Source organism: Allobosea sp. LC85 (assembly GCF_000735605.1).
Taxonomy (GTDB): domain Bacteria; phylum Pseudomonadota; class Alphaproteobacteria; order Rhizobiales; family Beijerinckiaceae; genus Allobosea.
Genome location: NZ_JPKG01000016.1, coordinates 113,905 through 163,969, shown reverse-complemented (window position 1 = coordinate 163,969; position 50,065 = coordinate 113,905). Strand labels below are relative to the sequence as shown.

Sequence of the window (50,065 nt, the reverse complement as noted above, 5' to 3'; positions counted from 1 at the left end):
AGGATATCGTCGATCACTGCTGCTACGCCTGGAACAAGCTCATCGACCAGCCATGGCGCATTATGTCCATCGGCATCCGTGACTGGGCCTATCGGTTCTGATCAACGAGACTTGGTATTAGGAGATCGCTTCCTTCAGGTCGAGCGTGCCCTGGACGCCGATCGCGTCGTAGTTGCGTTTCAGCCAGCGCTTCGCGGCAGCACGGCCCATATCGCGCAGGCGCAGCAGAAAGTCCCATTCCGCGTTCATGCGTGTCGAACTGGTCAGTTCGGCGAGAGGCGGTCCGCCGTCGATGCGGTGCATCAGCACGCGCTTGTATTCGTCCTTGGGCAGCTTGCCGGCATCGACCAGGCGATTGACGAAATCGATGGCGCGCAGTTCGCGCAGCAGCGAGGCGTTGAAGGTGATCTCGTTCAACCGGTCCTGGATCGCCCGGGCGTTGGTCGGCAGCTCCTTGCGCTGCAGCGGGTTGATCTGCACCAGCAGGATGTCGTCGCCTGCCGCCTCATAGAACAGCGGAAACAGAGCCGGATTGCCCATATAGCCGCCGTCCCAATAGGCCTCGCCCTTGATCTCGACCGCCTGGAACAGCATCGGCAGGCAGGCCGAGGCCATCAGATGGTCGGCTGTCAGTTCCTCGCCATTGAAGACCTTGATCTTGCCGGTGCGGACATTGGTTGCGGCAATGAAGAGCTTGACCGCCCGGCACGCCTGGACCTTGTCGAAGTCGATCAGGTCGGCGATCACGCCGCGCAGCGGGTTGATGTTCAGCGGGTTGACGTCATAGGGGCTCGCGACCTTGGAAAAGAGCTCGAACCAGAGCAGGCCAGGCTGGGCGCCGTTCTTGCCCCAGGCGCCGAGCATGGTGTCGATCAGCGAACGCTCCGAGCCGCCATATTTGCCGTCGACGCTGATGCGCCGCCAGAAATTCTCGAGCTGGGCACGGGCGCCGTCGATGCCGCCGTCGATCCAGCCCTCGCTGAGCACCACCGCATTCATCGCGCCGGCGCTGGTGCCCGACAGCGCCTCGATGGCGAGGCGCCCGTCCTCGAGAATCGCGTCGAGCACGCCCCAGGTGAAGGCGCCATGGGCACCTCCGCCCTGGAGAGCCAGAGAGACGCTCTTCTCGGCCCTGGGACCGGCGAGGCCCTCGACCTGACGCGCGCCGGCCCTGCGCCGGCCGGTCACGCTGCGGTCCAGCCGCCATCCATCGGCAAGGTCGTGCCGGTGATGGATTTCGCCGCATCGGTGCAAAGGAAGACCGCAAGCGCCGCGACCTGCTCGACCGTCACGAATTCCTTGGTGGGCTGGGCCTGGAGCAGCACGTCATTGATGACCTGCTCCTTGGTCAACCCGCGCGCCTTCATGGTGTCGGGGATCTGCTTCTCGACCAGCGGCGTCCAGACGTAACCGGGCGCGATGGCGTTGACCGTGATGCCCTTGGTTGCAACTTCAAGCGCGACCGTCTTGGTGAAGCCGGCAATGCCGTGCTTGGCTGAGACATAGGCCGACTTGAAGGGCGAGGCGACAAAGGCATGGGCTGACGCCGTGTTGATGATGCGGCCCCAGCCCTTTTGCTTCATTCCTGGCAGGATGGCGCGGGTGGTGTGGAAGGCCGAGGACAGGTTGATCGCGATGATCTGGTCCCATTTCTCGATCGGGAATTCGTCGACCGGCGCGACATGCTGGATACCGGCATTGTTCACCAGGATGTCGACGGCGCCGAAAGTTTTCTCCGCGTCCGCAACCATGGCGGCGATCTCGGCTGGCTTGGTCATGTCGGCCGGCGAGAACTGCGCCTTGATGCCGAATTCCTTCTCAAGCCCGGTGCGCAACGCTTCGGCATCGGCCGCCGGCATGATGCCGTTGATGACGAGATGGGCGCCTTCCGTGGCGAGTGCGCGAGCGTAAGCGAGGCCGATGCCGGAGGTCGATCCGGTGACGAGAGCGGTGCGATCTTTAAGGAACATGAGCGTCTAGGCTCCTGACACGGGCTGAGAAAATGCTTACGTTGCATATTTGAACGGGCAGTCTTTCCGTCCCCGCAAAGGCGGTCGCGGCACGTTGCCCGATGTAGTATTGCAACGCAACATGATGAAAATGCAGCCACACGCCCACGCGCATGACGGCCATGACCAAGCGGCCTGTCGCCATGCTCAGGATCACCAGCGTCATGCCGCGGAAGCGCTGGCGAGGGCCGAAAAGCTCTGCCGGGAGCGCGGCCTGAGATTGACGCCGATCCGCCGCAAGGCCCTGGAGGCCCTGCATGCCGACCATCGCCCGGTGGGCGCCTATGATCTGGCCGATCGCATCTCGCCGCCCGGTGGGCGACGTCTCGCTCCGATTTCGGTCTATCGCGCGCTGGATTTCCTGGTCGAGCAGGGGTTCGTGCACCGCCTGAGTTCGCGCAATGCCTATGTCGCCTGCCCGCACGGTCACGGCGCCAGTGATGTTGTCGCCTTCCTGATTTGCGAGACCTGTGGCGGCGTCGACGAGGATTCCTCGCCGGCCATGCGCCAGGCGGTGGCGGCGATCGTGCAAGGGCGGCAGTTCGTGCCCTCGCACCAGGTCGTCGAGATCGTCGGCCGCTGCGATCATTGCCGGAGCGCACATCCCCATGAATGAAACGGTTCTTACGGCTGCGCTTGCGGATGTCGCCGGGCCGCGGCCGCGCCGATACACCGTTCCGGTCAAGGTCGGAACCGTTGAAGTTGGCGGCGGCGCGCCGATCGTCGTGCAATCGATGACGAATACCGATACCGCCGATATCGCGGCCACCGTCGGGCAGGTCGCCGCGCTTGCGCGTGCAGGGTCGGAACTCGTTCGCATCACTGTCGATCGTGACGAGGCCGCGGCCGCCGTGCCGCATATCCGCGAGCGCCTCGATATCCTCGGCATCGACGTGCCCCTGGTCGGCGATTTCCACTATATCGGCCACAAGCTGCTGACGGATCACCCGGCCTGCGCGGAGGCACTGGCAAAGTACCGGATCAATCCCGGCAATGTCGGCTTCAAGGACAAGAAGGACCGGCAGTTTGGCCAGATCGTCGAGCTCGCGATCAAGCATGGCAAGGCCGTCCGCATTGGCGCCAACTGGGGTTCGCTCGATCAGGAACTGCTGACCGCGCTGATGGACGAAAATGCCTCCTCCCCGCAGCCGCTCGATGCGCGGGCGGTGATGCGCGAGGCCATGGTGCAGTCGGCCCTGCTCTCGGCCCAGCGGGCGGAAGAGATCGGTCTGGCCAAGGACCGCATCATCCTCTCGGCCAAGGTTTCGGGCGTGCAGGATCTGATCGCGGTCTACCGGACGCTTGCCGAGCGTGGCGACTATGCCATCCATCTCGGCCTGACTGAAGCGGGCATGGGGTCGAAGGGGCTGGTCGCATCCTCGGCTGCGCTCGGTATCCTGCTGCAGGAGGGCATCGGCGACACGGTCCGCTTCTCGCTGACGCCGGAGCCCGGCGGCGACCGGACGCTCGAGGTCAAGGCGGCGCAGGAATTGCTGCAGACCATGGGATTCCGCGCCTTCGTGCCGCTGGTCGCGGCCTGTCCCGGCTGTGGCCGCACGACATCGACGGTGTTCCAGGAACTGGCGCGGGATATCCAGAACTGGATTTCCTCCTCGATGCCGGACTGGAAAACACGTTATCCCGGTGTCGAGATGCTGAACGTCGCGGTGATGGGCTGCATCGTGAACGGGCCGGGCGAATCCAAGCATGCCGATATCGGCATCTCCTTGCCGGGAACGGGCGAGGTACCGACCGCTCCGGTCTTCGTCGATGGCAAGAAGGTCGCGACATTGCGTGGTGCCGGAATCGCAGCCGAATTCAAGGACATGGTCAGCGCCTATATCGAGCGACGCTATGGGGTGTGCGCCGATGCGGCGGAATGAGCCGGCTCTCCTTGAGCGCGGTTCGGCCGCGCGCCTTTGCGCGGTGGCGGCGTTATGTTAGAGGCCCCGGCCTTTCGCTGCATTGCAGCACCCGCGGAGAACCCTGATGGGGCATGACCAGCCGACTCCGCCGACCGGACAGGTTGGCGATACCCGTTTCGGCCTCGATCATGGGCAGGGCGCTTCCAGCTCCGGCGGGCACTCGACTGCAAGTTACGGGGCGCTGGCACTTGGCGCACTCGGAGTCGTCTACGGCGATATCGGCACCAGCCCGCTCTATGCGCTTCGCGAAACCATTCTTGCCGCCACAGGTGCCAGCAGCGGTGGCCACGGTGGTGCCGTGGATATCGCGCTGACCACCCCGGTGCCACGTTCGGTCGTGATCGGCGTGCTTTCGCTGATCCTCTGGTCCCTGGTTGTGGTGGTGACCCTGAAATATGTCGTCCTGCTGCTGCGGGCCGACAATAATGGCGAAGGCGGAACGCTGACGCTCGTCGCACTTGCGCAGCGTGCGCTTGGGCGGACGCGCGGCGGAGTCGTTCTCTTTCTCGGTATGGCCGGGGCGGCGCTCTTCTATAGCGACGCGGTGATCACACCGGCGATCTCGGTGCTGTCAGCGGTCGAGGGAATCAAGCTGGTGACGCCGGCGCTCAGTGATTACGTCGTCACGATAGCATCTGTGATCCTGGTTGCCCTGTTTCTGGTTCAGAGCCGCGGCACGGCCAAGGTGGCCAATTTCTTCGGCCCGATCATGATGCTGTGGTTCCTGACGCTGGGCGGGCTTGGTCTCTACCATCTCTCCGATGATTTCAGCATCCTGAGCTCGATCAATCCCTATTACGGCTTGCAGTTCTTTGTGCTGCATCCTGGCGTCTCGCTGGCTGTGCTCGGCGCGGTATGTCTGTCGGTGACCGGAGCCGAGGCGCTTTATGCGGATATGGGTCATTTCGGCCGCGGGCCGATCCGTTCGGCCTGGCTTTATCTGGTGTTTCCGTCGCTTTGGCTCTGCTATCTCGGCCAGGGTGCGCTGATCCTGTCGGACCCGACCGCGATCGAAAACCCGTTCTATAGGCTGGCGCCGGAAGGTTTCATCCTGCCGCTCGTGATCATGGCGACGGTCGCGACGATCATCGCGAGCCAAGCCGTCATCACTGGCGCCTTTTCGCTGACGCGGCAGGCCGTTCAGCTCGGCCTGTTGCCTCGCCTTGAGATCCGCCACACCTCCGAGCACACATCTGGACAGATCTACATTCCGCGCGTCAACGCGATGCTGCTGATCGTGGTGCTGCTCCTCGTGTGGACCTTCAGGTCCTCATCCGACCTGTCGCATGCCTATGGCATCTCGGTTTTCGGTGCGATGGTGGTGGATTCGCTGCTTGCGTTCATCGTGATCAGCAAGGGCTGGCGCTGGAGCCTCGCTGCAACCACCGCTGTGGTCGTGCCCTTCCTGCTGATCGACGTCGCCTTCTTCTCGGCAAATCTGCTGAAGCTTTTGAGCGGCGGCTATGTGCCGGTGATGATGGCGGCAGCGTTGGTCTTGCTGATGCTGACCTGGGTGCGCGGCACCCGGATCCTGTTCGACAAGACCCGCAAGACCGATGTCCCGCTGCTTGAGCTGGTCTCGATGCTCTCGAAGAGCCCACCGGTGCGGGTCAAGGGCATGGCGGTGTTCCTGACCAGCGATCCCCAGACCGCGCCCGCCGCGTTGCTGCACAACCTGAAGCACAACAAGGTCCTGCACGAGCGCAACGTCATCCTGACCGTGCGCACGGCCGATACGCCGCGCGTCGCCGAAGAGGAGCGGGTCCGTCTTTCGCGCATTACCGACGATTTCTGGCGGGTCGAAATGGTCTATGGCTACATGGAAAGCCCGAACGTGCCCAAGGGGCTCGCCATGCTGCGCAAACAGGGCTTCAAGTTCGACATCATGTCGACCTCGTTCTTCCTGTCGCGGCGCTCGATCAAGGCCTCGGCGCAATCGGGCATGCCGGTCTGGCAGGACAAGTTTTATATCAGCCTGACCAAGAGCGCGACGGACGCGACCAGCTTCTTCCAGATCCCGACGGGACGCGTGGTCGAGGTCGGAACGCAGGTGACGGTGTAGATCAGGATCCTGGGGACGGCAGCAGACCGGCGTCCTCCCTGACCGCAGCGTGTCGATATCCAGGTCTCTCTTCGGTCGCCCGGAGGTAGGCGGCCAAGGCGCACCCTCATTCCAGGATGCGCGTCTCGTAGGCGTAGAGCCGGCGAAAGCCGAGGCTGGCATAGAGGCCGATCGCGACCGCGTTCGTCTGGTCGACCTGCAGATAGGCGCGGTCGCAGTCGAGCAGCCGCGCCCAGGCCATCAGACCGGAGACCATGCGCCGGCCAAGGCCCTGTCCGCGGTGACCGGCGTCGACGACGATCGAGCCGATCTCGGCCATGCCGCGCTCCGCGACACCCATGCCATAGGCCACCGGCTCGCCGCCATGGAACAGCGTGGCGAAAGCCGCTGGCAGGCGTACCCTCTCGACGATCGCCGCCAGCTTGGTTTCGCTGCGTCTCGACCCGATCTGATGCGACGTCACTCCCGCAATCCAGTCCCGGCTCGGACGCGCCTCGATCTGAAGCGCGGGTTCGACCTCCGGCGGCTTCCCGTCGAGATCGGCGATCAGCCCAAAGGACGCATCCTTCAGTCGGTAGCCGCGGGCTAGGATGCGCTCGCGCGTCGCTGCCGAGATCAGCGGGGTCAGCCTGACGCAGGGCGGGAGACCGTCCGCCTTGTAGAAATCCTCGATCAGTTCGAGGGTCGCATCGTCGAGTTCGGCCTCCGGCTTCAGGGGCGAGGCGGAATTCGCCCGGCCGGAATAGCCGTTGGCGAAGCGCACCACCCAGTCGCCGATCAGCAGGGTCGAGGGAGCCGGCCAGGCGTTGACGATGCGCCTTTCACATTCGACGACGCTTGCCGGGTCGTGCGGAGCATCAGCGATCATCAGGCGCCTCGAGCCGCGCGAGGCTGAGGCCGCCAGCCCGGTGGCGCCATCTCGAAGCCGGAGAAGTCGAACCCGGGCGCGACCGTGCAGCCGACCAGTGTCCAGGCGCCGAGCGAGGTCGCGCTTTGCCACCAGCCGGTCGGCACCACGAATTGCGGGCGCTGCCCGGCCAGGAGGTCGCGGTCGATATGATGCGCCGAGGCATCATGGCCGTTTGGCGACACGCTGATCACCAGCGGTGCACCGGCATAGTGGTGCCAGATCTCTGCGGCATCGACCCGGTGCCATTCCGATGTCTCGCCGGTGTCGAGCAGATAGTAGATCGCCGTTGAAAAGCCGCGCCCCGGCGGTCCTGCCTCGTCGCGAAAGGTCTCGCGATAGTGCCCGCCTTCCGGATGCGGCTTGAGCTCGAGCAGGCGAATGATTTCTGCCGCACTCAACCCGTCGAGCCGGTTCATCGTCATCGCTCAGAACCTGTTCTTGGCTTCACGAAGCGCAGCGAAGACCTGGCCGGGTTCACCCCCGGGAAGGCCGGCCGAGGTTGCGAGCGCGGTTTCGCTGGCACGGAAGAAGGGATTGGTGGCCTTTTCCTCGCCAATCGTGGTCAGCGCCCAGAACCGCCCGGCCGCCTTGGCGGCCTCGGCCTCCGCGAACCTGGCTTTCAGCACGGCATTGGCGGGATCCACCGACATCGCGAAACGGGCATTGGCGAGGGTATAGTCGTGCCCCGTGATCAGCTGGGTGTCGTCGGGCAGGGTCATGATCCGTGACAGCGATGTCCACATGGCGGGCAGCTGCCCGGGCTGAACGCGCCCGCAGCCCATGACGAAGACGACATCGCCGACGAGCGCAAGCCGGGTCTGCTCGCCGACAAGGGTGAGATGGCCGTCGGCATGGCCAGGCGTGTGCCAGACGTCGAAGACGAAGCCTCCGAGTGGAACGCGGTCACCTTCGCCGACGATGGTGTCGACGGGGGCCACGCCCCGGGCGTCCGAGGGGCCGTAGACTGTCGCGCCCGTCGCTTGCTTGAGCTCGGCGACGCCCTGGACATGGTCGAAATGGGAATGGGTTATGAAGATGTCGGAGATGACCCAGCCCTTCTCCTCGGCTGCGGCCAGAACCTCCCGTGCATCGGGGACGTCGACCGCCGCGCAGGCATGGGTCGCGGGATCGCGAATCAAGGCGCCGGCATTGTCGCTCAGCGTGCGGAAGACATGGATGTCGAGGGACATGGAAGGCTCCTGGCGCGGGAAGCGAAGGATAACCGCCGGGAGGCGATCAATGCATCATGAATTGGGGCATGACCGGCACGCGATCAAGCATGTTGAGTGATACGGGGGACAGCGCCCTGCGCCCTTGCGTCGGCGCCGTAGCCGGTCCATTTCATGCTCATGGCTCTCGACGTCGTCGATCTTCGCGCCTTCTATGCCAGTCCCCTAGGCCATGTCGCCCGGCGCTTCATCGGCCGGGCCATGCTGCGTTTCTGGCCGGATTGCGGGCGCCAACGTCTGCTCGGCCTGGGTTTTTGCACTCCCTACCTGACGGTGCTTGGCGCCAACGCCGAGCGCGTGCTCGCCTTCATGCCGGCGGCGCAAGGCGTGGTGAACTGGCCGTCGGACGGTCTCTCGGCCTCGGCGCTGGTCGAGCCGACGCTGCTGCCCTTGCCAACGGCCTCGGTCGACAGGGTCGTGCTGGTTCATGCTCTCGAGGAGACGGAGAGCCCTGACGACCTGCTCGACGAGGTGGCGCGCGTGCTCAGCCCTGGCGGCCGCATGCTCGTCGTTGCGCCCAATCGCCGTGGCCTCTGGGCCCGGATGGACGGGACGCCCTTCGGTCACGGACGCCCGTTCAGCCGGTCACAGCTCGAATCGCTGATGCGCGGCGCGACCTTCGCTCCGGAAAACTGGACGGAGGCGCTCTACGTGCCACCGCTCAAACGAAAACTGTTCATGCGCTCGGCCCCAGCCTGGGAGCGGGTTGGCTCGGGGCTGTCGCTGCCCTTCGCCGGCGTCCATGTCATCGATGCGACCAAGCAATTCTATCGCCGGGCGCCGCTGCGCGCGACGCGGCGCAGCTTTGCCTTTCGCCCTGTTCTGCTGCCCCAGCCCACCCCCACGCCGCGACTTGGCGAACCGCCGGACAGGCGGCCTGCGGGTTGACAATCGCAGCGTGGCACGGCCAAGGTCCGCCGCTTTTCGGGGCCCGGTCTTCCGTCTCCCCATGCGGATCGACGGCCCCGCCCCAGAACTGGATCACAATGCGTAGCTATCTTGATTTCGAGAAACCGGTCGCCGAGCTCGAGGCGAAGGCGGATGAGTTGCGTGCCCTGGATGCGAAGGGGGACGGCTATTCTCTGTCAGAGGAGATCGGAAAGCTCGATGCCAAGGCGAGCCAGGCGCTCAAGGACCTTTATGGCGCCCTGACGCCCTGGCAGAAGACGTTGGTCGCGCGGCACCCGCAGCGACCGCATTTCATTGATTACTGCGCTGCGCTGATTACTGAATTCACGCCGCTCGCGGGTGACCGCGCCTTCGGCGAGGACGAGGCGATCGTCGGCGGTTTCGGGCGCTTCCGCGGCCAGCCGGTTTGCGTGATGGGGCAGGAGAAGGGCAACAGCACCGAGACCCGCATCCGGCACAATTTCGGCATGCCGAAGCCCGAGGGCTATCGCAAGGCCGTGCGCCTGGCCGAGCTTGCCGACCGTTTCGGCCTGCCGGTGCTCAGCTTCGTCGACACGGCCGGCGCCTATCCGGGGATCGAGGCCGAGGAGCGGGGGCAGGCGGAAGCGATTGCACGCTCGACCGAGGCGTGGCTCGGTCTGCGCAGCCCGAGCGTCGCGCTGGTGATCGGCGAGGGCGGTTCAGGCGGCGCCATCGCGATCGCAGCCGCGAGTCGCGTGATCATGATGGAACATGCGATCTATTCGGTGATCTCGCCGGAAGGCGCGGCCTCGATCCTCTGGCGCGATACGGCGCGGGCCCAGGATGCCGCGACCGGCATGAAGATCACGGCTCAGGACCTCCTGAAGTTCGGCATCATCGACCGCATCGTCAGCGAGCCCACTGGCGGCGCACACCGTGATCCCGAGATGGCGATTTCGCGCGCTGGCGAAGCGATTGCAGCCGCTCTGTCCGATCTTGCGGGGCTCACTGCCGAACAGATGGTCGCCCGGCGCGAGGAGAAATTCCTCGCGATCGGCCGCAGTCTTTGAACATCGCGACCCAGCTGTTTACGCTTCCTTTACCGTATGGCCAGATGTGACCCCCCTGTGGTAAGGAACGGTCAAGCCTAACGCTTCACAACCATGGTGAGCGGCACGATTTTGCCGTCTTGAGCATACAAGGTCGGCGACGACCGCTTGATCGATGGGATCGACGACGTGGCAGCAAGACACTTCGCCCTCGTGGCGCTCGTTGCTTTGACCCTGGGCGCCTGCGAAGAGGAGCGGTATCGCGGCTCCGCGCGCCACAACATTCCGATCCCGTCGGCGACCTATGCACTGATGTCCCAGAAGGGCATGAGCAAGGATCAGCCGATCCTGATCCGCTCCTACAAGAAGGAGTCGGAGCTCGAGGTCTGGAAGCGCAAGGGTGATGGCCGCTACGAGCTGCTGAAGACCTACCCGATGTGCCGCTGGTCCGGCCAGCTCGGTCCGAAGGTCCGCGAGGGCGATCGTATGGCGCCCGAGGGCTTCTATGCCATCACCCCGGGGCAGATGAACCCGAATTCGTCCTATTATGTCTCGTTCAACATGGGCTATCCGAATGCCTATGATCGGTCGCACGGTCGCACCGGCGCGCATCTGATGGTGCATGGCGCCTGCTCCTCGGCGGGCTGCTATTCGATGACCGACGATCAGATCGGCGAGATCTATGCGCTGGTGCGCGAGGCACAGGGCGCCGGCCAGAAGGCCGTGCAGATGCAGGCCTTCCCCTTCCGGATGACGCCGGAAAACCTTGCCAAGCACCGGCTCGACTCCAATATCGCCTTCTGGAAGAATCTGAAGGAAGGCTCGGATTATTTCGAGGTCGCCAAGGACGAGCCGAGTGTCGGTGTCAGCGGTGGCCGCTACGTCTTCAACGGCGGCAATCTCGGCGGGGCCGTGGCGCAGAAGCGCCAGCAGGATGACGTCCAGGTTGCGGCGCTGGTGGCCAAGGGCACGCCGGCGGTGAAGCTGATCTATGATGACGGCGACCAGCACAACTCCTTCAAGCAGACGCTCGTCGCGGGCGGTTCCGATTCGCTGAACAAGTCGGCGTCCTGGGCTTCACGGGATGTCGGCGTCAGCCGCCCCGACGCGCTGACCGTTGGCCCGCGCGTCGTCGTGCTGGATGACAAGGGGCGCACCAAGGCAACCGTGCGGGCGGCTTCGGCCGACAATGAGGCCATCCTTGCGGCTGTCGCCTCCGCGCCGGCCGAGGTGGCGGCAACGCCGGCCGCTGCTCCCGCAGTGGCGACCAAGCCCGCCGCTGCGCCGGCCGCTGCTTCTGCGGCGACCCAGGTGGCCAAGGTCCTGCCGAGTGCCGCCCAGCAGGCACCCGTCGTTGCCAGCGCGGTGCCAGCGGCCCCTGTTGCGAGCACCGTCGCTGATAACCGCTCTTTCTATCAGCGCGCACTGAGCTTCGTGCCCTTGATCGGCGGCTCGGCACAGCCTGCTGAGGCGCCAGTGGCTGCACCCGTCGCTTCCGTCGTCCCGGCAAAGCCGACCAATGTGCGCACGCCGCTGCCGCCCCGTCGGGCAGACACGCTACGCACGACGCAACTCGACCAGTCGACCGCGGCCTATTCCAGCCAGTCCGCGACCCGCTGAGCGCCCTTTGTCACGCGTTCGACGCGTGACAAAAATATCACCAGATCTTGGCTTCGTTGCAGAAGCTCATTTTGAAATCGCAGATGCCGTCCAACAGGCGGCTTCTGCGATTTTCTTATGCAGGATGCTAAAAAGCTCGTCTTGCTGAGAATCCGGTTCCATCGGCCTGATTGGGGCAGAAACGCGGCAATTCGCGCGCGGTTTCTGTCCTTTGACGGAGCTACTGATGGTTCTCGATCTGATACGTATCCCGGCGACTGGCGCGGCCCTGTCGCTCGCCATGTTTGCAGGTGCGGCCCAGGCGTCCGATCTGCCAAGCAAGAAGGGCGCGCCGCCGGTGCCGCTTCCGCCGAGCATCACCTGGATCGATGCTGCGGTCAGCATCAAGGGCGTCACCGACTATAATTTCCGCGGCATTTCGCAGACGGACCGCAAACCCGGTGCTCAAGGCTCGGTCGAGCTGCAGTTCTATGACAACCTGTTCTATCTCGGCGTCTTCGGCGCCAATGTCGATCTCGCGACCAGCCCGTCCGCCGAGATCGATTTCTTCGGCGGTATCCGTCCGAAATTCGGCCCGGTCAGCTTCGATCTGGGCGTGATCCAGTATTACTACCCGGGCGAGAAGCGCTTCGTCGACGGGCTCGGCGTGATCTGGACGCCGCGCAACACCGACTTCACCGAACTCGTCGGCAAGGTTTCCTATAACTGGGAGGACAAGGCTACATTCGGCGCCAATGTCTTCTATGCCTGGGACTGGCTCGGCACGGGCGCGACTGGCACCTACGGCTCGCTGACGGCCAAGTACAATCTGCCCTTTCTCGAAGGTCTCTCGGTTTCTGGCGAGTTCGGCCGCTACTGGCTCGGCACCACCAGCACCAACATCGCCTTCCCGACACCGATCCGGCTGCCCGACTACAACTACTGGAATGTCGGCCTGTCCTACACCTACAAGAACCTGACCGCTGACGTCCGCTATCACGACACCAACCTGTCGAAAGCCAACTGCTTCCTGCTGACCTCCGAGCCGCGCGGGATCAACCGGGGCAATGCAGGCGGCGGCTACACCTCGAACTGGTGCAACCCGACCGTGGTCGGGACGCTCTCCTTCGACATCACCGCGAGCAGCGTCGGGATCTTCGCGCCGAAGTGACACTCCGATCATCTGACCTTCTGTGTTTGCATCGGCTTTCCCGAAAACCGAAATCCACTTTTCGGGCCGATGCTTTGGCGCTCCTGCAGAACAAACGAAGAGGGCCGCTCGTGAGAGCGGCCCTTTTTTCATGTCCGATGATCGGAGCCGCCAGCGGCGTCAGGCAAACTGCCCGTGGCAGTGCTTGAATTTCTTGCCGGAGCCGCACGGGCAGGGCTCGTTGCGGCCAACCTTGCCCCAGCTCGACGGATCGGCCGGATCGCGGTCGGCGACCGCGACATCGCCTTCTTCGACCGCAGCATATTGCAGGCCGCTGCCGCCGTAATCGCCGAAAGCCGGAGCAGGCAGGGTATCCTGGGGCGGCAGGGTGCCATCCTCCGGCTGATCGAAGCGGACCTCGATCCGCATCAGGTTGCCGGTGACCTGCTCGCGCAGATGGCCGATCAACCCGTCGAAGAGTTCGAAGGCTTCCTGCTTGTACTCATTCAGGGGGTCGCGCTGGGCATAGCCGCGCCAGCCGACGACCTGGCGGAGATGGTCGAGCGTGACGAGATGCTCGCGCCAGAGATGGTCGAGTGTCTGCAGCAGCACCTGCTTCTCGACATAGGTCATGACCTCGTCGGTGTTGCGGGCGGTGCGGTCGGCATAGGCCTGGTCGGCCTGGGTGCGGATGCGCTCGCGGAGTTCCGCATCCGCGATGCCTTCCTCCTTGGCCCAGTCCTCGATCGGCAAATCGAGATTGAGGAAGTTATGGACGTCCTCGCGCAGGCCGGCAGCATCCCATTGCTCGGCATAGGCGTCCTCGGGGATGCGGCGGGTGACGACATCCTCGACGACGCCGTGGCGCATGTCGTCGATGGTCTCGCGCACGCTCGCCTGGCGCATGAAATCGCGGCGCTGCTCGAAGACGACCTTGCGCTGGTCGTTCATGACGTCGTCGTATTTCAGGATGTTCTTGCGGATGTCGAAATTGCGCGCCTCGACCTTGCCCTGTGCCTTCTCGACGGCCTTGTTGATCCAGGGATGGACGATGGCCTCGTCCTCCTTGAGGCCGAGCTTCTGCAGCATTCCGTCCATGCGGTCGGAGCCGAAGATGCGCATCAGATCGTCCTGCAGCGACAGGAAGAACTTCGAACGGCCCGGGTCGCCCTGGCGGCCGGCACGGCCACGGAGCTGGTTGTCGATGCGCCGGCTCTCATGGCGCTCGGTGCCGACGATGTAGAGTCCGCCAGCCTTGAGCACGCGCTGCTTGAAGTCGGCGACCTCAGCGCGGATCGCCTGGGCCTTCTCGTCACGCTCGGCCCCTTCGGGCATGTCGCGCAGATCGTGCTGGATCCGCATCTCGGCATTGCCGCCGAGCTGGATGTCCGTGCCGCGGCCGGCCATGTTGGTGGCGATGGTGATCGCCCCCGGGGCGCCGGCCTGGGCGACGATATAGGCTTCCTGCTCGTGGAAGCGGGCGTTCAGCACGGCAAAATACTTGGATGGCTTGCCCTGGCGGGCCGCCGCATAGATCGGCTCCAGTGCATGAGGAGCGCTGAAATCGATCTGCTTGAAGCCTTCCTTGATCAGCATCTCGGCGACGAGCTCAGAGCGCTCGATCGAGGTCGTGCCGACCAGCATGGGTTGACCGTTGTCCTGCGAGGCCTTGATCTCGCGGATGACGCCGCGGACCTTTTCCTCGAAGGTGCGATAGACCTCGTCATCCTCATCGAGACGCGCGACGGGGACATTGGTCGGGATCTCGATCACTTCCAGCTTGTAGATCTGGAAGAACTCGTCAGCCTCGGTCGAGGCCGTGCCGGTCATGCCGGCGAGCTTGGCATAGAGCCGGAAATAGTTCTGGAAGGTGATGGAGGCGAGCGTCGCGTTCTCGGGCTGGACGGTGACGTTCTCCTTGGCCTCGAGAGCCTGGTGCAGGCCCTCGGAGTAGCGCCGGCCGGGCATCATGCGGCCGGTGAACTCGTCGATGATCACGACCTCGTCGTTGCGGACGATGTAATCCTTGTCGCGGGTGAACAGCGAGTGGGCGCGCAAGGCCTGGTTGACGTGGTGGACCAGCGTGACGTTGGCGGCGTCGTAGAGATCGCCCTCCTTCAGCAGATCGGCCTGGCGCAGCAGTTCCTCGATATGCTCGTTGCCGGCCTCGGTCAGGGAGACGGCGCGCTGCTTCTCGTCGACTTCGAAATCGGTCTTGACCAGCGAGGGGATGAGCTTGTCGATCGCGACATAAAGATCGGACTTGTCGTCGAGCGGTCCGGAAATGATCAGCGGCGTGCGCGCCTCATCGACCAGGATCGAGTCGACCTCGTCGACGATCGCGAAGTGATGGCCGCGCTGCGACATCTGCGCGACCTCGTACTTCATGTTGTCGCGCAGGTAGTCGAAGCCGAATTCGTTGTTGGTGCCGTAGGTGATGTCGCAGGCATAGGCGCGCTGACGTTCGTCGTCATCGATGCCATGGACGATGATGCCGGTGGTCAAACCGAGGAAGTTGTAGAGCTTGCCCATCCATTCGGCGTCGCGGCGGGCGAGGTAGTCGTTCACCGTGACGACATGGACGCCCTTGCCTTCGAGTGCGTTGAGATAGGTCGGCAGGGTCGCGACCAGCGTCTTGCCTTCGCCGGTCTTCATTTCCGAAATCGCGCCCTCGTGCAGCACGATGCCGCCGATGAGCTGGACATCATAGGGCCGCTGGCCGAGCACGCGCTTGGCGGCCTCGCGCACGGTTGCGAAGGCCGGCACGAGCAGGTCGTCGAGCTTGGCGCCATTCGCCAGCTGCTGGCGGAACTCCTGGGTGCGGGCCTGCAGCGCCTCGTCGCTGAGGGCGGCGACTTCGTTTTCGAGTGCGTTGATCGCGGCGACGCGAGGGGCATAGCCCTTGACGCGCCGGTCATTCGACGAGCCGAAGAGTTTCTTTGCGAGCGCGCCAAGCATGTCTGGCCTTCTTTCGGTGCCTGGCTTGCGACAGCGCATGGTCATCATCCTGCGCCGACGGAAGCCGGATTATCTCAATTCGACCGCGTGTTTAGACGCGTGCGGGTGCGGGGTCCAGCGTCGCTTTTGCCGGAGCCGGCGCGCTGATCGTGAGGCATCGCTCGCCGGGATGTGGGGTTTTGCACCGCAGGTGCCAAGGGCATCGGTGGCGGGGATGTAAAAAGCTCGTGCGGATTACCGAAAAGCAACGTTCGGGCAACCTCTAAGTGGCTCAATCGCCTTGCCTTCGCCGTGTTCAACTGGCAGTGGAGCGCCAGCATTATTCTGGACATCAGCGAAAGGCCGTCCCGATGAAATTGTCCCGTTTCGCCATGCTGCCGCTTGGGCTCGCATTGGCCGGCGCACCGATGCTTGCCCTGCCGGCCTTCGCACAGGCGGACAAGGTCGTGGCCAAGGTCGACGGAATCGCGATTACCGAGCGCGACATGACGCTCGCCGGCGAGGACCTGGCCGAGCGTCTCGCGCAGCTTCCCGAGGACCGCAAGCGCGACGAGCTGATCAACTACCTCGTCGACCTCAAGCTTGGGGCCAAGGCTGCCGTTGCCGCCAAGATCGCGGAAGGGCCGGATTTCGCGTCGCGCCTCGCCTATTACCGCGAGAAGGTGCTGCTCGACGAGTATCTGACGCGCGAGGCCAAGAAGGCCGCAACCCCGGAAGCGGCGAAGAAGCTCTTCGAAGACACCGTCAAGGCCATGGCTCCCGAGGAAGAGGTGCATGCGCGCCACATCCTGGTCGAGGACGAGGCCAAGGCCAAGGATGCCGCGGCACGGGTGAAGAAGGGCGAGGATTTCGCCAAGGTCGCAGCCGAGCTCTCCAAGGATCCGGGTTCGGGCAAGGAAGGCGGCGACCTCGGCTGGTTCACCAAGGAGCGCATGGTTCCGCAGTTCTCCGAGGCCGCCTTCAAGCTCGAGAAGGGACAGATCTCGGAGCCGGTACAGAGCCAGTTTGGCTGGCACGTCATCAAGGTCGAGGACAAGCGTTCCAAGCCCTTGCCCAAGTTCGAGGAGGTCAAGCCGCAGATCGACCAGTATCTCGAGCGCAAGTCCCAGCAGGACATCGTGCTGGCGCTGCGCGAGAAGGCCAAGGTCGAGCGGCTGGACAAGCCAGCCGAGAAGCCCGCGGACAAGCCGGCCGAGCCGAAGAAGCCCTGAGCGGCTGATCCTTGCGCTCCGTTCCCGGGCCTGGCCCGGGAATTTCAGAGAGAATTGTTACGTGATGCCCGGGTCAAGCCCGGGCATCACGCGTTTGGGCTCTGCATTTCGGACCCTTGTCTTCCGACCGCGGCTGCGGCACATCGGACGCCTCGTTTCAGGAGACGCTTCGATGGCTGGCAAGGATGTTCCCGTTTCCCCGCTCGCGCCGAAGCGCCAGCCAAAGGTTCCGGCCGTGCCGGGCGTGCGCTTTGCCACCGCCGAAGCGGGCATTCGCTACAAGGGGCGGACCGATGTGGTCTTCATGCTGCTCGACGAGGGCACGCAAGCCGCCGGCGTCTTCACCCGCTCGAAATGCCCCTCGGCGCCGGTCGACTGGTGCCGCGAGAACCTTGCGCAGGGCAAGGCGCGCGCGATCGTCGTCAATTCCGGCAATGCCAATGCCTTCACCGGCCTCAAGGGCCGCGATTCCGTCAAGCTGACCGCCGAGATCGCGGCGAAGGCGGCCGGCTGCAAGCCGCAGGAGGTCTTCATCGCCTCCACAGGCGTGATCGGCGAGCCGCTGGACGCGACCAAGTTCGAGGGCGTGCTGAAGGACTGTGCGTCCCGCGCGGCAGACGGCCCGTGGGTCGATGCGGCCAAGGCGATCATGACCACCGATACCTTCCCGAAGGCGCTGGCGCGCAAGGCGAAGATCGACGGGCACGAAGTCGTAATCGCGGGTATTGCCAAGGGCGCGGGCATGATCGCGCCCGACATGGCGACGATGCTCTCCTTCGTCTTCACCGACGCGCCGATTGCCGCGCCGGTGCTGCAGGCGCTGCTCTCCAAGGGCGTCAAGGGTTCGTTCAATGCCGTCACGGTCGACAGCGACACCTCGACCTCCGACACGCTGATGCTGTTCGCCACGGCGAAGGCGGCGGCGCGCGGCGTGCCCATGATCACCGAGCTCAATGACGCGCGCCTTTCCGGCTTCAAGCGCGCACTCAATGCGTTGCTGCTCGAGCTGTCCCATCTCGTCTGCAAGGATGGTGAAGGTGCGCGCAAATTCGTCGAGGTGCGGGTCACCGGTGCGACTTCCGCACGCTCTGCCAAGCGCGTTGCGCTGTCGATCGCGAACTCGCCGCTGGTCAAGACGGCGATCGCTGGCGAGGACGCCAATTGGGGCCGCGTCGTCATGGCCGTCGGCAAGGCGGGCGAGCCGGCCGACCGTGACAGGCTCGACATCTCCTTCGGCGACATCACGGTTGCGAAGCAGGGCGCGCGCGCACCGTCCTATGACGAGACCGCCGTCTCCGATTACATGAAGGGCGACGACATCGTCATCACGGCCGATCTCGGGCTGGGCCGGGGCAAATCCACCGTCTGGACCTGCGATCTCACCAAGGCCTATGTCGAGATCAATGGCGATTATCGCTCCTGAGGCGACCGCTCCGGCTGAACCCAGCCGGAGCTTCATCGTCGGCAACCTGTTCCTCTGCTCCTTCTTCTGGGGCTGCAGTTTCCTGTTCATCAAGCTGATGAGCGGTGAGGTGCCGCCGCTGGCCGTCGCGGCGGGGCGGGGTCTGCTCGGGGCAACTGCGCTGGCCCTCTGGGTGAGCGTCCTCGGGCAGAGCCCATTGCCACGACGGCATGAACTCCGGCACTGGCTCGTGCTCGGCACGACCAATGGCTGGGTACCGAATGTGCTCGTCGCCTATGCGCTGACGCAGCTCGCCAGCGGGCCTGCCGCGATGATTCAGGCCGCCGGACCGTTGGTGACCGCGATCTTCGCGCATTTTCTCTTCGCGGAGGAGCGACTCTCCGGCCGTCGCGTCTTCGGCGTGCTGCTCGGGATGGTCGGCGTCGCGATCCTGATCGGACCACGTCTGGTCGCAGGTGGTGGGACGGCCTATGGCGTCGCTGCCATGGTCGGTGTGATGCTGGCCTATGCTGCCGGGAATCTCTACGTCCGTGCCGTGCCTGCACCTGCCGGAGATCCTGCGCGACTCGCGCTCGGCCAGCAGGTCGTCTCCGGGATCGTCGCGCTAGGGCTGACACTCGTCATCATCGGGCCCGTCGGGTTGCTCCCGATCCAGAATCACGTGCCTGTCATGCTCGCGCTCGGTGTGGCCTCGACGGCCATTCCGATGGCGATCTTCATGAAGCTGATCCGTGCCGCCGGTCCGACGCGGGCGGCCATGACCGGTTATCTCGTTCCCACCGTTGCAACCGTCATGGGTGTGATCGTTCTTGGGGAAACGCTGGAACTACGGCAGCTCGTTGGCGGCTGCATCATCCTTGCCGGGGTGTTTCTGGTTTCGACAGCACGACGGGTGAAGGCGGCGTGAGGCGCATCCGGGGCTGGCGCATGCCCTGATTCACGGGCCCGAATGCCACCATCCAGATGATCGGGGCGAAGCGGATGGGCTTCCCGCGCAAGCGGTTCGGTTCAAGCGGTTCGGTCTATGACATGGCCACGGTTATCGGTAAGGAGCGCGAGACCATTCTCACCATCGCCTCCAGGACCTGAGCCTTCGTGAAACTGCTTCTCGTCGTCGCCTGCGCACTGATCGATTCCGACAATCGCGTCCTCGTCACGCAGCGTCCGGAGGGCAAGTCGCTTGCCGGGCTGTGGGAATTCCCGGGCGGCAAGCTCGAAGCGGGCGAGCGGCCGGAGCCGGCGCTGATCCGCGAGCTCTCCGAGGAACTCGGCATCAGCGTGAAAGAGGACTGCCTGGCGCCCCTGACCTTCGCGAGCTACGCCTATCCGGAATTCCACCTGCTGATGCCGCTCTATATCTGCCGGCGTTGGGAAGGAGCGGTGGTCTCTGCCGAAGGCCAGGCGCTGAAATGGGTGCGGCCGGGCAAGCTGCGGGACCTCGCCATGCCGCCGGCCGACGAGCCGCTGATACCGCACCTGATTGATCTTTTGGGGGCGTGACGGGCTGTTCGGAGCCGCCTCAGAGCGGCGTGAGGACCTTCTGGAAGCAGGTCGACTGGGTGTCGGTATAGCCGAGATGCTCGTAGAATCGCTTGACCTTGGTGTTGTCGCCGCGGACGAGCAGGTTCAGCTTCCACACCCCACGTTCGGCGAGCCAGCGCTCGGCTGCGGCCATGATGGTCCGGCCCAGGCCCTTGCCCTGATGCTCCGGATCAGCCGCGACGTAGTAGACCCATCCGCGATGCCCGTCCTCACCGACCATCACCGTCGCGACGATCGTGCCGTCCAGCACTGCGACCAGGACGGTCGAATGCGGATCGCGGCGAGCAAAGGCGATATCGGTTTCAGGGTCGTTCCAGGGGCGCGCGACGCCGGCGGCACGCCACAGCGCGCTGACCTGTTCGACGTCATCATCGCTGATATCGCGGATCAAGGGCGAGTTCGTCACGCGCTATCCCTCGGTTCAGGATCTTGCTGCGCCGCGCGATCCGCGGCCAATTCCAATGCCGCGATCAAGGCGTCTCGCGTCAGTTCCGCCATCGGCATCTGTGCCTTGTAGGCTCTGGTCTTCTCGCCGGGGTTCATCACCAGGATCACCGTCTCGGTGCCGGGGCAGGCCGGGTCCGCACAGAGGATCTCGTTGACGGCGATCGCGGCCTGCTCTGGCAGGCCGAGCAGCTCCCGGGTCTCGGCCTTGATACGGGTGGCGGCTTCCGAAGCGACGGCCTTGCTCGCCTTGCCCTTGCCGAAGAGGCCGAAGCGCATCGCTCAGGTCGGCAGGGTCAGAACGCCGGCCGCGCCATCCTCGGCGCCGAAAGCGAGGCGCTTGCCGAGCTTGTCCCAGGCGAAGGCGGTGATGCCACTGGCCTTGAGCGGCGGGCGCACCAGCAGTTCGGAGGCATCGGTTAGCCGGACCAGCAGGATGCAGCCATCGTCATAGCCGACGGCCAGAACCAGCGCCTTGGGATGGAAGGCGACGCGGGTGACCTTGGCGTGGCGCGCGCCGCATTCGCGCGGCGCCTTGCCGGTCGGACCTTCGCCCTGGAAGGGCCAGATGATCGCCGCATCCGCGCCGCTGGAGGCGAGCCAGAGCCCGTCCTGCGACCAGGACAGCGAGCGCGGCTTTGCCGGATAGCCTGTCATGCGCATATGCGTCGGCTTGTCGCCGAGGCGCCAGCCATGCAGGGCGTTCTCCTGCATCGAGGAAACGACGAAGCGGCCGTCGGTCGACCAGGTGACGTCGAGATGCGATCCCTTCCATTCTAGGAAGTCGGGCTTCGCTTCGGTGTTCGGATACCAGAGCGAGACGCCGTTCATCTGTGCGACCGCGAGCCTGTATCCCTTCGGTGCAAAGACGAGGCCCTGCGGCGTCGAGGCGAAGTCGAAGGAACGGAGCCTGCCTTTGTCGTCGCGGGCATGGACGGTCTTTCCGGTGTTCCAGGAAAGGCCGCCCGAGCCTGAGAGCGTCACGGCATCGATCCAGCGCCGCTTCGGATCGCGATAGATCTCGGTCGGCTCGCCCTCGGCCAGCGTGGCGACGACGCGCCCGTCATCGCCGCCGCTGATCAGGCGCTCGCCATCGGAGCAGGCGGTGAGGATGCCGCCCGCATGGGCAGCGACGCTTTCGGTCTCACCGTCACGCCAGCGCAGCACGCGCCCATCGGCGAGCGCGAATGCCAGCGTCTGCTTGAGCCATGAAGCGGAGACGACATGTTCGCCGGCCTCGACCGGGACGACATGCTCGCGAAGCGAAACGGGTTTTGTCTGCTTATCCATGACGTGGCTTTAGCTCACGCCGCGCAGGCCATAAACCCCTTGCGCAACTCGTTCTCGTCGAGATCGCGTCCAATGAAGACGAGACGCGATTCCCGCTTCTCGTCTGCCTTCCAGTCGCGCTGCAGATCGCCGTCGAGAATCATGTGCACGCCCTGGAATACGAAGCGGCGCGGCTCGTTCTTGAAGGACAGGATGCCCTTGGAGCGCAGGATGTTCGGGCCCTGCGCCTGTGAGATGTCGTTGATCCAGGGCATGAACTTGTCGGGGTCGACATCGCCGGCGATCGTGAACGACATCGAGCGCACGTCTTCGGAATGATGATGGTGATGGCCGGACTCGAGGAAGTCGGGCTCGATGTCGAGAATCCGGTCGAGATCGAAGGCATTGCGATCGAGCAGCTTGTCGATCGCGACGTCGCAGCGGGTCGCCTTGTGCAGCTTGGCATAGGGATTGATGGCGCGGATCGCCGCCTCGACGCCGGCCAGTTCCTCGGCCGTGACCAGATCGGTCTTGTTGAGAATGATGACGTCGGCGAAGGCGATCTGGTTCTTCGCCTCGGGAGCATCCTTCAGGCGGTCCTTCAGCCATTTGGCGTCGGTCACGGTGACGACGGCGTCGAGCTTGGTCGCATCGCCGACATCCTGGTCGACGAAGAAGGTCTGGGCGACGGGCGCCGGATCGGCGAGCCCGGTTGTCTCGACAATGATCGCGTCGAACTTGCCCTTGCGCTTCATCAGCCCGTCGAGGATGCGGATCAGGTCGCCGCGGACGGTGCAGCAGATGCAGCCGTTGTTCATCTCGAAGATTTCCTCGTCGGCGCCGACGACGAGGTCGCCATCGATGCCGGCCTCGCCGAACTCGTTGACGATCACCGCAAATTTCTTGCCGTGGTCTTCGGTGAGGATGCGGTTGAGGAGCGTGGTCTTGCCGGCGCCGAGATAGCCGGTGAGCACGGTAACAGGGATCTTTTCAGACATGGGACGACCTGATTGCTGCCGAGTGCCGCTCGCGAGCGCAGCTTACGCTGCGCCTGTGCCGAGCGCCTTTTCGATCTGCCTTATATTGTGTCGCATCATCTCGATGTAAGTCCCGGCAGGGCCGGAAGCGTTCGAGAGCGCGTCGGAGTAGAGCCGGCCGCCGATATTGGCTCCGGTCTCGCGCGCGATCTGCTCGATCAGCCGCGGATTGGTGATATTCTCGAGGAAGACTGCCGGAATTTTCTGCGCCTTCACCTGGCGAATGATGCGCGCCACGTCCTTGGCAGAAGCCTCCGCCTCGGTCGAAACACCCTGCGGCGCCACGAATTCAATGCCATAGGCCTTGACGAAATAGCCGAAGGCATCATGCGACGTGATGGCCCTGCGCCGGTCGGCCGGAATACGGGCCACCGCAGCCTGGATCTCGCTTTCAAGTGCGTCGAGCTTGCCGAGATAGGCCGCGGCATTGGCCTCGTAGGCCGCCTTGCCGGCAGGGTCGGCTGCGCTCAGCGCATCGCGGATATTCGCGATATAGAGCTTGGCGTTGGCCACGCTCTGCCAGGCGTGCGGATCGTCCGCGCCTGCGTGATCATGCCCGCCCGACTTGCCGTGCTGGTCCTTGCCGTGGTCGTCGTCCTTCAGCTTCAGGGGGGAGATTCCCCGCGTTGCCGTCGCGATGGTTGCGCTCGTGCCGGAGGATTTGATCAGCCGGGACAACCAGCCTTCGAATTTCAGCCCGTTGATCAGGACCAGCTTCGCTGCAGTCATGCTCTTCGCATCGGCCGGCGTCGGCGAATAGACATGCGCATCGCCATCGGGTCCGACCAGCATCGTCACCGCGACGCGTTCGCCGCCGATCTCCTTGGCGAAATCGCCAAGGATGGAGAAGCTCGCCACGACCGGCAGTTTCTCCTGCGCGCGCGCCATCAACGGCACGGCCGACAAGGCTAATCCCGCGGTGAGCCCGGCGATGACGTGACGACGATTCAACATGCGGCTCTCCAGCAGATAATGAAACACTATAACATCACTAGCGCTGGAGATGCGAGCGAGGCAAGAGCCGACGCGCGAGCCCGCCCTGCGTGCCGAACAGGAGTGAGCCGAGATAGAGCGCACCGGCGGAGAGAATGACGGCCGGTCCCGCGGGAAGATTACTGCCGGCTGAGTAGGACACGACCAGCCCGGCATAGCCGGACAGGATGCCGAAACCGGAGGCGAGCAGGATCAGTCGCGTGATATCGGCAGTCCAGAATCGTGCTGCGGCGGCCGGCAGCATCATCAGACCGACCGCAAGCAGGGTGCCGAGCGCATGGAAACCGGCCACCAGATTGAGCACGACGAGGCCAAGGAAGGTGAGATGCACGACACCGCCGGAGCGGCTGACCGAGCGCAGGAATCCCGGATCGACGCATTCGAGTACGAGAGGGCGATAGGCCAGCGCCAGCGTGATCAGGGTCAGTGTCGCAACGCTCGAAAGCAGCAGCAGCACATCGTCATCGAGCGCCAGCACATTGCCGAACAGGACATGGAAAAGGTCGACCGCCGAGCCGCGCAGCGAGACGATGGTGACGCCGAGCGCCAGCGAGATCAGGTAGAAGGCGGCAAGCGAGGCGTCTTCCTTCATCACGGTCAGCCTTGCGACCGCGCCGGCCGCTAGCGCGACGGCAAATCCGGCGGCCAGACCGCCGACGGTCATGGCCGGCAGCGAGAAACCCGCGACGAGATAGCCGATTGCCGCGCCGGGCAGGATCGCATGCGCCATGGCATCGCCGGTCAGGCTCATGCGTCGCAGCATCAGGAAGACGCCGATCGGCGCACCGGAGACGGCGAGCGCGACGACGCCGACCAAGGCCCGGCGCATGAAGTCGAACTCGGCGAAGGGGCCGATGAAAATATCGTGGAGCATCGGCGTGCCAGGTTTGCGGAAGGTTCAGGCCGCGTCGCGGTTGCAGGCGGGGGCATGGCTGTCGAAAGCCTCGACCATGCGCCGGGCCCTGAGCTGGTTTTCAGGCGTCAGGACGTCGTCGGTCGTCCCCCAGGCTACGGCCTCGCGTGCCAGAAGCAGTGTCTCGGGGAAGGCGCGCCTCACCGTTTCGATGTCGTGGAGGACCGCTACCACGGTGCGCGCCTCACCATGCCAGCGCTGAACCAAGGCGAGCAGATCGGCGGTGGTCCGGGCGTCGATGGCGGTGAAGGGTTCGTCGAGCAGAATGATATCGGCGTCCTGCAGCAGCAGGCGCGCGAAGAGAGCGCGCTGCATCTGGCCGCCGGAGAGATTGGCAATCGGCCTGCGCTCGAAGCCGGTCAGGCCGACGGCGGCGATCGCTTCCTCGATCCTGGTCTTCGCTCCGAAGCCGATGCGGCCGAAGATGCCGGCCTTGCCCCACAGCCCCATGGCGACGAGATCGTAGACATGGATCGGGAAGGACCGATCGAGTTCCGCCGATTGCGGCAGATAGGCGAGGCGCTTGCCGCGGGCGAGCGTCAGGTGACCGTCGAGCGGTGCCAAGGCACCGGCAATGCCCTTCAGCAGCGTCGATTTTCCGGCGCCGTTCGGTCCGACGATTGCGGTCAGGCTTCCGGCGGCGATTTCGCCCGAGAGGTGATGAACCGCCGGGTGGCGGTCATACCCGAGCGTGAGATCATCGAGGCGAATGGCGGGCACGAAGGGCAGCTTTCGTCAGGAGATGACTGCAAGGGTTGCAAGCCAGAGCAGGGCGATGATGCCGAGCGCAAGCCCGAGCCGACCCGCTGCCGAAAGGCGCAGCAAAGACCACCCCGGATCTTCCGAGAGGGCAGTGGCTGCAGGACGGCGGTGAGAGTGGCTCATCGGTGAATGATATAATGTTGCGCGACCTCCGGGGCAAGCGAGATAGCGATTGTTGTCGGCTTCCGGCAGTGGCGTTATCCACCATGGTCAATGGCAGCAGGACTGGAGCGGGCGTGTGAGTGGTGACCGAGTGACCTTCAGAGCCGTCCGTGACGGCGTCGTCACGGAGATTCCGGCAGATGCGATCGAGATCGGCCTCCCCGACGGGCTGAGTTTCCGCATCATGGCCTTTGCTGGCCGCAAGGGCGCCGCCGCGCTGCATATGTCGGCCGATCATCCGGATGCGCCGAGCTTCGACGTGTTCAGCGTCGAGCCTGGCGCAGCCAATACATTGTTCGTGTCCGTGGAGCGGGTGCGGAAACGCCAGATGGAAGGCTGAAGCGGTTCCCGCTCAGAACGGCAGATACTGGTACAGCCAGGTTTCGGTCAGGACGGTGTCGCCGCCGCGCAGGTAGCAGCGCATCTCGACCGGGTCCGTGCCCTCGACTGTCAGGTCGAATTGTGCGCGCCAATGGCCGGGCACATCGTTCGGCACGGCCTCGGCGAAGACATAGGAGAACGAGCCGCGCGAGGCCGAGAGCACGACCTCGGGCTTCACGCCGAAGGGAATATTCTCCAGCACCGGGCCTTTGAACTCGACCATGAACTTGCGCACGCCCTTTGGGCGGGTGGTCCCGGGCTGGCCGCCATTGCCGAGCCGCGTTGCGACGACCCGGCCGAGCGGGGAGGGGAAGGGTTCGTCTGCGAGCCAATGCAGCTTGTAGTGGAACTCGTAGGCGGCACCGGCCTTGGCGGGAGTCTCGGGCACCCACATCACGACGATATTGTCGTGGATTTCGTCGTCGGTCGGGATCTCGATGAGCTGAACGGCGCCCTTGCCCCATTGGCCGATCGTCTCGATCCAGAGGCTGGGGCGACGCTCGTAGAAAACGCCGTCGAGATAATGACCGACTTCGCGGTCGCGCTGCATCAGGCCGAAACCGCGCGGATTGTTGTCGACGAAGGACGAGGCGGTGGTGCGGCTGGGGTTGTTGAGGGGCCGCCAGGCGCGTTCTCCGGAGCCGGTCCAGAGTGCGAGACCGTCGGAATCATGCACCTCTGGGCGCCAGTCGACGGCGGTCGATTTGGCCGTCTCCGAATACCAGTACATCGAGGTCAGAGGCGCGATGCCAAGCCGGGCGACGTCATTGCGCAGGAAGATCGCCTTTTCGATCTCCATGTCGACGCCCTTGCCGCGATGCATGCGGAAGCGATAGGCACCGGCAACGCTGGGGCCGGAGAGCAGGGCATAGACGACAACATACTCGGCCGAGGCCTGCGGCGTCTCCAGCCAGATATGGGTGAAATCCGGAAATTCCTCAACCTTGCCGCCGACGGCCGGATCGATGGCGAGGCCGCGGGCGGACAGGCCATATTGATAGAGCTCGCCAATGGCGCGGAAATAGGAGGCGCCGAGGAAAGCGACCCAGTCGTTCTTCTGCCAATCGAGCTTCTCGCCCTTGCGGCCGGGATGTCCGGAGCGGCTCTCCTGGAAGCGGAAACCGGCGAAACCCGCGCCCGCCGGCAATTGGCGCGCCGGTGAATCCGCCGGCATCTCGAAATAGCTCTCATCATAGACGATCTCGCGCGCCTTGCCGCTGTCGAGGACATGCATGCGCACCGGCTTCTGGAAATAGCGACCGAGATGGAAGAAGGTCACCGGCCAAGGCGAGGGGCCGTTCGCCCACAAGGCCATCTCCGGCTTGAACTTGATCTTGCCATGGGCGTCGTAGTCGATCCGCTCCAGGATATCGGCGCGTGGCGGCGGGGGCGGTGCATAGGGCTTGCCGGCAAGGTCGCGGGCGCGCGCCTTCAGCCCTTCGAAAGTGAATGCCTCCGCCTCGCCGAGCTTCAGTCCCTGCTGTGCCAGGGCCGCCGGGGCGAAGCCGAGCGCGGCGAGCGCCGCCGTGGCGCTTGCGCCGGCGAGCAGCGTGCGGCGGTCCAGGGAGGGCGATTTCGTGCGGGCTTGCATGGTCGGAACGGTCTCGGCGGCTCTCAGGAGGGTCATTGTCCGGGCTAACCTGTCCAATGGACAAGGGCAACCGGTGGCGAGTGGGTGCCGCATGCACCGGAAAAATGGCGAAAGCGTCACGCAGCTGCGGCAGACCGCGCGAAGCGGGACCTTGGTTTGACTTTCCCTTGCCGAGTTGTGTGCTCTACAACCTGTTCAGTCTGGCCGCTCGTGCCGGAGGATATGATGGGAGGTTTTATGACAACGCTGCTTCGCGGCCGGTCGCTGGCCGGTATCGCCACTGCTTTCCTGGTCGCCGTGGCGCCGGCAAGCGTGCGTGCGCAGGATTTCATCAATGTGCTGACCGGCGGTACCTCCGGGGTCTATTACCCGCTCGGCGTCGCGCTCTCGAAAATCTATAGCGAGAAGGTTCCAAACGTCCGCCCGACCGTGCAGGCCACCAAGGCTTCCGTCGAGAACCTGCAACTGCTGCAGCAGGGCAAGGGCGAGATCGCCTTCACCCTCGGCGATTCGCTCGACGCCGCCTGGAAGGGCGACGAGGAGGCGGGCTTCAAGGCGCCGTTGAAGAAGCTGCGCGGCATCACCGCGATCTATCCGAACTATGTCCAGATCGTTGCGTCGAAGGATAGCGGCATCAAGACGCTGGCTGATCTCAAGGGCAAGCGTCTCTCGGTCGGTGCACCGAAATCCGGCACCGAACTGAACGCGCGCGCGATCCTGGCCGCCGCGGGCATGAGCTACAAGGACCTGGGCAAGATCGAATATCTGCCCTTCGCAGAGTCCGTGGAACTCATGAAGAACCGCCAGCTCGACGCCACGCTGCAATCGGCCGGACTCGGTGTCGCCTCGCTGCGGGATCTCTCGACCTCGGTCGAGATCACGGTCGTCGAGGTGCCTGCAGCCGTGGTGGACAAGGCGGGCCCACCCTTCGTCAAGGTCTCGATCCCGGCGAACACCTATAACGGCCAGACCGCCGCTGTGCCGGCTGCTGCCGTGGTCAATTACCTCGTGACCCATGAGGGCATGAAGGAAGAGACCGTCTATCAGATGACCAAGGCGATCTACGAGAACCTCGGTGACCTGACGGCGGCGCATGCCGCAGCACGCGCGATCAAGCTCGAGGCTGCGCTCGACGGGATGCCGCTGCCGCTGCATCCGGGCGCCGCGCGTTACTTCAAGGAGAAGGGCCTGAAGGTCGGCTCCTGAGCCGTTCGGCCCGTTCGACAAAAGTCTTGGGGCGGGGCCGGTTCACCGGCCTCGCCTCTTGTCTGAAGCGCTGCCAGAAAGACCGCCGGATACGAAGCGGTCGGGACCGGGGATTTGCAGTGATGAGCCAGGACCAGAAGAGCCCTCTCGCCGTACCGGATGCCTCGGGGGCGCCCGCTGCGCCGCCGCATGATCCGGAGCATGGCCTGCCCGCGACCTTTGGCAACGGATGGAAGGGCCGCCTGCTGTTCTGGATCGCCGTTGCCTTCTCGGCCTTCCAGATCGTGACGGCCTTCGGTATTCCGCTCGACTTCCGGGTGATCGAGACGGTCAGCTGGCTGACGCCGATCACGCTGATCCGAGCCGGCTTCGTGCTCTGGCTCGGCTGGATCATCCTGTCCGTGCTTCGCGGCCGGGTGATGGGCGAGGCTGTGATCGCTTTCCTGTGCCTGTTCGGGGCCTTCGAGCTCGTCTCGCTCTATACCGGCACGCTGCCGAACCAGGTGTTGCGGACGGTCCATGTCGGCTTCCTCTGCCTGACCGCCTGCGGCTTGCTCGCCAATGCCGATGAGACGTCGCCCGCGGGGCGGACCTTTTGGTGGACGGTTGGCGCGCTCGGCTTCGCCATCGGGCTTTATCATTGGTGGAACTATGTCGAGCTGGTGAACCGCGCCGGCGAGCTCACCCCTCTCGATATGGTCGTCGGCCTGGGGGCACTTGCCGTGCTCTTCCTGCTGGTCTGGCGTGCGATGGGCATTGCCTTGCCGCTCGTGGCCGGCACCTTCCTGGCCTATTGCTTCTTCGGCAACTATCTGCCGGCGCCGTTCGACCATCGCGGCTACAGCCTCGAACAGGTGGTCGAGCAGATGGCGTTCGGTACCGAAGGACTCTACGCAACGCCGACGGCCGTGTCGGCGACCTTCATCTTCCTGTTCATCCTGTTCGGCGCCTTCATGGAACGCGCCGGCGTGATCGACTTCTTCAACGACATCTCGATGGCCCTGTTCGGGGGCAAGCAGGGTGGGCCCGGCAAGGTCTGCGTCGCATCGTCCGCTCTGATGGGCACGGTTTCGGGCTCCGGCGTCGCCAATGTGGTCGCGTCCGGCCAGTTCACCATTCCGCTGATGAAGCGCTCCGGCTTCACCGGGGCCTTTGCCGGCGGAGTCGAGGCGACCTCGTCGATGGGCGGGCAGATCATGCCGCCGGTGATGGGCGCGGTCGCCTTCATCATGGCCGAGACGATCGACGTGCCCTATTCCAAGATCGTCGAAGCGGCGATCATCCCGGCGCTGCTCTATTTCGCCGCCTGCTATTGGGCGGTCCATCTCGAAGCGGGCAAGCTCGGTCTGCACGGTCTGCCGAAGTCGCAACTGCCGAGCGCCCGCGCCGAATTGCGCAAGAACTGGTATCTGATCGCGCCGCTGCTGGTGCTGGTCTATCTCCTCTTCGCGGGGTTCACGCCGCTCTTTGCGGGAGCGATCGGGCTTGTGCTCACCGTCGCGCTGATCCTCGCGCTTGCAATCGCAGCCGGCCTGACCACGCCTGCTTTGCGCATCGTCTTCTGGGTGGGCTTCGCGCTGGTCTCGGCCGCGTCGATGACGATCAGCATGGCGACCGTGCTGATGGTCGTGTTGGGACTTGTGGTCTGGAATGTGTTCCGGGGCGTGTCCGGCCGCGAGGTGCTGAATTCCTGCGTCGAGGCCCTGGCCGATGGCGCGCGTCAGGCCCTGCCGGTCGGCCTCGCTTGCGCGCTCGTCGGCATCGTGATCGGCACGATGACGCTCACCGGCATCGGTACGATCTTCGGTTCCTGGCTGATCGGGATCGGCAAGAGCTCGATGTTCCTCGCGCTGGTGCTGACGATGATCTTCAGCCTGATCCTCGGCATGGGTATCCCGACCATCCCGAACTACATCATCACGTCGTCGCTGGCGGCGCCGATCCTGCTGCAGCTCGAGGTGCCGCTGATCGTCAGCCACATGTTCGTCTTCTATTTCGGGATCATGGCGGACCTGACACCGCCGGTCGCACTCGCAGCCTTCGCGGCAGCGCCGATGGCGAAGGTCTCGGGCATGAAGATCGGTGTGCAGGCCGTGAAGATCGCGCTGCCGGGCTTCGTGGTGCCTTACATGGCGGTCTACGATCCCAACCTGATGTTGCAGCCGGTCGCGGGGCTGAACGGCGCGGCCTATTGGCTGTCGGTCGTCTACATTGTCGCCAAGGCGAGCTTTGCGATGGTCCTGTGGGGCGCGACCGTGGTCGGTTATTTGCGGGCGCCGCTGGCAATGTGGGAGCGCGTTCTGATGGCAATTGCAGCTGCGTTGCTCGTTGCGGCACTGCCGATTACCGACGAGGCCGGCTTCCTGCTCGGCGCGCTGGTGGTCGGCCAGCATCTCTGGCGGGTCCGGACCGCCCGGCAGGCCCCCGCGTGAGTCTGTGCCTTGCGGCCGGTGCACTCGTCGTTGCGCTCGGCGCCGACGAGATCACGCTCGGCTGGCGGCACTCGGTGCAGAAGACGCTGTGGGAAGAGGTCTGGAGGGAGACGCCGGACGGCCTGCTGCTGGTCGAGGCACGCATCGAAGGATCGGGCGCCGGCATGGATCCGCCTGACGGCGCAACGTTGCGCGGCGGCTTCTGGCGCTGGACACCGACCTTGCCGGCACTGACCGAGGTCGTGATGCGGCGCTCCGGCGCGACGGCGGATTGGACGATCTGTGTCGGGGCAGCTTGCCGGCCAATGGGCAACTACCTGCCCGAAGAGGCCGATCCGGTCGTTCTCAGGCGCTGCGGCTGAATCAGCTGCGCTCGCCGATATGCTCGAACTTGATCACGCGGCGCATGAAGGCAAGCATGGCGTAGGCCGCCAGGCCCGAGAAGAGCGCCATCAGGATATAGCCGACGATAGGGCCGAGCTCGAAAAGGCCGGCGAGAGCCCAGCCCGACGCCAGCGCGACGCCGAAGAGTTCGACGGCGATCAGGATGCCCAGCGAGATCACCATGATCAGGGTACGCCAGGTGCCACGCTTTTCAGCCATGTTCGTTCCTTGATAATTCATGCGCGCTACCGCCTAGCCGACGCGCTGCCGGCATGCAACAAAATCGCGCCACTCGGCAAATGGTTGCTCCCCGCTGGATTGAAAACCCCTCGATGATCGATACGCCTGTTTTCTCAACCGGGGCCGCTGCTGCGCCGCATCGTCTTGCCTCGGAAGCCGGGCGCGCCGTTCTCGCCGAGGGGGGCAATGCGATCGAGGCCATGGTGGCGATGGCAGCGACCATCGCCGTGGTCTACCCGCATATGAACGCCATCGGCGGCGACGGGTTCTGGCTGGTGCACGAGCCTGGCGGCAAGGTGCATGCGATCGAGGCTTGCGGCCCGGCGGGCGCACAGGCGACTATCGAACGCTATCGCGAGAAGGGGCATGACAGCATCCCCTCGCGCGGCCCCGATGCGGCGGTGACGGTTGCCGGCGCGGTCGGCGGCTGGCAGGCGGCGCTGGAACTGGCGAAGGTGCTCGGCGGGAAGATGCCGCTGCGCGATCTGCTCGCCGATGCGATCAGCCACTGCGACACCGGTTATCCAGTCTCGGACTCCGAGCTGCGTACCTGGCCGCAGGAGGCGGAGGCCACCAGGCTGGCCCCGGGTTTCAGCAGCTTCTTCTGGCCGGGCGGCGAACGGCCGGCGACGGGTGCGCGGCGGAAGCCGGAAGAGCTCGGCGGAACCTTCAAACAGCTCGCCGATGCCGGGCTCGATGATTTCTACCGCGGTGATATCGGCCGGGAGATCGGCGCCGATCTCGATGTGATCGGCGCGCCGGTCACACGGGCGGATCTCGCCGGTTTCAGGGCGCGCGCCGTGCAGCCGCTGTCGCTGAAGCTGCCGGGCCTGACCGTCCATAATTTCCCGCCCCCGACCCAGGGGCTCGCCTCGCTGCTGATCCTCGGCATCTTCGAGAAGCTGGGCGTGACGCGGGCGGAGGGCTTCGACCATCATCACGGACTTGTCGAGGCGACCAAGCGGGCTTTTGCCATGCGCGATCGGCTGATCACCGACCCGGCCCATATGAAGGCCGATCCGGCGAGCTTCCTCAGCGAGGCGGTCCTCGCCGGCGAGGCCGCGGCGATCGATCGCAAGCGGGCGGCGAACTGGCCTTTCGCACCCCGCGAGGGCGACACTGTCTGGATGGGCGCGATCGACGGCAACGGGCTCGCTGTCTCCTATATCCAGTCGATCTATTGGGAATATGGCTCGGGATGCGTCCTGCCCAAGACCGGGATCCACTGGCAGAACCGCGGTGTCTCTTTCTCGCTCGACAAGACGGCACTGAATCCGCTAGCGCCGGGCCGCAAGCCCTTCCACACGCTGAACCCGCCGCTCGCCCGCTTCGATGACGGGCGCGTGGTCTCCTATGGCGCGATGGGGGGCGACGGCCAGCCGCAGTTCCAGGCGCAGATCCTGACGCGCTATCGCTTCGGCCAGAACCCCGCGACCGCCGTCGATGCGCCGCGCTGGCTTTTCGGCAAGACCTGGGGTGCGGGTTCGCTCTCTCTCAAGCTGGAAAGCCGATTCGATCCGATGCTGCTGGCACGGCTCACTGCCGCCGGCCACCCGGTCGAGGAGTACAGCGAGGCCTATGCCGACAGCTTCGGACATGCGGGCATGCTGGTGAAACATCAGAAGGGGCATGTCGAAGCGACGCATGATCCGCGCTCCGACGGCGACGCAAGGGGAGTTTGAGCTTGATGGTCAAGGACGATCCCTTCCGCTGCTTCATGCCCTATCCGGACGCGCCGGTTAAGAACGCGCCGGACGGCCCGCTCGCCGGGCTGACGCTCGCGGTCAAGGATCTGTTCGACGTCAAGGGCTACCCCACGGGTGCGGGCTCGCCGACGGTGCTGGCCTTGTCGGGCCTCAAGACCAAGACTGCGCCGATCGTGAAGACGCTGCTCGATGCCGGTGCCCGCTTCGTCGGCAAGACGATCACCGACGAACTCGCCTTCTCGATGAACGGCAAGAACGCGCATTTCGGTGCGCCGATCAATCCGGCCGCGCCTGACCGCATCACCGGCGGCTCGTCCTCTGGCTCGATGGCGGCCGTTGCCGGCAAGCTCGCCGATATCGCGCTCGGCTCCGATACGGGCGGCTCGGTTCGCGCGCCGGCGAGCTATGGCGGGCTCTTCGGCATCAGGCCGACGCATGGCCGACTTTCACTGAAGCGGACCTGGCCGCTGGCCGAGAGCCTGGATACGCCAGGCTGGTTCGCGCGCGACGGCAAGACCTTTGCCCGCGTCGCCGATGTCGTATTCGGCAGGGATCGCTCGGCCCTGCCGGAGACCCCGCGTCTCCTGCTGGCACAGGACATGTTCGCGCAAGCGACACCGGATGCTGAGAATGTGCTGCGCAACGTCGTTCAGCGCGCGATGCCGCTGCTGGGTCAGCCGGAGACCGTCAAGGTCGCGCGCGATATCGATGCGCTCTACTGGGCGTTCCGTTGGGTGCAGGGGCGCGATGCCTGGAACGCTGACGGTGCGATGATCGAGCGGTTCCAGCCGCCGCTCGGACCGGGCGTCGCCGAGCGCTTCGCCTTCTCGAAAACAGTGAGCGACGAGGACTACGCCAAGGGTGAGAGCCTGCGCAAAGCCTTCCGGGCCAAGCTTGCACGGCTGCTGGGCTCGGACGGCGTGCTGATCCTGCCGACTGTGCCGGATATCGCGCCGCTGGTCAGCGCGACCGAGGACGAATTGGAGGATTTCCGCAACCGGGCGCTGCGGCTACTGTGCCTATCCGGCCTCTCTGGCTTCCCGCAGGTGACGATTCCGGCGGCCCAGCGCGAGGAGGCTCCGCTCGGTCTGTCATTGATCGGGCCGAAGGGCTCGGACAAGTCGCTCGTGCATTTCGCCGTCAAGTTCGAGCGGGCGGCGCGGATCAGGATTGCGTGAGGAGGCTGCCATGAGCGGGCACGATCACCACCACCATCATCACGACCATGACAATCACTTCACGCCGATCGAGGCGCGGGTGAAGGCGCTGGAAACGCTCCTCGTCGCCAAGGGTTATGTCGATCCGGCGGCGCTCGATGCCATCGTCGAGACCTACGAGACCAAGGTCGGCCCGCGCAATGGCGCGCTGGTCGTGGCGAAGGCCTGGACGGACCCAGCTTTCGCAGAACGGCTCAGGCAGGACGGCACGGCGGCCGTTGCGGAGCTTGGCTATGGCGGCCGCGGCGGGGAGCACATCGTCGCGGTGTTCAATACCCCAGAAGAGCACAACCTCATCGTCTGCACGCTGTGCTCCTGCTATCCGTGGCCGGTGCTGGGCTTGCCGCCGGTCTGGTACAAGTCGCCGCCCTATCGCTCGCGCGCCGTCATCGATCCGCGCGGCGTGCTGGCCGATTTCGGCGTGATCCTGCCTGCGGACCAGCGCATCCGGGTCTGGGACTCGACCGCCGAGACGCGCTTCCTCGTCATCCCGCAGCGCCCCGCCGGTACCGAGGGCTGGGACGAGGCGAGGCTTGCCGGCATCGTCACGCGGGATTCGATGATCGGCGTCGGGCTGCCAGAGGCGGGAGCGTCAGCATGAATGGCGGGCAGGATCTTGGCGGCCAGATGGGCTTCGGGCCGGTTTTGCCGGAGCCGAACGAGCCGGTCTTTCATGACGGATGGGAGAGCCGCATGCTCGCGCTGAACGTTGCAGCGGGCGCCATGGGGCACTGGACCATCGACGAGATCCGGCATGCGCGCGAGAGCATTCCGCCGGCGGATTACCTCTCCTTCTCCTATTACGAGATCTGGTACGAAGGTTTGCGGACGGTGCTGCAGCGGCATGGCTTTGCGACGCCCGCAGAAATGGACAGCGGCGCGCCGGCAGGGTCCGGGACGACAGCCAAGCGAGTGCTGAAGGGCGCGGATGTCCCTGCCGTATTGCGACGCGGCTTTCCCTATGAGCGCGAGGCTTCGGCGCCGGCTCGATTTGCGGTCGGCGATCCGGTGCGCACCATCGTGATGCACCCGGCCGGCCATACGCGCCTGCCGCGCTATGCCCGCGGCAAGCTCGGCAGGGTCGAGGCTGTGCGCGGCAATCATGTCTTCCCCGATACCGGAGCCCATGGCGCGCCTGAGGCGGCACAATGGCTCTACACCGTGGTCTTCAGCGGCCCCGAGCTCTGGGGACGCGATGCGGACCCGACGTCCAGCGTCAGCGTCGAGGCGTGGGAGAGTTATCTTGAGCCGGCCTGACGCAGCGCTCGCCGATGCCCTTGCGGCGGGCACGCCGATCCCGCGCGATGCCGGGGGGCCGGTCTTCGCCGAGCCCTGGCAGGCGCAGGCCTTTGCGCTGGTCGTCGCACTGCAGAACAAGGGCGTCTTTAGCGCGCAGGAATGGGCGGAAGCGCTCGGCGCCGAGATCCGCGAGGCTGTTGCGGCCGGCGGGTGCCGGGACGGTTCCGATTATTACGAACGCTGGTGCGAGGCGCTGGAGCATCTCCTGATCGCCAAGGGGCTGGCTTCGCATGCGGGCGTCGATGCACTGGCGGCCTCCTGGGAGCGCGCGGCCGAGGCGACGCCGCATGGCAAGCCGATCCTGCTGGAGAACGACCCGCAGCGAGTGAGCTGAGGGCGCGCGCATTGCTCCGGCGAGACTGCAGCGCGGCCTTGTCACATCAGCTTCTTGGGCGCTGGATAGGGGCGGGACAGCGCAATCGGCATCGGCTCCGCTCTCGGAGAAACATGCCGTCTGGTGGGAGGTCCTGATGAAAAAGACGATGACGTGCCTGGTCGGCCTTGCCGGCCTGTTTCTGACCGCGCCTGCCAATGCTGCCGATCCGGCACTCAACGGGCGGATCGAAAAGCTCACCCGCAACACGCAATGGACGCAGAAGGCCGCGGTTGCGCTGCAATTCCCGACACATCACCCGCAAGGCATGCTGAAGGTCGGCGATGCCTTCTTCGTCTCCTCGGTCGAGATCACGAAGCCGACGACCCGGTTCTCCGAGCCCAAGGATGGCTATGATCGCGATACCGGCGAGGGTGTCGGCCATCTCTTCAAGGTCGATGCGCAAGGCAAGCTCATTGCCGGCGTCACGCTCGGCGAAGGCTCGATGTACCATCCGGGCGGGATCGATTTCGACGGTAAGCATATCTGGGTCGCCGTTGCCGAGTACCGGCCGAACAGCCAGTCGATCATCTACAAGGTCGATCCCGAGACGCTGAAGGCGACCGAGGTGCTGCGCTTCAAGGACCATATCGGCGGCATCGTCCACAACACCGACGACAAGTCGCTGCATGGGGTGAGCTGGGGTTCGCGCCGCTTCTACAAATGGACTCTGGACGGCGACGGCCGGGTGACCAATGCGGGCGCGGCGCCCGAGCAACTGCGGGTCATCAATCCCGCGCTCTATATCGACTATCAGGACTGCCACTATATCGGCATGAGCCGGATGCTCTGCTCCGGGCTCAACAACTATCGCGCCACGAAGGACGGGCCGATCTTTCGCCTCGGCGGATTCGAGATCGTCGACCTCAGGGATAACCGGCCGGTCTATCAGGTGCCGATCGAGCTCTGGTCGCCGTCCGGGCTGCCGATGACGCAGAACCCGTTCTGGGTCGAGCCGACGGCTGACGGCGTGCGCGCCCATTTCATGCCGGATGACGACAAGTCGGTGCTCTTCACCTACGAAGCGGTGGCCAAGTAAATCGGACGCAAGATCGGCGGCGCCGGGGGCTCAGCTCCCCTGGACCGCCCAGAGGCCGAGGAACAGCGCCGCGCCGAGCACGGCGACAAAGGCGGCGGCGAGAAGTTCGAGCGCGGCGATTACTTGGGCACCGCGCTGGCTGCTGCCGCCGGCTAGCTTCAACGCAGCGAACTTGAAGAATACGGCGAGGGCTGCCAGCGCGCCGGTGGTCAGGGCCGTGCCGAGCGCCATGGCGAAGGTCGCGGCGATGCCGGCCCAGAGCAGCCCCTGCGAGAATGCGAAGACGAGGATGATCAGCGCGCCGGCGCAGGGGCGAAGGCCCGCGGCGAAAACCACGCCGGCCATTTCGCGCCAGCCGCGCAAGCTGGCGATCTCGTCGGGACCAGGCATGTGAATGTGATCGCAGGCCGGATCATGTGCGGCGGCATCGCCCGACAGAGTGAGCAGCGCTCCGGCCTTGCGCCAGAGCACCCATAATCCGACCAGTCCGACGAGCGCGAAACTCGCCTGCTCGATCAGCGTTGTCGTCGCGCTCATGGTCGCGGCGGTCGCCCTCAGGGCGATCGTCAGGGTCAGGACCAGTGCGATGGCGACCAGTGCCTGGAGGATCGCGGCGGCAAAGCTCAAGGCGAGCCCGCGCCGGAGGCTTCGATCATCGGCGACGATGTAGCCGGAGATCACCGCCTTGCCGTGGCCGGGGCCGGCGGCATGAAAGACGCCATAGCCGAAGGCGAGAGCAAGCAGGCCGGGCAGCGCCGCGCTGCTGGCGTGGATCGCCTTCAGCGTCGCCGTGAGTTCGCGATAGAACGCCGATTGCCAGGACAGGAGCAGCGCGCCGATGCCCGTCGTCGAAGGCAGGGCCTCGCGGGGCAGGGCCGTGCCGAAGGGATTTCGCGGTGGTGGAGGCGGGGGAGGGCTTACGCTCGCGATGAGATAGGCGAGCATCGCGAGCGCACCGGCTACAACCAGGAGCGACAGAGCCATCACGGCCAGCCGACGCGAGAACAACGGCAAGCGCGGGATGGCCGAGTGTGGTGAGCTCAGGGGCATGCGACCAGCGCGCGCGTCGTCACCTGATACCCGCTCATGTCGGGCTGCGCCGTGATGTCCTCCTGCGCGAGCTTCTGCTGGACCGCTGGGTCGAGCTTGGGCGGGCGAGCGATCCGTACGACGCAGCCCTTGGGTGCATCGCGCGCGATCACGGCGTCCGCGGCCTCGGCGATGTCGAAGGCGACGAAATAGGTCGGGTCACCGATCTCGATGCCGAAAGACCGATTGGCCGCGGCCGGCTGCTTGAGGGGCAGGACATAGGTCAGGGTCAGGATCTTGTTCTCGAAGGCGAGCGCAGCCTCGCTGGGCTCGCCGAAGGCCTGCACCTTGCCGTTCGCCTTGGCGATGGTGAAGAAGCCGACATCGGGCAGAGATTCCATGTTGACCTTGGCGAGCTCCGTCAACTCGTCAGGTGTCAGCTTGCCGTCGCCATTCTTGTCGAGCCCCTGCGTGATGAAGGCGGAATAGGCCTCGTCGAAACTCCAGATATGCTTCAGCGCCTTCACGCTGCCGTCGGGGGCGTAGATGATCTCGGTGCGCGCGCTGACGAAGACATGCGGATGCGCGACGGCGAGGCCGGTGAACCCGAACCAGGCTACAAGTCCGGCGAGAATGAGAAGGCCGCGGCGGCGTCGGGTCACGACAGGGAATCCCTCGATTTCAGCGGCAAAGCTGGCCCGACATGGTTAACCAGCCGTAAACGGCGGGGCCAGCAGCCAAGGCCGCTTCCAGGCTCACCCATCTCCTGCAAAGGAGGCCAAATCGCGGCGCATTCTGGAACGATCCCAGGGTGATTGACCGTAGCGAGATGATATGTCAGCATTGCTGACATAATATCAAGTTGGAGGCCGGACCAACTGGCCCCATTCTGCCGTAACGGGACGATCGGGGAGGTCGGCCATGGCCGAGATGGAACAGAAGTCCGGCGCCGCAGAACAGCAGGCCGAGGCCGGCGCGCTGCGCGAGGTCGCGCTGGACGACAAATACGACCTCTCGAAACAGCAGATATTCCTGACGGGAACGCAGGCGATCGCCCGCATGCTGATGGTCCAGCGCGAGCGCGACCGCCGCGCCGGCCTGAGCACGGCGGGCTTCGTCTCGGGCTATCGCGGCTCGCCGCTGGGCGGGCTCGACCAGCAATTGCTGCGGGCCGGCAAACAGCTCAAGGCCTCCGATATCGTCTTCCAGCCCGGGCTGAACGAGGATCTGGCCGCGACCGCAGTCTGGGGCACACAGCAGGCCGAGCTGCAGGGCGAAGGCAGGCATGACGGCGTCTTCGCGCTTTGGTACGGCAAGGGCCCGGGCGTGGACCGCAGCGGCGACGTCTTCCGCCACGGCAACATGGCGGGCACCTCGCCCCATGGCGGCGTCATCTGCCTGATGGGCGACGATCACACCGCTGAATCATCTACCAACGCGCATCAGACCGAGTTCGTCTTCGTCGACCGGATGATGCCGATCCTGAACCCGGCCGGCGTTCAGGAGATCATGGATTATTCCCTGCACGGCATCGCCCTCTCGCGCTTTGCCTCGGTCTGGGTCGGCATCAAGTGCGTGAAGGACAATATCGAGTCGACGGCGTCCGTCGATGGCTCGGTCGAGCGGGTCAAGATCGTCACGCCGAGCGATTTCGTCATGCCGCCCGGCGGATTGAGCATCCGTCGTGAGCTGGATTTCGTCGATCAGGAGAAGCGGCTGCACATCCACAAGCGCGCCGCGATGCTCTCCTATCTGCGCGCCAACAAGCTCAACCAGACCATCACCTCCGGGGGGAAGAAGCCGCGCATCGGCATCATCACCGTCGGAAAATCCTATCTCGATGTCCGCCAGGCGATGGAGGATCTCGGTATCGACGAGGTTCGCGCCAATGATCTCGGCATCCGCCTGTTCAAGGTCGCCTGCCCCTGGCCTATCGATCCGGGCGAACTGAAGGACTTCGCCGCCAAGCTCGACCTCGTCATGGTGGTCGAGGAAAAGCGCTCGCTGATCGAGGTGCAGGTCCGCGAGGAGCTTTACGGCTCCAAGCACCAGCCGATGGTGATCGGCAAGAAGGACGAGAACGGCGAATGGCTCTTCCCGGTCCATGGCGCGCTCGATCCGAACGACGTCGCGATCGCGCTTGGCGCCCGGCTGCTGCAATACAAGGACGACCCGGCACTGCGGGCGAAGCTCGAGGAGATCGCCCAGGCTCAGGGGCGCCTCGCCGAGGCGCAGGACATCGCCAAGCGCACGCCCTATTACTGCTCGGGCTGCCCGCATAACAGCTCCACCGTGGTGCCGGAAGGCTCGCGCGCCTATGCCGGGATCGGCTGCCATTACATGGTGCAGTGGATGGACCGGAGCACCGCCGGCTTTACCCAGATGGGTGGAGAGGGCGCGAACTGGATCGGCGAAGCGCCATTCTCGACGCGGCAGCACGTCTTCCAGAATCTCGGCGACGGCACCTATACCCATTCCGGCTCGCTCGCGATCCGCTGGGCGGTCGCCGCCGGCGTCAATGTCACCTACAAGCTGCTCTATAACGACGCGGTCGCCATGACCGGCGGCCAGCAGGCGGAAGGGCATCTGACCCCCGACCAGATGGCTCGCCAGATTGCTGCCGAAGGCGTGCATCGCGTCGCGGTGGTCAGCGACGAGCCGGACAAGTACCCCCCGGGCACGCAATGGCCTGCCGGCACGACGATCCATCATCGCGATGATCTCGACGCCGTGCAGCGCGAGCTCGCGCAGGTTCCGGGCGTCTCGCTGCTGCTCTACGACCAGACCTGCGCCACCGAGAAGCGCCGCCGGCGCAAGCGCGGCGCCTATCCCGATCCCGACAAGCGGGTGATCGTCAACGAGCTCGTCTGCGAAGGCTGCGGCGATTGCGGCGTGCAGTCGAATTGCGTCTCCGTGCAGCCGCTGGAGACCGAGTTTGGTCGCAAGCGCCAGATCGACCAATCGAACTGCAACAAGGACTTTTCCTGCGTGAAGGGCTTCTGCCCCTCCTTCGTCACCGTGCATGGTGCCCGGCCGAAGAAGGCGGCGCCGCGCCGGCTCGATGCGGGAACGCTTAGTGCAGGCGAAATTCCCGAGCCGCTGGTACCGGCGCTCGACCGCAGTTTCGCCGTCGTCGTCACCGGTGTCGGCGGCACCGGCGTGGTGACGATCGGGGCCATTCTCGGCATGGCGGCGCATCTCGAAGGCAAGGGCTGCGGCATGATCGACATGGCCGGTCTTGCCCAGAAGGGCGGGGCGGTGTTCAGCCATGTCAAGCTCGCGCCTCGGCCCGAAGACATCCACGCCATTCGCGTCGCTGCCGGTCAGGCGGATCTGGTGCTTGGCTGTGATCTCACCGTCACTGGCTCGAAGAAGGTCCTTGGCGCAATCCGCCCGGACGGCGCGATCGTCGTGGTCAATACGGCCGAGAGCATGCCGGGCGATTTTACCCGCAATGCCGATTTCTCGCTGCCGATCGAGCGGCTGAAACGGGCGATCATCTCCGCATCGGGACGTGAGCGGACGCACCTCGTCGATGCCACGGCGGCTGCGAACGCCTTCCTCGGCAATGCCATTGCCGCCAACATGTTCATGCTTGGCTATGCGTGGCAGTTCGGCGGCGTGCCGCTGTCGCGCGCTTCGCTGCTCCGGGCGATCGAGCTCAATGGCGAAGCCGTCGCCATGAACAAGCAGGCCTTCGAGCTCGGCCGGCGTGCGGCGCATGATCCGGACGCCCTGACCTCTGCCCTTGCCGAGGCCAAGGCGCCGACCCAGGCACGGCATCTTTCCGAGACGCTGGAGGAGATCATCGCGCGCCGCGTCGATTATCTCACCGCCTACCAGAATGCAGCCTATGCGGCGCGCTATCGCCATCTCGTCGCGCGCATCCAGGTCAAGGAAGTGCAGACCATGCCGGGGCAGAGTGCGCTTGCCGAAAGCGTCGCGCGCTATCTGTTCAAGCTGATGGCCTACAAGGACGAGTATGAGGTTGCGCGGCTCTATGCCGATGGCTCGTTCCAGAAGCAGGTGGCCGCCACCTTCGAGAAGGACAGCGCTTCGGGTGAGAAGCTGCGCTACGAGTTCCATCTCGCGCCGCCGCTGCTTGCCAACGTCGACCCCCATACCGGCCTGCCGCGCAAGATGAGCTTTGGCCCCTGGATGATGAAGGCCTTCGGCTTGCTGGCGAAGCTGAAGGGCCTGCGCGGAACGGCCCTCGACATCTTCGGACGCACTGAAGAGCGCAGGGTGGAGCGTCGGCTGATAGCCGAATACGATGCGCTGATCGGCGAGATGGTGAACCGGCTGACGCCGGAGAACCATGCGCTCTGCGTGGCATTGGCGGCGATTCCGGAGAAGATCCGTGGTTTCGGCCATGTCAAGGAACGCCATCTCAAACAGGCCAAGGCCGAGGAGGCCGAGCTTCTGGCCCGGCTGCGTGACGGCTCGGCTGCAGCGCTGGCCATGCCGAAGGCGGCCGAGTAGGCGGATAGGCCTGGGTCATCCCAGCCGGGCTAAAGCATCGACCCGAAAAGTGGATTGCGGTTTTCGGAAGAGCCGATGCAAACACAGAATCTTAGATCATCGGACCGGATACGATATCCGGTCCGATGATCCAATCGCCACGCGATCTGACCCGCACGATCGTTCAAGACATTGAGCCGCCCAGGCCCGACAACATGCTGCTCATCCACGGGTGGAGGCGCAGCATGGAGGGGTTGTTCGGTTTCGTTCTTGCCGGGCTCGCACTCGCGGGCAGTCCCGGGCCTGCCACCTTGAGCCTGGCGGCAACCGGCGCTGCCTTCGGGGCGCGTCAGGGGCTCGTATATGCAGCGGGTATCACGAGCGGGATGGCTGCCGTCATCGCGATCACCGCCCAGCGGCATGGTCGGGGTGCTGATGGCGCTGCCTGGCGTGGCGCCGGTGGTGACTGTCGCGGCGGCCGGATATTTTCTCTATCTGGCCTATCGCATCGCCAGTACGCCGCCCCTGAGCGAGGCGAGCGAACGCGATGAGCGACCATCCTTCGCGGCTGGCGCGCTGCTGTCGCTGGTCAATCCGAAGGGTTATGCGGCGATGGCGGCGCTGTTCTCCGGTTTCGTCCTGTTGCGCGAGCGGGTTGCTGCCGATGCGCTGTTGAAGGCGGCTGTGCTGATGGCGATCATCGCCGCGGTCAATCTGCTCTGGCTCGCCACGGGAGCGGCACTGACGCGCTGTTTTCGTCGGCCGCGTTTGAACCGGGCCATCAATATCGTCTTCGCCATCCTGTTGATTGCGTCGGTCGCATTCGCGCTGGTGCGTTGAGGCCCGCCCCTAGGCGAGTGCGGCCGGGCGTTCAGGGCCTGCCGGAGGGCTTTGCAGGCGGCATTGGGTTCAAGCGCACGCTCGTGTTGAGCGGGCCAAGGACCCGCCCGTCGGCGGAACGCAGCTCGAGGCGCCCGACAGGCTGTCTGGTCTCGTTGTCGATGAGTGCGGAATGGGGCTCGCCCGGCTCGTAGCAATGCTCCTCCCCCCATTGCCGCAATCCCGCAATGACGACGAACAGGCCGCGGCCCTTCTCGGTCAGCACATATTCCTGATAGGCGCTGCCATCCGAGGCTGGCGCGATCTCAAGGATGCCGAGTTCGACCAGATTGCGCAGCCGTGCGGAGAGAATGCCCTTGGCGACGCCGAGGCTCTTCTGGAATTCACCGAAGCGCCGCGCTTCGCTGAATGCATCGCGAATGATCAGGAGAGACCACCAGTCGCCGATAGCGTCGAGCGCGCGGGCGACGGGGCAATCCGCCTCTTTGAGGCTGGTGCGTCTCACCATCGGTTCCGATCTCACTTCCTTGTGAAGTCTGGTTCCAAGATAGGACTGGATTCGGCTTCATGCAATATGGTCCTATTATAGTACCGAATTGCATGAGACGATCCGATGAAGCCCCTGAATTCAGCACCCGCCGACTTAACCCTGGCAGAGCGTCCCCCACGTCGCAGTGCGCCGGGACAGGAACACGGCATCACAGTGAGCACGGGCCTTTCCCACGCCGTGACGCTGCTCTTCGCCGTCGCTTGCGGCCTCAGCGTTGCGAACATCTATTACGCCCAGCCGCTGCTCGATGTGATGGCGCGCGATCTCGCGATCAGCCCGGCCGCGATCGGCGGCGTGGTGACGGTGACGCAAATCGGCTACGCGCTCGGACTGATCTTCATCGTGCCGCTTGGCGATCTGCTGGATCGGCGGCGGCTGATCGGCGCGCAAGCGTTGCTCTCGGGGCTGGCGCTGCTTGTCGTCGGGTTGGCGCCGAGTGCCGCCTTTCTGCTGGCGGGCATGGTGGCGGTTGGCTTGTTGGCCGTCGTCGTGCAGGTGCTCGTTGCCTTTGCGGCCAGCATGGCGGCAGACGAGGAACGCGGGCGGACCGTCGGCACGATCACGAGCGGGATCGTGATCGGCATCCTGCTGGCGCGGTTCGTCTCAGGGGGGCTCGCCGATATCGGAGGCTGGCGCCTGGTCTATCTGGTATCGGCGGTGCTCACCGTGCTGATGGCCTGCCTGCTGTTCCGGGCGCTGCCGAAGCATGAGCGCATCGCGACGAGGATCTCCTATCCGGAACTGCTCGTGTCCGTGGTCGGCCTTTTCGTCAAGGAGCCGATCCTGCGGGTCCGGGCGATGCTCGCCATGTTGATCTTTGCCACCTTCAGCGTGTTCTGGACGTCGCTGGTCCTGCCGCTCAGCGCCGCGCCCTTCTCCCTGTCCCATACCGAGATCGGGATGTTCGGCCTTGTCGGGGTGGCGGGGGCACTTGCTGCCGCCCGGGCCGGATCGCTCGCCGATCGTGGCTTTGGCCAGTACGTGACCGGTTTGTCGCTCGGGCTGATGGTCGTGTCCTGGATCCCGATCGCCTCGATGAGCGCATCGCTCTGGAACCTGATCATCGGCATTGTCCTGCTCGATCTCGCGATTCAGGCCGTGCATATCACGAACCAGACCATGATCTTCGCGGTGCGGCCCGACGCCCGCAGCCGGCTCGTTGGCGGTTACATGGTCTTCTACTCGGTTGGCAGCGCGCTGGGCTCGATCGCCTCGACCATGGTCTATGCCCGCGCGGGCTGGATCGGCGTCTGCGTGCTGGGAGCCTCGATCAGCCTGGTTGCGCTGCTGTTCTGGGCGGCCACCCGCCGGCACCAGCCCATGCAGATCCGGGCCGATTGAACGGACAGGCCGATAGCAAACCGGGCTTGGCGCGCCGGGCTTGAGTTGGCCGCCCATGACGCCGCATACTGAGCCGGCACTGCGGGCTCATGCCCGCTCGAACGCGCGGTGAACATGCCTTGATCTCCCCCGAAGACCTGCGCCGCATCGCTGCCTGGTCCCGCGACCTGAAGCCGGAAGAGTTTGAGGAAGCGCGACGCGGGATCAGCCTGAAATCCTACGGGAAGGGCAACTACATCTGCCATGTCGGAGACCGGCTCGAATCCTGGACCGGTGTCGCCGCGGGGCTGGTGAAGATGAGCACCACCTCGAAGGAGGGCAAATCCGCGACGCTGGCCGGCTTGCGCGCCGGTGCCTGGTTCGGGGAGGGCACGGTGATCAAGGCTGAGCTGCGCCGCTATGATCTGGTGGCGTTACGCGACACGCAACTTGCGCTGATGCGGCGCTCGACCTTCCTCTGGCTGTTCGAGCACAGCGCGGCGTTCAATCGCTTCCTCGTCCACCAGTTCAACGAGCGGCTCGGCCAGTTCATCGCGCTGGCGGAGAACGAACGGATGCTGGATTCGACCGCCCGTCTGGCGCGCAATCTGGCCTGGCTGTTCAACCCGATCCTCTATCCCGGCCAGAGCCTGACACTCACGATTTCGCAGGAAGAGCTCGGCCTGCTCGCCGGCATGTCGCGGCAGATGGCCAATCAGGGGCTTGCGAAGCTTGCGGGCCTCGGTCTGCTCGAGGTCGGCCACGGGGCGGTGACCATCCTCGATCTGGATCGGCTCGCGCGTTACGAGGGTTAGATCCCATCCAGCGGCCTTGATCACTCCCTACCGAGGCGCTCGAACGCCTGGTTCAAGGGAGCGTCCGAGATGCGGATGACGCCGAGATAGGGATGGTCCATGTCGATGATCAGCACCAGCGCTCCTGTCACGGACAAAGCGCAGACGAACAAGGTCGCCACGACCGTTCCATTGCCCGGGGCCAACAGACCGAACGTGGCGAAGAGCAATGCAAGCCAGAACACGAGGATGGCCAGGAATGCACCGGGAAATCCTCCGACTTCCGTTTCGGCGCGCATCCATCGTGCCTCCGCAATTTGTCCGCTGAGTTGAAGGGCGCGTGCCTGGAGCCAGCGCTGGGCGTCGGTCTGCGGCGAGAGGCTTCGCAGCGCATCCTGGACCGGCTCGACATCCAGACCGTCGTCGAGCGACCTTTCGCTGCCGGTTTTGCTCAACCTCGTTTCGAGGAGCTTGCGGAGCGTTGCGCGCGTATCCCCCGTCTCCTGTCCGTAATGTGCCATGGCACGGTCGAGCAGGAGCACGCGCGCCGCGGTTGTTCTCAGCCCCGTGCCGGCGTCGTCGAACGATCTTTTCGCTGAGGCGATCAAGAGGCCAAGCGCGAGCGCGGAAAGCGTTCCGATAATCGCGGTCGCGAGCTTGATGGCGTCGCGGGAATCCGAGCTCAAATGATGGTCCGGCAGGCGCGCGCGCAGAAACATCCCGATCAAGGCCGCACCGAACACGCACAGAAACGCAATGCCGCCGATGACGTAGGGATCCATGGGCTGCGCCTGGTTGTTGGCTGCCTTGCGGTGCTAATTCTTAGAACATCGAAAACGGCAGCTCAGTCAATTCGCGCAACTCCCGCGGACAGGGGTAGCCGGCTAGATCTGGCAGGTCCCGAATTCAGGCTTGCCGAAGTCCCTAAAACTGCAAGGATTCACGCTCTCGCACACTTCGGCGGGACAATAGCGACCAAATAACAAGTTGTCTGTCAAGTGCCTCCTTGCGAAGATGTGCCGGGCCTGCAAGGCTTGCATGAACAAAGAGGTCGGAACCGACCCGGAAAGAAGGCTGCTGCAATGTACGGCGGCCGGACAGGGAGAACGCAACCGTGGCAAGCACAACCGCCGGCCAGGCGGATACCTTTCCGAAATTGCTGATGCGCAATGCGCGTGAGCGCGGCGGCCGCACGGCATACCGGCACAAGGATCTCGGCATCTGGCAGTCCTGGAACTGGGCCGAGATGGCCGAGCAGGTTCGTGCCTATGCCAAGGGATTGCAGGAACTTGGCCTCAAGCGCGGCGAGAAGGTCGCGATCATCGGCTACAATCGGCCACGCCTCTACTGGTCGATGTGCGCGGCGCAGTGGCTCGGCGCCATCCCGGTGCCGGTCTATGCCGATTCCGTCGCCGACGAGATGGCCTATGTCCTCGACCATGCCGAGGCGGTCTTTGCCTGCGTCCAGGACCAGGAGCAGGTCGACAAGGTGCTCTCGATCGCCGATCGCCTGCCGCGCCTGAGGCACATGCTCTATGACGAGCCGCGCGGCCTGCGCGACTACGACCACGCCAAGCTGCATGACATCGGTCGCGTGATCGAAGCCGGCGGCAAGGCGCTGAAGGCGAATTCAGCGGCGCCGACCGGGCTCGACCGCGAGATGGAGGCCGGCACCGGCTCGGACCTCGCCGTCATCCTCTACACCTCGGGCACCACCGGCCGCCCCAAGGGCGTGATGCTCAGCCATTACAACGTTATCACGGCGGCCGAGATCGGCTGCCAGTTCGACGGGCTGAACGAAGAGGACGAGGTCATCGCCTATCTGCCGATCGCCTGGGTCGGCGACCATGTCTTCTCCTATGCGCAGGCGATCGTCGCCGGCTTCTGCGTCAACTGCCCGGAAGGGCCGGAGACGGTGATCGACGATCGCCGCGAGGTCGGCACGACCTATGCCTTCGCGCCACCGCGGGTCTTCGAGAACATGCTGACCATCACCATGGTGCGCATGGAGGATGCCGGGCCGCTCATGCGCAAGATGTTCCATTACTTCCTCGGCGTGGCGAAGAAACATGGCGAGAAGATCCTGAACGGCGAGCCGGTCCCGCTCGGAGCGCGGCTGCTCTACAAGCTCGGCGACGCGTTGATCTACGCACCGCTGCGCAATCGCTTCGGCCTGACCAGCATCAAGGTCGGCTACACCGCCGGCGAAGCGATCGGCCCCGAAATCTTCCGGTTCTACCGGTCGATCGGCGTCAACCTGAAGCAGCTCTACGGCCAGACCGAAGCCGGCGTCTACATCACCATGCAGCCCAATGGCGAAATCCGGGCCGACACTGTCGGCCGCCCTGCGCCGCTGGTCGAGATCAAGCTCGATGAGAATGGCGAGGTCCTCTACCGCTCGCCCTCGATCTTCGGCGGCTATTACAAGGATCCGGAGAAGACGGCCGAAACGATGACGGCGGATGGCTATGTCCGATCCGGCGATGCCGGCTTCTTCGATGAGACCGGCCACCTCAAGATCATCGACCGGGCCAAGGATGTCGGGAAGCTCAATTCCGGCGAGCTGTTCCCGCCGAAATACATCGAGAACAAGCTCAAGTTCTATCCGAACATCAAGGAGGCGGTCGCCTTCGGTCGGGAGCGCGACTACGCGACCGTCGCGCTCAATATCGACCTGACGGCTGTCGGTAACTGGGCCGAGCGCAACAACGTCGTCTATGCCTCCTATCAGGAACTGGCCGGCCACGATCTCGTCTACGACATGATCGCCAGGCATATCGACGAGGTGAACAAGTCCCTGGCCTCCGAGCCGGCGATGGGCGGGGCTCAGGTCAAGCGCTTCCTGATCCTGCACAAGGAACTCGACGCCGACGATGGCGAGCTGACACGCACCCAGAAGGTCCGGCGCGGCTTTATCGCCGAACGCTACGCGCCCCTGGTGAACGCGCTCTATGACGGCTCGAGCGAGGCCGACATCTCTACCGAAGTCACCTTCGAGGACGGCCGCAAGGGTGTGATTTCCGCACGGGTCAAGGTGCGCGACGCCAAGACCTATCCGGCAACGGCGCCCGAACGACCCGACACGGCGAGGGCAGCATGAATGCGGAACCCATGAACGTCACCGGCACGCCGATCCCCGCCAAGAAGGGCGAGATCCTGCTCTCGGTCGAGAACGTCTCGCTGCGCTTCGGCGGCGTGAAGGCGATCTCGGGCGTTTCCTTCGACATCCGCAAAGGCGAAGTGCGCGCCATCATCGGTCCCAACGGCGCCGGCAAGACCTCGATGCTGAATTGCATCAATGGCTTCTACCATCCGCAGGAAGGCCAGATCACCTACAAGGGCGTGCGGCGCGTTAGGATGAAACCGCATCAGGCGGCCGCAGCCGGCATCGCGCGGACCTTCCAGAACGTCGCGCTGTTCAAGGGCATGTCGACGCTCGACAACATCATGACCGGACGCACACTGAAGATGCGGCGCGGCTTCTTCTGGCAGGCTTTGCGACAGGGGCCGGCAATGGCCGAGGAAATCGAGCATCGCAAGGTGGTCGAGGACATCATCGACTTCCTGCAGATCGAGCATATCCGCAAGCTGCCGGTCGGCAAGCTGCCCTATGGGCTGCAGAAGCGTGTCGAGCTCGGCCGGGCGCTGGCGATGGAACCGGAACTCCTGCTGCTCGACGAGCCGAT

Annotated in this window: 46 protein-coding genes (1 of these 46 cut by a window edge); 27 read left to right on the top strand and 19 right to left on the bottom strand. The window is 64.9% G+C overall.

Going from position 1 to position 50,065, the window contains the following annotated elements; genetic code table 11:
* Nucleotides 1-117 precede the first annotated feature (117 nt).
* Nucleotides 118-1,188, bottom strand: a complete 1,071-nt coding sequence (locus FG93_RS07190; RefSeq protein ID WP_052513456.1) for a patatin-like phospholipase family protein — start codon at nt 1,186-1,188, stop codon at nt 118-120.
* Nucleotides 1,185-1,970 carry a 3-hydroxybutyrate dehydrogenase gene (locus FG93_RS07185; protein WP_043233246.1) on the bottom strand — a complete coding sequence of 262 codons (786 nt, stop codon included), beginning with the start codon at nt 1,968-1,970 and terminating at the stop codon, nt 1,185-1,187. Before FG93_RS07185 ends, FG93_RS07190 begins: the two co-directional genes overlap by 4 nt.
* Before the next feature lie 130 nt (nt 1,971-2,100).
* Between FG93_RS07185 and FG93_RS07180 the strand changes: the two genes are divergently transcribed.
* From FG93_RS07180 to FG93_RS07170, 3 genes are all read left to right on the top strand, one after another.
* Complete coding sequence (locus FG93_RS07180; RefSeq protein WP_043233302.1) at nt 2,101-2,625, top strand: transcriptional repressor; 525 nt, start codon at nt 2,101-2,103, stop codon at nt 2,623-2,625.
* Nucleotides 2,618-3,892: a flavodoxin-dependent (E)-4-hydroxy-3-methylbut-2-enyl-diphosphate synthase gene (ispG, locus tag FG93_RS07175; protein WP_043233244.1), complete on the top strand. Its 1,275-nt coding sequence runs from the start codon at nt 2,618-2,620 to the stop codon at nt 3,890-3,892. The genes FG93_RS07180 and ispG overlap by 8 nt, the downstream gene beginning before the upstream one ends.
* A gap of 106 nt (nt 3,893-3,998) precedes the next feature.
* Nucleotides 3,999-5,996 (top strand): potassium transporter Kup, encoded by a 1,998-nt coding sequence (locus FG93_RS07170; protein WP_081881362.1) that lies wholly within the window; start codon nt 3,999-4,001, stop codon nt 5,994-5,996.
* A gap of 106 nt (nt 5,997-6,102) precedes the next feature.
* Here the strand turns inward: FG93_RS07170 and FG93_RS07165 are convergent, their stop codons facing one another.
* From FG93_RS07165 to gloB, 3 genes are read right to left on the bottom strand one after another with little or no spacing between them, the layout of a single operon-like run.
* The gene (locus FG93_RS07165; protein ID WP_052513455.1) at nt 6,103-6,864 is read right to left on the bottom strand and encodes a GNAT family N-acetyltransferase; all 762 of its coding nucleotides are present in this window, start codon (nt 6,862-6,864) and stop codon (nt 6,103-6,105) included.
* Nucleotides 6,864-7,328 carry a cupin domain-containing protein gene (locus FG93_RS07160; RefSeq protein ID WP_043233243.1) on the bottom strand — a complete coding sequence of 155 codons (465 nt, stop codon included), beginning with the start codon at nt 7,326-7,328 and terminating at the stop codon, nt 6,864-6,866. Before FG93_RS07160 ends, FG93_RS07165 begins: the two co-directional genes overlap by 1 nt.
* Before the next feature lie 3 nt (nt 7,329-7,331).
* Nucleotides 7,332-8,096, bottom strand: coding sequence for a hydroxyacylglutathione hydrolase (gloB, locus tag FG93_RS07155; protein ID WP_043233241.1), 765 nt, complete (start codon nt 8,094-8,096; stop codon nt 7,332-7,334).
* Nucleotides 8,097-8,255: 159 nt separating this feature from the next.
* On the opposite strand from gloB, the gene FG93_RS07150 reads away from it, so the two are divergent.
* The 4 genes from FG93_RS07150 to FG93_RS07135 all read left to right on the top strand — a co-directional run bounded on the left by FG93_RS07150 (nt 8,256) and on the right by FG93_RS07135 (nt 12,824).
* Nucleotides 8,256-9,023, top strand: coding sequence for a class I SAM-dependent methyltransferase (locus FG93_RS07150; RefSeq protein ID WP_052513466.1), 768 nt, complete (start codon nt 8,256-8,258; stop codon nt 9,021-9,023).
* Between the two features lie 98 nt (nt 9,024-9,121).
* On the top strand, nt 9,122-10,075 hold the full coding sequence (locus FG93_RS07145; RefSeq protein WP_043233240.1) for an acetyl-CoA carboxylase carboxyltransferase subunit alpha: 954 nt from the start codon (nt 9,122-9,124) through the stop codon (nt 10,073-10,075).
* Nucleotides 10,076-10,243: 168 nt separating this feature from the next.
* Nucleotides 10,244-11,674, top strand: coding sequence for a murein L,D-transpeptidase family protein (locus tag FG93_RS07140; protein WP_152579345.1), 1,431 nt, complete (start codon nt 10,244-10,246; stop codon nt 11,672-11,674).
* Between the two features lie 226 nt (nt 11,675-11,900).
* Complete coding sequence (locus FG93_RS07135; RefSeq protein WP_052513453.1) at nt 11,901-12,824, top strand: TorF family putative porin; 924 nt, start codon at nt 11,901-11,903, stop codon at nt 12,822-12,824.
* A 159-nt stretch (nt 12,825-12,983) separates the two neighbouring features.
* On the opposite strand, the gene secA is transcribed toward FG93_RS07135, so the two are convergent.
* Complete coding sequence (secA, locus tag FG93_RS07130) at nt 12,984-15,761, bottom strand: preprotein translocase subunit SecA (protein ID WP_043233294.1); 2,778 nt, start codon at nt 15,759-15,761, stop codon at nt 12,984-12,986.
* 350 nt (nt 15,762-16,111) lie between these two features.
* Here secA and FG93_RS07125 point away from each other — a divergent pair, with 350 nt between their 5' ends.
* The 4 genes from FG93_RS07125 (at nt 16,112) to mutT (ending at nt 19,895) form a co-directional block, all read left to right on the top strand.
* Nucleotides 16,112-16,972, top strand: a complete 861-nt coding sequence (locus FG93_RS07125; protein WP_043233239.1) for a peptidylprolyl isomerase — start codon at nt 16,112-16,114, stop codon at nt 16,970-16,972.
* Between the two features lie 172 nt (nt 16,973-17,144).
* Nucleotides 17,145-18,395, top strand: coding sequence for a bifunctional glutamate N-acetyltransferase/amino-acid acetyltransferase ArgJ (argJ, locus tag FG93_RS07120; protein WP_043233238.1), 1,251 nt, complete (start codon nt 17,145-17,147; stop codon nt 18,393-18,395).
* Nucleotides 18,376-19,302, top strand: coding sequence for a DMT family transporter (locus FG93_RS07115; protein WP_043233236.1), 927 nt, complete (start codon nt 18,376-18,378; stop codon nt 19,300-19,302). Before argJ ends, FG93_RS07115 begins: the two co-directional genes overlap by 20 nt.
* 188 nt (nt 19,303-19,490) lie before the next feature.
* Nucleotides 19,491-19,895, top strand: a complete 405-nt coding sequence (mutT, locus tag FG93_RS07110) for an 8-oxo-dGTP diphosphatase MutT (protein ID WP_043233234.1) — start codon at nt 19,491-19,493, stop codon at nt 19,893-19,895.
* Between the two features lie 19 nt (nt 19,896-19,914).
* On the opposite strand, the gene FG93_RS07105 is transcribed toward mutT, so the two are convergent.
* Genes FG93_RS07105 through aztA form a run of 7 tightly spaced genes read right to left on the bottom strand, consistent with a single transcriptional unit; the run spans nt 19,915 to nt 25,322 of the window.
* Nucleotides 19,915-20,343 carry a GNAT family acetyltransferase gene (locus FG93_RS07105; RefSeq protein WP_043233233.1) on the bottom strand — a complete coding sequence of 143 codons (429 nt, stop codon included), beginning with the start codon at nt 20,341-20,343 and terminating at the stop codon, nt 19,915-19,917.
* Nucleotides 20,340-20,660, bottom strand: coding sequence for a hypothetical protein (locus tag FG93_RS07100; RefSeq protein WP_043233232.1), 321 nt, complete (start codon nt 20,658-20,660; stop codon nt 20,340-20,342). Before FG93_RS07100 ends, FG93_RS07105 begins: the two co-directional genes overlap by 4 nt.
* A gap of 3 nt (nt 20,661-20,663) precedes the next feature.
* Nucleotides 20,664-21,671: a WD40 repeat domain-containing protein gene (locus tag FG93_RS07095; RefSeq protein WP_043233230.1), complete on the bottom strand. Its 1,008-nt coding sequence runs from the start codon at nt 21,669-21,671 to the stop codon at nt 20,664-20,666.
* Nucleotides 21,672-21,685: 14 nt separating this feature from the next.
* A complete protein-coding gene (locus FG93_RS07090) occupies nt 21,686-22,648 on the bottom strand; it encodes a GTP-binding protein (RefSeq protein ID WP_043233229.1) in 963 nt (320 codons plus the stop codon).
* Between the two features lie 42 nt (nt 22,649-22,690).
* Nucleotides 22,691-23,641, bottom strand: a complete 951-nt coding sequence (locus tag FG93_RS07085) for a metal ABC transporter substrate-binding protein (RefSeq protein ID WP_043233293.1) — start codon at nt 23,639-23,641, stop codon at nt 22,691-22,693.
* A 37-nt stretch (nt 23,642-23,678) separates the two neighbouring features.
* Nucleotides 23,679-24,554, bottom strand: coding sequence for a metal ABC transporter permease (locus FG93_RS07080; protein WP_043233228.1), 876 nt, complete (start codon nt 24,552-24,554; stop codon nt 23,679-23,681).
* A 24-nt stretch (nt 24,555-24,578) separates the two neighbouring features.
* A complete protein-coding gene (aztA, locus tag FG93_RS07075; RefSeq protein ID WP_081881360.1) occupies nt 24,579-25,322 on the bottom strand; it encodes a zinc ABC transporter ATP-binding protein AztA in 744 nt (247 codons plus the stop codon).
* A 286-nt stretch (nt 25,323-25,608) separates the two neighbouring features.
* Here aztA and FG93_RS07070 point away from each other — a divergent pair, with 286 nt between their 5' ends.
* Nucleotides 25,609-25,857 (top strand): hypothetical protein, encoded by a 249-nt coding sequence (locus tag FG93_RS07070; protein ID WP_043233225.1) that lies wholly within the window; start codon nt 25,609-25,611, stop codon nt 25,855-25,857.
* A 12-nt stretch (nt 25,858-25,869) separates the two neighbouring features.
* Here FG93_RS07070 and FG93_RS07065 read toward each other — a convergent pair whose 3' ends face one another.
* Complete coding sequence (locus FG93_RS07065) at nt 25,870-27,489, bottom strand: glucan biosynthesis protein (protein ID WP_043233291.1); 1,620 nt, start codon at nt 27,487-27,489, stop codon at nt 25,870-25,872.
* Nucleotides 27,490-27,726: 237 nt separating this feature from the next.
* Between FG93_RS07065 and FG93_RS07060 the strand changes: the two genes are divergently transcribed.
* The 3 genes from FG93_RS07060 (at nt 27,727) to FG93_RS07050 (ending at nt 31,489) form a co-directional block, all read left to right on the top strand.
* Complete coding sequence (locus tag FG93_RS07060; protein ID WP_043233223.1) at nt 27,727-28,695, top strand: TAXI family TRAP transporter solute-binding subunit; 969 nt, start codon at nt 27,727-27,729, stop codon at nt 28,693-28,695.
* Nucleotides 28,696-28,817: 122 nt separating this feature from the next.
* Nucleotides 28,818-31,127: a TRAP transporter permease gene (locus FG93_RS07055; RefSeq protein ID WP_043233221.1), complete on the top strand. Its 2,310-nt coding sequence runs from the start codon at nt 28,818-28,820 to the stop codon at nt 31,125-31,127.
* Entirely contained in the window at nt 31,124-31,489 is a 366-nt protein-coding gene (locus FG93_RS07050) for a DUF1850 domain-containing protein (RefSeq protein WP_043233220.1), read from the top strand. The genes FG93_RS07055 and FG93_RS07050 overlap by 4 nt, the downstream gene beginning before the upstream one ends.
* A gap of 1 nt (nt 31,490) precedes the next feature.
* Here FG93_RS07050 and FG93_RS07045 read toward each other — a convergent pair whose 3' ends face one another.
* Complete coding sequence (locus tag FG93_RS07045) at nt 31,491-31,730, bottom strand: hypothetical protein (protein ID WP_043233290.1); 240 nt, start codon at nt 31,728-31,730, stop codon at nt 31,491-31,493.
* A 113-nt stretch (nt 31,731-31,843) separates the two neighbouring features.
* On the opposite strand from FG93_RS07045, the gene FG93_RS07040 reads away from it, so the two are divergent.
* The 6 genes from FG93_RS07040 to FG93_RS07015 all read left to right on the top strand — a co-directional run bounded on the left by FG93_RS07040 (nt 31,844) and on the right by FG93_RS07015 (nt 37,385).
* Nucleotides 31,844-33,433, top strand: coding sequence for a gamma-glutamyltransferase family protein (locus tag FG93_RS07040; protein ID WP_043233289.1), 1,590 nt, complete (start codon nt 31,844-31,846; stop codon nt 33,431-33,433).
* 5 nt (nt 33,434-33,438) lie between these two features.
* Complete coding sequence (locus FG93_RS07035; protein ID WP_043233288.1) at nt 33,439-34,635, top strand: amidase; 1,197 nt, start codon at nt 33,439-33,441, stop codon at nt 34,633-34,635.
* Nucleotides 34,636-34,645: 10 nt separating this feature from the next.
* A complete protein-coding gene (nthA, locus tag FG93_RS07030; protein ID WP_043233219.1) occupies nt 34,646-35,275 on the top strand; it encodes a nitrile hydratase subunit alpha in 630 nt (209 codons plus the stop codon).
* Nucleotides 35,272-35,931 carry a nitrile hydratase subunit beta gene (gene nthB, locus FG93_RS07025; RefSeq protein WP_043233218.1) on the top strand — a complete coding sequence of 220 codons (660 nt, stop codon included), beginning with the start codon at nt 35,272-35,274 and terminating at the stop codon, nt 35,929-35,931. Before nthA ends, nthB begins: the two co-directional genes overlap by 4 nt.
* A 37-nt stretch (nt 35,932-35,968) precedes the next feature.
* Nucleotides 35,969-36,307, top strand: a complete 339-nt coding sequence (locus FG93_RS07020; RefSeq protein WP_244448526.1) for a nitrile hydratase accessory protein — start codon at nt 35,969-35,971, stop codon at nt 36,305-36,307.
* A 136-nt stretch (nt 36,308-36,443) separates the two neighbouring features.
* A complete protein-coding gene (locus tag FG93_RS07015) occupies nt 36,444-37,385 on the top strand; it encodes a DUF6454 family protein (protein WP_043233216.1) in 942 nt (313 codons plus the stop codon).
* A gap of 30 nt (nt 37,386-37,415) precedes the next feature.
* Here FG93_RS07015 and FG93_RS07010 read toward each other — a convergent pair whose 3' ends face one another.
* Nucleotides 37,416-38,369, bottom strand: coding sequence for a nickel/cobalt transporter (locus FG93_RS07010; protein ID WP_244448523.1), 954 nt, complete (start codon nt 38,367-38,369; stop codon nt 37,416-37,418).
* A 56-nt stretch (nt 38,370-38,425) separates the two neighbouring features.
* On the bottom strand, nt 38,426-39,076 hold the full coding sequence (locus FG93_RS07005; RefSeq protein ID WP_052513452.1) for a DUF1007 family protein: 651 nt from the start codon (nt 39,074-39,076) through the stop codon (nt 38,426-38,428).
* A 268-nt stretch (nt 39,077-39,344) separates the two neighbouring features.
* Between FG93_RS07005 and FG93_RS07000 the strand changes: the two genes are divergently transcribed.
* Nucleotides 39,345-42,896: an indolepyruvate ferredoxin oxidoreductase family protein gene (locus tag FG93_RS07000; RefSeq protein WP_052513464.1), complete on the top strand. Its 3,552-nt coding sequence runs from the start codon at nt 39,345-39,347 to the stop codon at nt 42,894-42,896.
* Between the two features lie 414 nt (nt 42,897-43,310).
* Nucleotides 43,311-43,715, top strand: coding sequence for a LysE family translocator (locus FG93_RS06995; protein ID WP_161783787.1), 405 nt, complete (start codon nt 43,311-43,313; stop codon nt 43,713-43,715).
* Nucleotides 43,716-43,746: 31 nt separating this feature from the next.
* Here the strand turns inward: FG93_RS06995 and FG93_RS06990 are convergent, their stop codons facing one another.
* Entirely contained in the window at nt 43,747-44,223 is a 477-nt protein-coding gene (locus FG93_RS06990; protein ID WP_052513450.1) for a helix-turn-helix domain-containing protein, read from the bottom strand.
* 195 nt (nt 44,224-44,418) lie between these two features.
* Here FG93_RS06990 and FG93_RS06985 point away from each other — a divergent pair, with 195 nt between their 5' ends.
* Both FG93_RS06985 and FG93_RS06980 read left to right on the top strand, forming a co-directional pair.
* Nucleotides 44,419-45,606 carry an MFS transporter gene (locus FG93_RS06985; protein ID WP_244448522.1) on the top strand — a complete coding sequence of 396 codons (1,188 nt, stop codon included), beginning with the start codon at nt 44,419-44,421 and terminating at the stop codon, nt 45,604-45,606.
* Nucleotides 45,607-45,725: 119 nt separating this feature from the next.
* On the top strand, nt 45,726-46,400 hold the full coding sequence (locus tag FG93_RS06980; protein ID WP_043233281.1) for a Crp/Fnr family transcriptional regulator: 675 nt from the start codon (nt 45,726-45,728) through the stop codon (nt 46,398-46,400).
* Between the two features lie 20 nt (nt 46,401-46,420).
* On the opposite strand, the gene FG93_RS06975 is transcribed toward FG93_RS06980, so the two are convergent.
* The gene (locus FG93_RS06975) at nt 46,421-47,161 is read right to left on the bottom strand and encodes a DUF4239 domain-containing protein (protein WP_043233214.1); all 741 of its coding nucleotides are present in this window, start codon (nt 47,159-47,161) and stop codon (nt 46,421-46,423) included.
* A gap of 380 nt (nt 47,162-47,541) precedes the next feature.
* On the opposite strand from FG93_RS06975, the gene FG93_RS06970 reads away from it, so the two are divergent.
* Nucleotides 47,542-49,479: a long-chain fatty acid--CoA ligase gene (locus FG93_RS06970; RefSeq protein ID WP_052513463.1), complete on the top strand. Its 1,938-nt coding sequence runs from the start codon at nt 47,542-47,544 to the stop codon at nt 49,477-49,479.
* Nucleotides 49,476-50,065, top strand: the 5' portion of a protein-coding gene (locus tag FG93_RS06965; RefSeq protein WP_052513448.1) for an ABC transporter ATP-binding protein. 229 nt of this gene lie beyond the right edge of the window; only the first 590 of its 819 coding nucleotides appear in the window; it begins with the start codon at nt 49,476-49,478; its stop codon lies off the right edge, out of view. Before FG93_RS06970 ends, FG93_RS06965 begins: the two co-directional genes overlap by 4 nt.

Excerpts from the sequence above, each read along its gene's own strand:
- FG93_RS07165 (WP_052513455.1), bottom strand. The coding sequence starts at position 6,864 with ATGATCGCTGATGCTCCGCACGACCCGGCAAGCGTCGTCGAATGTGAA.
- FG93_RS07145 (WP_043233240.1), top strand. The coding sequence starts at position 9,122 with ATGCGTAGCTATCTTGATTTCGAGAAACCGGTCGCCGAGCTCGAGGCG.
- FG93_RS07125 (WP_043233239.1), top strand. The coding sequence starts at position 16,112 with ATGAAATTGTCCCGTTTCGCCATGCTGCCGCTTGGGCTCGCATTGGCC.
- FG93_RS07035 (WP_043233288.1), top strand. The coding sequence starts at position 33,439 with ATGGTCAAGGACGATCCCTTCCGCTGCTTCATGCCCTATCCGGACGCG.
- FG93_RS07015 (WP_043233216.1), top strand. The coding sequence starts at position 36,444 with ATGAAAAAGACGATGACGTGCCTGGTCGGCCTTGCCGGCCTGTTTCTG.
- argJ (WP_043233238.1), top strand. The coding sequence starts at position 17,145 with ATGGCTGGCAAGGATGTTCCCGTTTCCCCGCTCGCGCCGAAGCGCCAG.
- FG93_RS07095 (WP_043233230.1), bottom strand. The coding sequence starts at position 21,671 with ATGGATAAGCAGACAAAACCCGTTTCGCTTCGCGAGCATGTCGTCCCG.
- FG93_RS07055 (WP_043233221.1), top strand. The coding sequence starts at position 28,818 with ATGAGCCAGGACCAGAAGAGCCCTCTCGCCGTACCGGATGCCTCGGGG.
- FG93_RS06975 (WP_043233214.1), bottom strand. The coding sequence starts at position 47,161 with ATGGATCCCTACGTCATCGGCGGCATTGCGTTTCTGTGCGTGTTCGGT.
- FG93_RS07185 (WP_043233246.1), bottom strand. The coding sequence starts at position 1,970 with ATGTTCCTTAAAGATCGCACCGCTCTCGTCACCGGATCGACCTCCGGC.
- FG93_RS07040 (WP_043233289.1), top strand. The coding sequence starts at position 31,844 with ATGATCGATACGCCTGTTTTCTCAACCGGGGCCGCTGCTGCGCCGCAT.
- FG93_RS07045 (WP_043233290.1), bottom strand. The coding sequence starts at position 31,730 with ATGGCTGAAAAGCGTGGCACCTGGCGTACCCTGATCATGGTGATCTCG.
- nthA (WP_043233219.1), top strand. The coding sequence starts at position 34,646 with ATGAGCGGGCACGATCACCACCACCATCATCACGACCATGACAATCAC.
- FG93_RS07060 (WP_043233223.1), top strand. The coding sequence starts at position 27,727 with ATGACAACGCTGCTTCGCGGCCGGTCGCTGGCCGGTATCGCCACTGCT.
- FG93_RS07010 (WP_244448523.1), bottom strand. The coding sequence starts at position 38,369 with ATGGCTCTGTCGCTCCTGGTTGTAGCCGGTGCGCTCGCGATGCTCGCC.
- FG93_RS06990 (WP_052513450.1), bottom strand. The coding sequence starts at position 44,223 with ATGGTGAGACGCACCAGCCTCAAAGAGGCGGATTGCCCCGTCGCCCGC.
- FG93_RS07080 (WP_043233228.1), bottom strand. The coding sequence starts at position 24,554 with ATGCTCCACGATATTTTCATCGGCCCCTTCGCCGAGTTCGACTTCATG.
- FG93_RS06970 (WP_052513463.1), top strand. The coding sequence starts at position 47,542 with ATGCGCAATGCGCGTGAGCGCGGCGGCCGCACGGCATACCGGCACAAG.
- FG93_RS07170 (WP_081881362.1), top strand. The coding sequence starts at position 3,999 with ATGGGGCATGACCAGCCGACTCCGCCGACCGGACAGGTTGGCGATACC.
- FG93_RS07180 (WP_043233302.1), top strand. The coding sequence starts at position 2,101 with ATGCAGCCACACGCCCACGCGCATGACGGCCATGACCAAGCGGCCTGT.
- FG93_RS07000 (WP_052513464.1), top strand. The coding sequence starts at position 39,345 with ATGGAACAGAAGTCCGGCGCCGCAGAACAGCAGGCCGAGGCCGGCGCG.
- nthB (WP_043233218.1), top strand. The coding sequence starts at position 35,272 with ATGAATGGCGGGCAGGATCTTGGCGGCCAGATGGGCTTCGGGCCGGTT.
- gloB (WP_043233241.1), bottom strand. The coding sequence starts at position 8,096 with ATGTCCCTCGACATCCATGTCTTCCGCACGCTGAGCGACAATGCCGGC.
- FG93_RS07065 (WP_043233291.1), bottom strand. The coding sequence starts at position 27,489 with ATGCAAGCCCGCACGAAATCGCCCTCCCTGGACCGCCGCACGCTGCTC.
- FG93_RS07160 (WP_043233243.1), bottom strand. The coding sequence starts at position 7,328 with ATGACGATGAACCGGCTCGACGGGTTGAGTGCGGCAGAAATCATTCGC.
- FG93_RS07085 (WP_043233293.1), bottom strand. The coding sequence starts at position 23,641 with ATGTTGAATCGTCGTCACGTCATCGCCGGGCTCACCGCGGGATTAGCC.
- secA (WP_043233294.1), bottom strand. The coding sequence starts at position 15,761 with ATGCTTGGCGCGCTCGCAAAGAAACTCTTCGGCTCGTCGAATGACCGG.
- FG93_RS07090 (WP_043233229.1), bottom strand. The coding sequence starts at position 22,648 with ATGTCTGAAAAGATCCCTGTTACCGTGCTCACCGGCTATCTCGGCGCC.
- ispG (WP_043233244.1), top strand. The coding sequence starts at position 2,618 with ATGAATGAAACGGTTCTTACGGCTGCGCTTGCGGATGTCGCCGGGCCG.
- FG93_RS07135 (WP_052513453.1), top strand. The coding sequence starts at position 11,901 with ATGGTTCTCGATCTGATACGTATCCCGGCGACTGGCGCGGCCCTGTCG.
- FG93_RS07100 (WP_043233232.1), bottom strand. The coding sequence starts at position 20,660 with ATGCGCTTCGGCCTCTTCGGCAAGGGCAAGGCGAGCAAGGCCGTCGCT.
- FG93_RS07115 (WP_043233236.1), top strand. The coding sequence starts at position 18,376 with ATGGCGATTATCGCTCCTGAGGCGACCGCTCCGGCTGAACCCAGCCGG.
- FG93_RS07150 (WP_052513466.1), top strand. The coding sequence starts at position 8,256 with ATGGCTCTCGACGTCGTCGATCTTCGCGCCTTCTATGCCAGTCCCCTA.
- FG93_RS06995 (WP_161783787.1), top strand. The coding sequence starts at position 43,311 with ATGGCGCTGCCTGGCGTGGCGCCGGTGGTGACTGTCGCGGCGGCCGGA.